Source organism: Guptibacillus hwajinpoensis, assembly GCF_020524165.1.
Taxonomy (GTDB): domain Bacteria; phylum Bacillota; class Bacilli; order Bacillales; family Guptibacillaceae; genus Guptibacillus; species Guptibacillus hwajinpoensis_D.
On the sequence record NZ_JAIVKU010000003.1, the window covers coordinates 519,043 to 576,713 of the forward strand.

The window sequence follows — 57,671 nt, forward strand, 5'->3', positions numbered from 1 at the left end:
ATACATGGACAGGAAATCGCTCCAGAATTAACGTTTTCCTCAACCCCGGCGGAATTATCTGCTTCAACTGAATCTCCAATCTCCATGCCGTCTAACATCCCTTATTCTTCTTCATCGCTTGAAATCGATGGCTATATTGAAGAATTATCGGCGAAGTATAGCGTTGATCCTAAGCTCATTCATGCCATTATTAAACAAGAATCAGGCTATAAGTCAAATAGCGTGAGCGGTGCTGGGGCTATGGGGTTAATGCAATTAATGCCTGCGACTGCCGCTTCTCTAGGAGTGAAAGACCCTTTTGATCCCGGACAAAACATTGAGGGCGGCGTGAAGTACATGAAACAAATGATGGATAAATACAATGGAAATACTGAGCTTGCATTAGCTGCTTACAATGCAGGACCAGGAAATGTTGATCGTTACGGTGGAATCCCTCCATTCCAAGAAACGCAAAATTACGTTTCAAAAGTAATGGGGAATTATCAGACCTAATTCGCAAAAGCTGTCTCACTTGACCGCTCTTCAGCAGTCGTCAAGGAGGCAGTTTTTTTATAATAGAATTTCTTTTAACATCGTTATGTTCAGAGCGAGAGACTGGAAGCAAGCTGAAAGAAGATGCAAATTATTGATATACTAAACAAGAGGTGACTAATTTGAACGAATTTACTACATTGGGACTGGACTCACGTCTCATTAAGCAACTCGAAGCTCAGGGTATCGATACCCCAACAGACATTCAAAGAGAAACAATTCCCGTGATGCTACAGGGAAAAGATGTCATTGCGCAGGCGCAGACTGGGACAGGAAAAACATTCGCTTTTTTGCTGCCAATTCTTGAAAAAATAAATACAGAAGCACCAGAAGTACAGGCTCTCATTGTTACTCCAACTCGTGAGCTTGCGATACAAATTACATCAGAATTGATGAAGTTAGTAGAAGAGCGAGAGGATATCAATGTACTCGCTGTTTATGGTGGTCAGGATGTAGAAAGACAGATTAAACAATTGAATAAGCAAGTACACATAGTGGTGGCAACACCTGGACGTCTGCTCGATCATGTTCGCAGAGAGACGATTGATTTATCTCATACAGCTTACCTTGTCTTAGATGAAGCTGATCAGATGCTGCATATTGGCTTCCTCAGGGAAGTGGAAGATATCATTAGTGAAACTCCAGAAAGTCGTCTAACCGCTCTTTTCTCAGCGACAATGTCGAGCGATATTAAACAACTTGCCAAACGATTTATGCGTTCCCCTGAGAAGATTAGAGGGAAAGAGAAAGGGAAAACCGTTGAAGAAATTGAGCAGTTCGTCATTGAAACAACGGATCGACGAAAATTTGGTTCCCTTACTGAAACCATTGACGAAGTGCGCCCGTTCCTCGGAATTATCTTCTGTCGTACGAAGCGTAGGGTTAGTAAATTAAATGGTGATTTGAAAGCAAGAGGTTATCTATCTGATGAGCTTCATGGTGATTTATCTCAGTCTAAACGAGAAAGTGTCATCAAACGTTTCCGTGATGCGAAAATCCAGCTTCTTGTGGCGACAGATGTGGCAGCGCGAGGTCTTGATATTGAAGGAGTAACGCACGTTTTTAACTACGACATTCCCCAAGATACTGAGAGCTATATCCATCGGATTGGTCGAACAGGGCGTGCTGGTGGAGATGGTGCATCTTATACGTTCATAGCCGCCAAAGATCAATCGTTTATTCAAATGATCGAAAAAGGAATTGGTAAGAAACTTGCTAGAAAGACCGTGGAAGGTGCACTGCCAGAGCGTGAAGAGCGTCATGAAGAAAGAAGAAACGATCAAAGAGGTAGATCCGGTCATTCTTCTCGTAAAGCAGGGTCCTCGAACCGTCGAGATAGTGGGAGAAATAAGAACAAGCGATAAAGTATACAAAGAGAGGGATCGTCCATAGGACGATCCCTCTCTTGTCGTAGGTACTTCATAACTGCGGTGTCCTTTAAGTAGTAGCTACTGTTCTTTCCGCAGCGCTTTTTCCTGCTGTATATCCTGTTACAAAGGCGGATGTAATGTTGTAGCCACCGGTATATCCATGGATATCGAGCACTTCTCCGCAAAAGTAAAGACCAGTGGTGAATTTTGAAGCCATTTCTTTCGGATGAATTTCTTTTAATGATACGCCCCCACCCGTTACGAAAGCTTTATCAATAGGGAGCGTACCATCGATTGCTACTTGGAATTGCTTTAATAATCGTACGTATTCACGCACTTTCTCTTTTGATAAGTGGGCATACGTTGTATCAGGAGAAATATCTGCTTTATTAAATAAGAAAAGCATGTATCGTTCTGGCACTTTACTTTTCCAGATGTTTTTTATCGCTTTTTTAGGCTCGTCTTTTGCAAGTTTCATATGTTCACGAAACAATTCTTCTTCGTTTTGGTCCGGTACCGCATCAATTTGCAGGGGAATGTACTGGGCATTGAATTTTTTCAATGCTTTTACAACGTATTGGCTGCAGCGAAGAACGGCGGGACCTGAAAGTCCAATATGGGTGAAAATCATATCCCATCGATGTGTTTTAATCACTTTGCCTTTCGGATTGAGAACAGATAGCGCAACATCTCGAAGCGACAAACCCTGCAGTTCCTTATTTTTAATAAAAGCTTCACTAGAAGTAAGAGGGACTTCAGTGGGGTATAAATCTGTGATCGTATGCCCCCCTTCTTCCGCCCATGCATAACCATCGCCGGTTGAACCTGTATGAGGGACAGACTTTCCACCGACAGCAATGATCACGTTGGAGGAATAAATTTCTTCTTTTGTTTTAAGTCTTACCCCTGAAACGGCCCCATCTTTGTAAAGAACCTTGTCAACGGGTGTGTTTACTTGAATCGATACGTTTAAGCGTCGCACTTTATCTAGTAGCGCATTGACAACAGATTTTGCATCGTCGGTTACAGGGAACATTCTGCCATGGTCTTCTTCTTTTAATCGAATGCCCAGGTCTTCAAAAAATGCAATAATGTCTTCGTTATTAAAAATATTGAACGCACTGTATAAGAATTTTCCGTTACCTGGAATGAATTTAATCAGTTCATCAAGTGGAAGTCGGTTTGTCACGTTACAACGACCGCCTCCAGAAATCGCTAGTTTCCGCCCGAGTTTATTTCCTTTATCAATGAGAAGCACCTTTGCTCCATGTTCCGCTGCTGATACAGACGCCATGAGTCCAGACGGACCACCGCCAATCACAATGACATCGTAGTTCATACTTACACCTCTCTCATTTTGCTACACACAAACATACCACAATTCACTCCTCTTAATAAAGTTTCACAAAAATTTATATTTGTTGTTACTAGCTAAATAGCTTAAAATGGAGAAGTGTATTTATAGAACTGTTGAAAATTGTTGATAGATGACGAATGGATCTAGTTGAATGGTTAGAAGTAGGAGATGGAGAAATGTCTGATTCAAATGTGATTAGAGGGACGATGTTACTATCAGCAGCAACCCTTTTTTCTAGAATAATTGGTATGATTTATATGTTTCCTTTTACAGCTCTTGTTGGTACACAGGGTGTTGCCCTTTACACGTACGCGTATACTCCGTATACCATTATGCTCAGCCTATCTACGGTTGGAATTCCACTGGCTGTTTCAAAATTTGTATCTAAATATCATACTCTCGGTGATTATCGAACGGGTAGGAGACTGTTTAAATCAGGACTTCTTTTAATGTCTCTTACTGGGTTCATTGCGTTTTTAGCACTCTTTTTAATGGCGGAACCAATTGCTCATGTTGTCATTGATGAGGGGAACGAAGGGAATACGATTGCCGATGTGACCCTGGTTATTCGTGTTGTGAGTATGGCATTATTAATCGTTCCAATTATGAGTTTAACGCGAGGTTTTTTCCAGGGGCTGCAATCGATGGGACCGACAGCAGTGTCTCAGGTAGTGGAACAAATTTTTCGTATCGTATTTATTCTTGTTTCCAGTGTAATCATTATGAAGTTTATGGATGGAGATGAAGCAACAGCAGCTACGTACGCCACATTTGGTGCATTTGTAGGAGCGGTCGGTGGTCTGATGGTCGTTTTCTGGTATTACAGAAAACGTAAGCCTACGCTTGATCGTCACCTTGCTGAAAGTACTGTAGATCATAATGTATCCCTAAAGGATATGTACAAAGAGATTATTACGTATGCTCTTCCGTTTGTTGTCGTAGGTCTAGCTATTCCTTTGTATTTGCAAATTGATACGTTGCTGATTAACCCAGCATTAAAAAGTATCGGGTACGATAAACCTGCGTATGAAGAAGTTTTTGCCATTATCACAGGACTCGCTCATAAGTTAATAATGATTCCAGTTTCGCTTGCTACCGCTCTTTCAATGACGATTATCCCAGCTATTACAAAATCATTTACGGCGAATCGAGAAGGAGCATTGCAAAATCAGCTGACCCAAACATTCCAGATTTTATTGTTCTTAACGACGCCAGCTGCAATTGGGCTAGCTGTTTTAGCTGAACCGATTTTTAGGGTGCTGTACCCAACCGTGAATCAAGAGCTTGGTAGTTGGTTATTGATGTGGTATGCTCCAACGGCTATACTGTTTGCACTATTTTCTGTAACAGCCGCTATTTTGCAGGGGATCAATAAACAAAAATTTGCCGTATATAGCTTACTGGCAGGCCTCGTTTTAAAAGCAGGATTGACCTACCCATTTGTCACACTATTTGAAGGGAAAGGTTCTATACTTGCTACGAATATTGGTTTGCTTACGTCAGTATTGATAACGATCGTCATTATTAAGAAATATACAGATTATGAGTTTGGATTCCTTTCAAGGAGATTGTTGCTGATTGGTATCTTTGTGGCGATTATGGCAGTTGCCTCTAAATTGGCCATTCTTCCACTAGAATCCGTTATGCCTAATTTATACCTCTCCAAAAGCGAGGGAGGAAGCATGTTGTACTCTATTATTAATCTATTGATTGGAGTTACGGTAGGGGGAATCGTGTTCCTTTGGCTTTCGTACCGTTCCAATCTTGCTGGAATAATATTAGGTGAACGATTCTCATTATTAAAAAGACGATAAAAAATGAAGGCCCAATGAGGGCCTTCATTTTTCGTTAATGAGAAGAGAACCAGCTATTAATAGCCGTAATCTTCATCCCGTATACCAATTTGTCTTTCGATGCGAGTAATCCTTCTATCCTGTCGTCTCAGCTGTCTCTCTATTTCTCTTAGTTGTTGTTCAATATTTCCAGGATAGCCAGGCTGTCCTGGGTATCCTGGCTGCCCTGGAAATCCTGGCTGCCCTGGAAATCCAGGGTAACCTGGGTACATTTGGTAACCTTGCCCTTGTTGCCGATCATACACACAAAACGCCTCCTTTTATAGGTACTTGATAGTGTATGTAAAGGATGGGCAGTGTTGCTGGGCATCTATCCCGTGTTATACTGAGTTTTTCTGATACCAACTAAGTTGTTCTCCAATTCCAAGTCCTTTTAAAGGCACTTCATACACATAGTTGAATCGGTTTAGTTGAGGCTCGAGGTGTTTGCGATAAACGGATCCACCGTGTAAACAAACGAGAATATCTGTAGACGTTTCATATTGCGAGAATTGCTCAATGACTTTCTGAGCCCACTCTTCTCTTTGGTGATGGGAGAATGTTTTAATCGATACATCATAGGGGTCCATGATGTCGTCTGGTAATAAAAGACCATCTTTGGCATTATAGAAATACATGCGGTCATAATGTTGGGACGCGTATTCAAGCGTTTTTTGAAATAAAGGACTTTGGTAAAACTCTGTAACAGGTGCAGATTTAGTGCTTTTCTTGCGTGCAGTTGCTAAAAGTCCAACTTTCACAGTCATTCGATTCACTCCAAACGTGCATTTTGGCATTTATCGTTTACATACCCTTACTAAACAAAAAGTATGCTAAAAAAACAAATAAACAGTGGAAAAAATATGGAAAAGGAGAGATGGGAATGCGTTTAGATAAATTGTTAGCAAATATGGGTTACGGAACGAGAAAAGAAGTGAAAAAACTTTTGAAAACAGGTGTCGTTCGTGTCGATGAAGAAGTGACCAAAGATGCGAAGCAGCACGTTGATCCGGAAGAAAATCATGTAACGGTATATGAGGAGACAGTGGAATATCGGGAGTACATCTATCTCATGATGAATAAACCTGCTGGTGTCATTTCAGCTACGGAAGATGAAGAAGAGACTGTTATTGATATTCTTATTCCGGAAGATCAAGTGTTTGAGCCGTTTCCAGTGGGTCGCTTAGACAAAGATACCGAGGGATTACTCATTATTACAAACGACGGAAAACTTGCTCATCATTTAACGTCACCAAAGCATCATGTACCTAAAACATACTTTGCACGAGTTAAGGGTGTCGTGACCGAAGAGGATGTTCGTTCTTTTGAGAAAGGGGTTACGCTTGATGACGGATACGAGACAAAACCAGGTGAATTAGCCATCTTAAATGCTGGTGAGGAATCAGAGATTGAGTTAACAATTCATGAAGGTAAATTTCATCAAGTGAAGCGGATGTTTGAAGCTGTAGGTAAGAAAGTCATCTATTTACAACGAATTCAGATGGGGGATATTCATCTTGATCGTGACTTGGAGCCTGGCGAATACCGAGAACTAACGGAAGAAGAAGTAACCATACTCCAAAAGTGATCCATTGTTTCCTTTCTACTGACCTAGGGAATAGCATGAGTAGTCAGTTGCGAAGGAGAGGATTTTCATGATTAAGGTTGGAAAAGAAATTCAAGGTCAAAAGTTGGAAAATGAATCAACGACTGAATTTAGTGTGAAACAGGTTTACTTTGATCAAGAGCTTCGTCAAGCAACATTCGTAGAGATTGAGAAAAAAGAGGTTGCTAATAAGAAAGATGCCATTCCTGATCACCACGCGGGCGAGATGCTTCATTCGATACAAGCATCTGGGGGGCAATTTACACCAGATAATTATCCTGTGACAGACGATGATCGAAAAGAACAAGAGGCAAACGGATTGATGATTGTTTCATATGAGCAGTTGAATTGGCAACAAGATGGTCTTAGGCTTGGTGAAAACGTGGAAGAAGTTCAGACATCTGTTTTAGTAGATCAATGTTCTTATCGATCATTAATAAAAGCTGAAGTATTAACGGAAGACGGAGAGGAACTTGGTAGGGTGAAGGAGATTGTGCTTCATCCCGATGGAAGAATCGAGGGCTTTGAGCTTTCAGAAGGATTTTTATCTGATTTTCTTTCGAGTGAGCAGCCTTTTTTAAAAGTTGATGAAACAGTAAAGTGTCAACACGATAAAATTATTGTTCCAAAAGACTATCATCATTCATTAAGAAAAGCGTAATGGATAAAAGCCCTGCTTGGAAGCAGGGCTTTTTATCATAAATTGGAATACGATAAGCTTACAAACTAAATAAAGGCTTTCGTCAGATTTTTTTCGACGAAAAGCCCGTTGATGCAGGTAAATCTATTTGTGTTATCCTACTTTAACTCTCTTACTTGTGATTGTCCAGAATCCTCGGTTTGGGCTTTTGACTAATTCATTATAGGCCAGTACATTCAAATCTCTTTGAACAGTTCGCTGGGTAATCCCAAACTCTTCAACTAACTCATTTGTGCTGACAGTACCATGCTTGCTAATAAATAAATAGATAGACTTGATACGGGTCATCATACGATCAGTTGAAGTAATACTCAAAGAACCACTCCCTAACATGTAATCAATGCCTTATCCCTAGCATAATTAATGACTATTAAAACCATATGAAGAAAACGTTAAGATATACTTAATTTTCAAGCATTTCCTTCAATTTTTTTCATGAAAGTTTGGCTGAGTACTCCGATTAAGACTGGAAGTGATTTCTGGATGTGTTGGGTTCCCCAACTTGGTGTATTGACGAATAGGTCATACCACTTTCATAAGATAAGCGATTGATTGGCATTATTATTTAATTCCACTCCTACTGCCATTTCCCTTTTTTGGGCCAACGTACACCCCCTTTTTAAAGTTTATTTTACAATAATTCTGTTATTTCGGCAAAAAATTTCATTTCTTTTGGCTTATTCTTCCTTAACAAACATTCCTTTGCTATTCTTATAGTACGATTAGATAGAGGGAGGGGGGATTCACATGCTTTTTCGTCTCATTCTTAAAAATGCCATTAAATTAAATAATCGATTTATGTTAGTTGCAGCGTTCATTCTTATTTTCGTTAGTACCTTGGTCATGCGTTTCCTTGAACCAGAGACGTTTCCAACTTTGTTTGATTCACTCTGGTGGGTGATGACAACCGTCACGACAGTAGGTTATGGAGATTACTTCCCGATTACGATTGCTGGAAGAATTTATGCGATGTTTCTTTATATTGTTGGAATTGGGTTGATTGGTGTAGTCATTGGAAAGTTTGTTGATGGCTTTTCAGAACTTAAGAAGCGAAAGGAGGAAGGGAAAATGCCTTATCAGGGTCACGATCATATCGTTATTATAGGATGGTCACAAAAAGCTGCCTATGCGGTCTCGGAAATCATGGATTCTGATCAATGCGAGATTGTCATTATTGACAATTTAGCAAAAGCTCCAATTATCGAAGAGAATATTCATTATATTCAAGGTGATGCAGCGGAAGAAGCAACGCTGAAAAAAGCTGATATTATGAAAGCGAAAGCTGTGCTTATCTTCTCGGATGATGCGATTCGCGATGCTCTACTCGCAGATGGAAAGTCGCTTATTATTGCTAGCTCGATTGAGCGACTTTCAATTGATATACACACAACAGTTGAAGTGATGAAAGAAGAGCATATAAAGAATTTTACACATGTTCAGGTTGATGAGTTTGTTCTTTCACATGAAGCAGTTTCTCGAATGGCGGTTAGATCTGCCTTTACAAAGGGAATATCAGGAGTGTACTCGCAGCTATTGAGCAGGGGACACGGAGATAATTTATATGAAATTGCCGTACAGCAAGATTGGAATACATATCGAGATGCTTTTCATGCCCTCCTACAACAAGGTGCGACACTCATAGCTGATGGGGATCGGATGGATATTAATCGGCGCTTGGATGAAACGATTCCTTCGAATGCAAAACTATTTGTGATTTGTGATCAGGACGTGTATGAAGGAATAAAAGGAGTGAAATAAATTGAGTGAAGTGAACTGGAAAGAAGAAGTGCTCAATCGAAAAGAATTGTTAATCGACGACTTAAAAGGACTTTTGAGTATTGAGAGTGTCTTAGATGAAGAGAATAGTACGGAAGATGCTCCATTTGGTTCTGAAGTGAAAGAGGCACTTGATTATATGCTTGGTTTAGGGAAACGTGATGGTTATGAAACAAAAAATGTCGAACAGGTTGCAGGTCATTTGGAGTTCGGACAAGGCGAAGAAGTAATCGGTATTTTATGTCATGTTGATGTTGTGCCAGCGGGTAAAGGCTGGACCTCGCCTCCCTTCACACCGGATATTCGGGAAGGAAAGATGTTTGCTAGAGGAGCTATTGATGATAAAGGACCAACGATTGCGGCTTACTGGGCTATGAATATTGTGAAGGAACTTTATCCTGATCTATCAAAAAGAGTTCGAATGATCGTTGGTACTGATGAAGAAAGCTCATGGCGATGTGTCGATACGTATTTTAAGCACGAAGAAATGCCAACAATGGGCTTTGCACCTGATGCGGTGTTCCCAATTATCCACGCCGAAAAAGGAATTGCGGACTTTGAGTGGATCTTTCCTGTAATAGAGGAAAAGAAGGAACCGTTCATTCTTCACTCTTTCCATTCTGGTCAGCGGTTGAATATGGTGCCAGATTATGCGATCGCAGAATGTGAGAGCAGTGAAGATCAATTACTTGACGTCAAAAAGGCATTCGAGCTATTTTTAACTGATAAAGATCTTAAAGGCAATGCAACGCTAGATAAGCAGCTAACGCTGGAGATCCATGGCGTATCGGTTCATGGCTCTGCGCCTCATGAAGGGGTGAACGCAGCATTTCGTTTAGCTGAATTTTTAGATGAATTGATTCTTGATCAAGGTGGAGACGCTTATATTAGCTTCATTACAAAATGGTTAATGGATGATTTTTCTGGAGAACGATTAGGGGTTTCTTGCAAAGATCACATCACTGGAGCGTTAACCATGAATGCAGGTACCTTTGAGTACAAAGCGAATCAGCAGGGTAAAGTTGGTATGAATCTTCGCTATCCTGTCACATGTGACTTTGATGTTGTGAGGCAAACGTTTGAAAAGATAACTGCACCAATGTCAGTGAAAATGGATGTGATCGATCATATGACCCCACATCATGTGCCGCAGGATCATGAGTTAATTCAAAAACTTCAACAGGTTTATGAGAAGCAAACTGGCGAACAAGCTAAGCTTCTGTCGATTGGAGGAGGAACGTATGCACGTTCTTTACAAGCTGGAGTCGCATTCGGTGCTCTTTTTGAAGGGAAGCCCCAATTAGCTCATCAAAAAGATGAGTATGTGGAGATCGATGATTTGTTGCGAGCAGCAGCGATTTATGCAGAAGCGATCTATGAGCTTGCAAAATAAAAGAATGAGCGCCATGCCAGTACTGGCATGGCGCTCACTAGTTGGGGTTCTAGAATGTTATTTCTCCCGGCATCTTATAAAGAGCTGAATAAATCACTTGATAAATAACGTTCACCAGAATCACACGTCATTGTCACGACAACCTGGTTAGGCGATAAACGCTCAGCCACTTGCATTGCTGCAAAGACAGCAGCACCCGAAGATGGACCTACAAGCAATCCCTCATCTCTAGCTAATTTGCGCGTCACTTCATAGGCTTGTTCATCAGTAATTTGAATGATTTCATCATAAACTGATGTATTCAGAATATCAGGTATGAACCCAGGGCTTGTCCCTACAAGCTTGTGTTTCCCTGGCTTTCCGCCGGATAGAACAGGGGATCCCTCTGGTTCCACAACATGTACAGTAAGGTCAGGGAAATGTTCCTTTAGTACTTCACCTGTCCCTGTGACAGTTCCACCTGTTCCTGCAGTTGAAATAAAGGCAGCCGGAGTGACCCCAAGGTGCTTCATGGCATCTACTATTTCAAGCGCTGTTGAAGTTCGATGGGCATCTGGATTAGCGGCATTTTCAAATTGCATTGGGATAAAGCTATTTTCAATGGTTTCAGCAATTTCTTTCGCTTTTTTGATTGCCCCAGGCATTTTCTCAGAAGATGGTGTAAGCACAACTTTTGCACCGTAGGCTTTTAGAAGCTTGATGCGTTCTTGTGTTGCGTTATCAGGCATGACAATAATAGCAGGGTAACCTTTTGCAGCAGCATTCATAGCAAGGCCGATGCCGGTATTGCCGGAAGTTGGCTCAATGATTGTAGAACCTTCGGTAAGCAAGCCATCTTCTTCTGCTTTTGCAATCATATTATACGCCGCACGGTCCTTCACGCTTCGACTTGGATTAAAGTATTCGAGCTTAGCGTATATCTTGGCGCCATTAGGATTTGGGATTCGATTTAATTTGAGTAAAGGCGTATCGCCAATAAGATCGGCCATATTTTCATAGATCATGTAAGCACATCCTTTTCATACAAGTTAAGGTTAACTTTCCTAGTTTATTGGTCAGTATAGAAAGTAAAAGTGGGGAATCGTTCCCTTTAGACATTGTTTTCTAATACTGTTCCCCATTATAGCAAAAGATAAATCTTTCGTAATAAGATCGAGCTTATGAACGAAAAAAGATTAGATTATTCAGATTGTTTGGTAGAATAGAAAAAGGATAGAAGGAGTGGACAAGTTGAATACCCATTACTTTATTGCCCTCCCCATCCAACCACATCTTAGAAAGACACTTCAAGAGATTCAGATGAAGACTCGGTTAGCTTTATTTAAGCATATCGTTTATCCTGAAGATTTTCATATTACGGTGGCTTTTTTAGGCGTAGCGGATGAAAGGCAATTGACTGTGTTACATGAAGGGTTACAAAAGGTGGCAGAATTCATGCAACCTTTTAAATTAGAAGTTGAAGGGCTAAATTACTTTGGTTCCGAAGTTCGACCACGCGTGCTTTATGCTGATGTTAAACGATCGGATCAATTGGATAAGCTCCATGAAGAAATTGTCCGAATTTGTCAGTTGGCAGGATTTTCACTTAAGGAAAGTGAATACTCCCCACATGTGACACTTGCAAAAAAATGGTACGACCCTACTAAAGAAATACAGCCTAACTGGCCAACACTTAACTGTGAATGTCAGGAAGTATCGAGTGTGAATTTGTATCAAGTAGCACCCGACGAAACCCCAAGGTATAAAGGTGTTGCGACTTATGAGTTCACAACTAAATAAATACATGATTATTACATTGCAAATTGTTCTTTTGTTTGGTTTTTATCTGGTGGGGGGATTTCTCCAAACAACATTTGCACTTCCTGTGCCAGGGAGTGTCGTCGGCATGCTCCTTCTACTCATTGGACTTTATTTAAAATGGATTCCAATTCAATGGATTTCTAAAGGATCATCCGCATTATTGAATCATTTGCCGTTATTATTCGTGCCAGTCACGGTTGGCATTATGCAACACCTCGACTTCTTTAGTGGTAAGAGTCTCTGGTTAGTTCCAATTGTCCTCTTCAGTACGTGGATCGTAATGGGGATAACCGGGCTGCTTGGACAGTTTCTTGCTAATCGAAAGGAGTGGGGCAAATGATGCTACTGCAAATGGTTTTTTGGCTATTCATCACAATCTTACTATACGTTGTTTTTCGCCGACTCTATCAGTTACTACCTTATCCCTTTATGATCCCTGTCTTAACGTGTACGGTCGTTCTGGTTATTGTTTTAAAATCATTTGATGTTTCGTATGATACCTACTTCAGTGGTGGGAAATGGATTGATGCTTTACTAGGACCAGCTATCGTTGCATTAGCTTTTCCACTATACCAGCAAAGAAAATTACTTAACAAGTTTAAAGTTGAGATCCTTGCAACGGTTTTAACAGCAAGCCTTTTAGGAATATTGTCTGGATATTGGTTAGCGATTGTGAGTGGATACAATGAAAAGATTGTGTCGACCATTATTTCTAAAAACGTGACAACTCCTGTTGCGATGGAAGTGGCTAGTATGACCGGGGGAGAACCCGCTTTTGCCGTTATATTTGTGATGATTGCTGGAATTGGTGGCGCGGTAACTGGGCCATGGTTATTTCAACTCCTTGGCATATCGAACTTTCTTGGAATTGGGATGGCTTTTGGGGGGGCGTCCCATGCGATCGGTACAGCAAAAGCTCTTGAATATGGTCAGAGAGAAGCGGCAATTAGCTCAATCGGGTTAAGTTTATGTGCCCTATGTGTATCGATACTCGGCCCGATTATATTAAAGTGGGTTTCTTGAATTATTTTATAAAACAAAGGTCAAAAAGCAATTTTATAAATAAGATAGGTAAAGAAAAAGGTTGTAAGCATCTCAGCAAAGGATGGGATTCAGATGATACGAGATTATTCTGCATATAACAAAGTGAGCCAGGCTTTTACAGCCTATTGGGATGATTTTCATACCATTACGGTAATGGCTAATATCTCGTTAGATGTAAAGGATGCCTACACCCTTACTGATGGCCATTTAGACATCCCGATTGAAGTGAAAGAAAACTCAAAAATGGGTAAGAAGAGGCTGATTTCCTTACACGTCAAGCACGAGTATATTCCAGGTAATAACTACTACCTTATTCACTCTACTGGTGAAACCAGTCTTGTTTATACTGGGAAAGTTGTCAGAACTGATTTGTTTGATGAACGCTATTATTACGATGGAGAATTAGGCGCTCTATTAACTGATCGGGGCACGATCTTCCGAGTGTGGGCACCAACGGCAACAGAGGTTATTGTTAATATCTATAATGATTCCTTTCAAAAAATAAAAGAATTGCCCATGTTAAAGAAAGAGTGCGGGGTGTATGAAGGATCATCAGCTGAAGTATCGGAAGGGGCTCTATATACTTACAGTGTAAATGTAAATGGAGAATGTCGAGAAACCATTGATCCATATGCGAAAGCGGCTACTTCAAACTGCAAGTTTGGAATGGTGATCAATCCTTCTCATACGAATCCAGAGAATTGGAATCCTTACAGTAAACCTTCATTTGCGAAACCTTCAGACGCGATCATATACGAATTACATGTAAGAGACTTTAGTGCACAAGCAAAAAGCGGACTGAAAAATAGAGGGAAGTATAAGGCATTTACTGAAGAACCGGCTGATAAAGATGGTATTCCATCAGGTATTAACTATATAAAATGGCTGGGGGTTACACATCTGGAACTTCTTCCTATTCAGGATTTTGGAAGTGTAGATGAGACGAAAGTCCCTCCGTCCTATAATTGGGGATATGATCCAATTCATTATTTTGTACCTGAAGGTAGCTATTCACTAAACTCTCATGAACCATATACCCGTATTCGAGAAGTGAAAGAAATGATTCAGAACCTTCATGAAAAAGGATTAAGGGTTATTATGGACGTTGTTTTTAATCACGTCTATCAGCTCCATGCCTCTCCTTTAGAAAAACTTGTTCCTGGCTACTATTTTCGATTTGATCATGGTGGAAAGCCTTCGAATGGCACGGGGGTAGGGAACGACACGGCATCAGAAAGAAAAATGATGAGAAAATTAATTGTTGATTCGGTTGTTTATTGGGCGAAGGAATACGGAATTGACGGTTTCCGCTTTGACTTAATGGGCATTCATGATAAAGAAACAATGAATGAAGTACGATATGCTCTCGATTGTATCGATCCAACGATACTTATTTTTGGTGAAGGTTGGCATATGAACACGATTTTACCTGACCATCGAAAAGCGATGAGCGCTAATGCTCGTGAAACCCCTAGGATAGGCTATTTTAACGATCATTTTCGTGATTCTGTCAAAGGCAAGTTATTTGATACACGCTCGACTGGCTTCGCAAATGGAAACTTTTCAGTTAAAGAAGAGGTAAAGAAGTGTATAATGGGGAGTGTTGAGGATAAATTTATTACGGCATCTCAGTCCATAAATTATGTAGAATGTCATGATAACCATACGCTTTGGGATCGCTTAAACCGGAGTCATCCAGGAGTAAGCGAGGATATCAAACAGCGTATGCATCGTCTAGCGACGGCCATCACCATTCTTTCACAGGGGATTCCTTTCATTCATGCAGGACAGGAATTTTTCCGCACAAAAAATGGAGTGGAAGATAGCTATAAATCACCTGATAAAATTAATCGCTTTGATTGGCAGAGAATGAGAGCTGTTCAAGCAAACGTCAAGTATATTCGAGGTTTAATTTCAATTAGAAATCACTTTGATGCATTTCGAATGGCGGAACGACACGAAATGAATCGGATTTCTTTTATTGATTCACCAGGTCCAATTCTGGCCTATCGTATCCATCAAGAACATTCTTCAGAATCCATTGTAGTGGTTCATAACGGTGGATTCCATGACGATATTATTGATATCGGAGATGGAGAGAAATGGATTCTTGCAGATGGAGAAGAAGCAAGCGTAGAGCCGATCAGAAAAACAGGGGAAAAAGTGCTCTCTGTTGCGCCATTTAACACAATTATTTTAATAACAAATGATTAACACATGAAGATTTCGTCAACGTGTGTTATAATTTTTTATTCGTAGACGGTTTTTAGCTAAGTCCGGAGAACAAACCGCTAAAAACGCAAAACTTCCAGAATCTACAAACTAACGGAAATCGAAGGTGAATTTGTTGGATAACATTTTAGGCGAAGGCTGGCAGGTGACGCCTGCTGGCGGAGCGACAGGCGAAGCATACTTAGCTCAATATGGAGACGAGAAATTATTCCTAAAACGGAACTCCTCGCCTTTTCTGGCTGTTTTGTCGGCGGAAGGAATTGTACCGAAACTTCTCTGGACCAAGCGACTTGAGAATGGAGACGTTATTACAGCCCAAAAGTGGTTGCCGGGGAGGGAACTGAAGTCCCATGAAATGAAGCAGCCGCGAGTGGCGCAAATGCTTTATAAGATTCATCGTTCTTCAGAGCTTCGAAGGATGCTTAATCGTCTCGGAAAAAAACCCTTGTCACCAGACATTATTTATCAAGATTTGCTACAGAAATTTGAGAATCACCATCGCAGAGATGTTGAAGTCATTCGAGCGCTTTCTTATCTCGCTGCCAATAAGAATGACCTTGAGAACGTGGAGAAGGTTGTCTGTCATTGTGATGTTAATCATAATAATTGGATGTTTAGTGAGGAAGGAAATCTATACTTGATTGATTGGGATGGAGCGGTTGTGGCTGATCCCGCATTAGATATCGGGATGCTCTTATATTGGTACCTGCCTAAAGAAGAGTGGGGAGAATGGCTCACTCATTATGGATTGGAGAATACAGAAAGCCTGCGCCACCGCATGTATTGGTATGTAGTAGCACAGACCCTTCTGTCTATCTATTGGTATGATCTAAAAGGATTGAATGGGGAAGTTGAATTCTGGAAAAAAGACTTAGAAAATTTGAATCACTATCGACTTATTGATACCGATCAATAGTTTCAACCCACTGGCTAAGATGAGGCTGGTGGGTTTCAATATGGCTTAATAAATTCGATTCGGTTGCTCCAGTGGCACTATATTGTTGAATTTGACTAAGGACCTGCTTGATTTCTGGTGCAACCCCGTCATTTTGCTGTAGTGCTGTTGCCAGACGCTGAACTTGCTCACATTCTGAAGACGTTCCTGTGCAGTCAATGTGATGGTTTTTAAGTATGTCGGCCAGAATGAAAAGCTGATCTCGGTGTGAGAGTGGCATGAGTGTTCCTCCTTATTTGTACTATTAAGTAGCGTGTACATGTAAGAAGGAATTATGCTGTTTAACGCATGAAAAAACACGGATTTCTCCGTGTTTTTAATTTACTTTCATTACTTTGTATCACCTTTTGCTCCCCAGCCGAAAAGCGCAACAATGGAAACAATGATCACAATCCAGGGTGCCCACATGATAAGAAAATGTTCCATTTTTTCACCCTCCTCTCTCTCTATCATAACTGATCAGGTCGAAGTCCCTCCATTCCTTTTTAACAATCTGACTACTTTTTTTTACCCATCCCTTCATCTTTCTATTCTTAAGAATTCATGGTAAAATGTCGTTTGTGTGATTACGGTGAATAGACAATAAGGAAGTGAAAGTATGCGTCAACGCAATAAGCCGTGGGCAGCAGATATGTTTGCTGAAAACCCACAGTTCGTTCCAACTAACCCTATTGAAAGAAAAGGGAATTGGAAAGACGTTTTCCAGAATGATCATCCCATTCATCTTGAAGTTGGAACGGGAAAAGGTCAGTTTATTATTGGTATGGCGAAGCAGAATCCTGATGTGAACTTTATTGGATTAGAGTTATCGTCGAGTGTAATGGTGTCGGCTCTTGAAAAATTAATTGAAGAAGATGTGCCGAATGTTCGGTTATTGAACGAAAATGCACAGGATCTTCAATCCCTTTTTGAAGAAAATGAAGTAAGTCGAATTTATTTAAACTTTTCGGATCCGTGGCCAAAAAATCGCCATGAGAAAAGAAGATTAACATATAAGACGTTTCTGGACTTGTATCGTGTTGTGATGAGTCCAACTGGTGAAGTTCATTTTAAAACAGATAACCAGGGGTTATTTGAATACTCTCTTCATAGTTTTTCTGCATATGGTATGACGTTAAATCAGGTCAGTCTTGATTTGCATACAAGTGATATGGAAGATAATGTTATGACTGAGTACGAAGAGAAATTTTCATCAAAAGGAAGCAGGATTTATCGATGTGAAGCTAAATTCCGATTATGAGTCGTTTCGTACGGCTCTTTTTTTTATTGTTATTGAAAGCGATTTCTTTTAGTGAGAAAATAGATATTATTGTAGAAAGGGGTTTTGTCATGGAACAGTTACAAGTAGGAACACTATCAGTAACTTGGCTTAGAGGTGGTGTTACTCATATGGACGGTGGGGCAATGTTTGGAGTTGTGCCAAAACCGCTTTGGAGCAAGAAATATCCTGTCAATGAGAAAAACCAGATCGAGCTTCGAACAGATCCGCTGTTGCTTCAATGGCAAGGGAAGAATATCTTAATTGAATCAGGGATTGGGAAGGGGAAGTTGACCGAGAAGCAGAAAAGGAATTATGGCGTTGAGGAAGAGGCTGATATACATGCCTCTCTTAAAGAGCTAGCGTTATCAGTGGAGGATATCGACATGGTTCTTATGACTCATCTGCATTTTGATCATGCAAGTGGCTTAACTGAACCGGATGGAGATGGTTATAAATCCACTTTTCCAAATGCCGTGATTTATGCCACAGAAGTAGAATGGAACGAAATGAGAGAACCTAACATTCGTTCGAAAAATACATATTGGAAAGAGAACTGGGAAGTGATTCAACATCAGGTACAAACATTTAAAGAAACGTATGAAGTGCTTCCTGGTTTGAATTTGCATCATACTGGTGGGCATAGTAACGGTCATGCGATTATCACGATAAAAGAAGGGGACGAGTATCTCATCCACATGGCAGACCTTATGCCAACTCATGCTCATAAAAACCCTCTCTGGGTACTTGCATACGATGATTATCCAATGACATCCATTTATGCGAAAGAAAAGTGGATTTCTGATGCTGTATCTCAAAACGCCTGGTTTATTTTTTATCACGATGCTAGTTATCGTGCTCTTAAATGGAACGAGTCTTTTGAAATAACGAATGAAATAAAACGGAATAGCTGATTTTAAGAAAGACTGCCGAACGGGTAGTCTTCTTTTTTTTGGGTCCAACTGAATGGAGAAACGGTAATTGATGTGGTGAACAACCTGAATGTATTTGATCGCTTTTGAGTGTTTTTGAATAAAATTGAACGAAAATGATTGACTTATGAAAGTGCTTTCATTATACTGTGAATAGAAAGTAGGTGATGATTTGTTAAATGCTGAACGTCATTTCATCATTTTACAAGTTCTTAAGGAAAAGGAAACGGCCACTGTTCATGATTTAAGTGAAGCGACAGGAGCATCTGTTTCGACCATTCGACGCGATCTTGTTCAATTAGAAGAAGAGAATAAGTTGAAACGCGTTCATGGAGGAGCTTCGCTGTTTCGTTCAAAGTGGACAGAACCTTCACTTGGTGAGAAATCAACTCAGAATATGACAGAAAAAGAGAAAATTGCATCTTATGCAGCTGGATTGGTAAAAGATGGTGATTGTATTTTTGTTGATGCCGGAACAACAACTCAGAAGATGGCTCCGTTCTTACAAGATAAAGAGGTAATTGTTGTTACTAATGGTTACCAGGTCATTGAAAACCTGCTCGCAGAGGGCATTACGACTTATGTGATTGGCGGGAAATTTAAACCAAGAACAGGGGCTATGACAGGTGCAAAGGCACTTGAAAGTATTGAGACGTATCGGTTCGACAAGTGCTTTATCGGGATTAACGGCATTCATGATTCGTTAGGCTATACAACGGCGGATCCAGATGAAGCCATCATTAAACGAGCAGCGATTAAGCTTTCACGCGATGCCTATATTCTAGCTGATTATTCGAAAATTGGTGAAGCAGCTTTTAGTAAAGTTGCGGATATTGAAGCCTGTACGATTATTACAAATGAACATCCTGAAACAAATTATGATCAGGTGAGCAAACATACAACAGTAGAAGTGGTGAAGATATGATCTATACAATTACGTTAAATCCATCAGTCGACTATATTGTACGACTGGAAAATCTTAAAACAGGACTCGTTAATACGGTAGACGAAGAGATGAAAATCGCAGGGGGAAAAGGTGTTAATGTGACGAAAGTTCTAAAACGCCTTGGACATGAATCAACAGCATTAGGGTTTGTTGGCGGATTTACGGGTCAGTTCATTGAACAGTCGTTGAAAGAAGAAGCTCTTCATTCTAACTTTATTCATGTAAATGGCGACACACGCATTAACATTAAGTTGAAAAATGAAGAGGAAACAGAAATTAATGGTTTATCTCCAGAAATAACAGAAAGTAATATTGAGCAATTATTTACTCAACTTTCGCAAACTGTTGCAGGTGATATTGTTGTCATGGCTGGGAGCGTCCCTTCAAGTGTTGATCAGACGATCTATTCTCGTATTCTTCGGTCACTACCAGATGGCGTACAGGCAATTGTTGATACTAAAGGAAAAGCATTAAAGGAGGTAGTAAGAGCAAAACCGTTTTTAGTAAAACCGAACCACCATGAACTAGGCGATTTATTTGATGTTGACATTACTTCAGTAGCGGAGGCGGTCAAATACGGTAAGAAAGTTCAAGAAATGGGCGCAAAGAACGTAATTGTTTCAATGGCAGGGGATGGAGCTGTATTGCTTACAGCTGATGATGTTCTGTTTGGTAATGTCCCAATCGGTAAAGTACAGAATTCAGTTGGAGCAGGGGATTCAGTCGTAGCTGGTTTTCTTAGTAAATACATCGAAACTGAGAACTTGAAAGAAGCATTCCAATCGGGGATCGCTGCAGGAAGCGCGAGTGCATTTTCAACTGGTTTTTGTACAGCAGAAGAAGTTCAAGAGTTAAGAAAGCAAATTACGGTTCAACCATATGAAGAAATGGGAGGTAGGGGTATATGAGAATCACAGAATTATTAACAAAAGAGACAATGATTCTGAACCTTGAGGCGAATTCAAAAGATCGTGTGATTAATGAGCTGTCTGAAAAACTAGAGAGAGCAGGCAAATTGCAGGACCTTAACGCGTTCAAAAAAGCAATTCATGCGCGTGAGAAGGAGAGTACGACTGGGATTGGAGAAGGCATTGCGATTCCTCATGCCAAAACTGCGGCAGTAAAGTCACCAGCAATCGTATTTGGTCGTTCTAAAGCTGGTATTGACTATCAATCTCTTGACGGTCAGCCTGCGCATCTGTTCTTTATGATCGCTGCGACTGAAGGTGCAAATCAAACGCACCTTGAAGCACTATCAAGACTATCTTCATTTTTAATGGATAACGAATTCCGTAAAGGACTTCTTGAAGCAAGAACAGAAGAAGAGGTTTTGCAAGCGTTTGATCAGAAAGAAGAAGAAAATGCTGACGAAGATGAAGCAGAAGAAACAACTGAAGTGACTGGAAAAATCCTAGCTGTAACAGCATGTCCTACGGGAATTGCTCATACGTATATGGCTGCAGATGCTCTGAAAGCGAAAGCATCTGAAATGGGCTATAGTGTCAAAGTTGAAACAAATGGTTCAGGTGGCGTAAAAAATCGTCTGACTGATGAAGAGATTGAAAAGGCACCTGGTATCATTGTTGCCGCTGACACAAAGGTTGAAATGGAGCGTTTTAAAGGAAAGAAAGTGATCGAAGTTCCAGTAGCAGAAGCCATCCGAAAGCCGGCTGTTTTACTAAAGCAGGCAGCAAATGGTGATGCTCCCGTTTATAAATCTTCTGGATCATACGAAGATCAGATTAGTGAGAAGAAGAATGAAAGAAAAGGAAAGCAATCAGCTTTCTACAAGCACTTGATGAACGGTGTTTCGAATATGCTGCCGCTTGTAGTTGGTGGCGGTATATTGATAGCCCTTTCATTTATCTTTGGCATTAATGCTGCTGATCCAGATGATCCAAGTTACAATGCATTTGCAGCAGCACTTAGCACTATTGGCGGTGGCAACGCCTTTGCTCTTATGATTCCAGTCCTTGCAGGATTTATCGCAATGAGTATTGCCGATCGTCCTGGTCTTGCTCCTGGTCTCGTTGGTGGTTTAATGGCTTCTACGAACGGCGCGGGTTTTCTTGGTGGACTTATTGCAGGTTTCCTTGCTGGTTATGCTGTTCTTCTTTTGAAAAAGCTTTTCTCTGGACTTCCACAGTCGCTTGAAGGGCTAAAGCCGGTCCTGCTTTATCCACTGTTTGGCATATTTATCACTGGAATTATCATGATGTATGTGGTAATTGAACCTGTAGGTGCTCTTAATACAGGACTTGAAAACTGGTTAAGTGGTATGGGTACAACAAATAAGCTCCTTCTTGGTTTAATTCTAGGTGGCATGATGGCAGTAGATATGGGAGGTCCGATTAATAAAGCAGCCTTTACATTCGGTATCGCGATGATTGATGCAGGTAACCTTACGTATCATGCAGCGATCATGGCAGGCGGTATGACGCCACCACTAGGACTTGCGCTTGCTACGACACTCTTTAAAAATCGTTTTAATAAAACCGAGCGTGAAGCTGGAAAAGTGGCATACGTGATGGGGGCTTCTTTTATCACGGAGGGTGCCATTCCATTTGCAGCAGCCGATCCAGGACGAGTTATTCCTTCTATTATTGTGGGCTCTTCCGTTGCAGGGGCGTTAACGATGTTGTTTAATATTGCTTTACCAGCACCACATGGCGGAGCTTTTGTGATTTGGTCTGTTAATAACATCTCGTTAACTCATATTTTGCTTTACATCCTTGCTATTGTCATTGGTACAATTGTTACGGCTTTGATGGTCGGAATATTAAAAAAATCAAAACCACAAGTGCAAGCATAAGGTAGATAAGAGGCTCTGAATCGGAGCCTCTTTTTCCTATTTATAAATAAAAAATGTGAAGGAATCATTTAAAACACTTTCATAAGATGCGAACCTTTTTCCGCTTTATGGTAAATGAGCGCTCTTGATGAGAGAGGTTGAGAGAGCGTGAGAAGCCATATATGTCCATCTCAATCATATAGTTTACGTTGAGATTCAAATGATAACGTTTTCACTGGGTATCTTGCGCTTATGCTCATTTCTTGTGGTTTAAAGGTTGAAGGGGAAAGGATGCAGTGTTAGTATAAATGACCGTAGATGATTTTTCGGAAAACCAAAGGAGGCAATCATGCTAGAAAATAAAACCGTAACGTTTATCGGAGCGGGTTCAATGGCAGAGGCAATGGCTGCAGGAATGATTGAGTCAGGTACTATTGAACCTGAACGTATTATAATGACAAACAGAAGTAATGAACAACGTCGTCAAGACCTTATGGAGAACCACGGCGTATTGGCGACGCAAAGTATAGAATTCGCCGTTCGTGAGGCTGATGTTGTTATCCTTGCAATGAAACCTAAAGATGTTGAACGTGCACTAGAGGGGATTGAGAACTTTATCACGAATGATCAACTTCTCCTATCTGTTCTAGCTGGCGTCCCATCCTCCTATATTGAGGAGCAATTGGATGGAGAACAACCAGTCATCCGCGTTATGCCGAACACATCAAGTATGATTGGTAAGTCAATTTCTGCTCTTGCAGCAGGAAAGCATGTAAGTGATGAGCAGGTTACAATGGCTCGTGCCCTCATACGTTCAATAGGAGAAACAGTTGTTATCGAAGAAGAGCAAATGGACGTATTTACAGGCGTTGCGGGTAGCGGACCGGCTTATATCTATTATGTTATTGAAAGCCTCGAAAAAGCAGCAATTGAAGGTGGAATCGAAACGGAAACAGCACGAAAAATGGCTGTTCAAACTGTGCTAGGTGCAGGTATGATGGCCGAGCAATCAGAAGATTCTCCTTCAGCATTAAGAAAGAAAGTGACTTCTCCTAATGGTACAACTCAAGCAGGTCTTGAAGCTTTGTATGATAATGGTGGGGGAGAAGCTTTTGCAGCAGCTGTTGAAAATGCAGCAACGCGCTCAAAAGAAATAAGTACTCAATTTGATAAAAAGCCAGTAACTCAGTAAGGACCGGTGTTTACCGGTTCCTTTTTTTGTTAATAAACCTTTAAGGAGGGGTATCGTAACAAGAATGGATGATCTGTCCCCTATTTCCTCGTATTGGATGTTCTTTTCTTCAAAATGTTAGTAGAATAATAGAAGGAATATGATATGATAAGAATTGGATAATTTGTTTGATAGAGGAGGAAAAAATGATGAAAAAAGGAATTTTTGCACTTCTTGCTGTATTTTTAATCGCATTTCCTTTCGCAGGCACAGCTGCACATGCTGAAGCGGATGTCAGTAATGAAGTAAAGAAGGGCGTAGCTGGTTACCTTGGGGAAGAACACTATGACTATGACAAAGGTTCTCTTAAAGTTGTAGAAGCGGAAAATCTCGAAGTCGATAGCTCAGCAGATAAGGATTTTAGTAAAGTTTCCATGATGCTTGTCGAGTTTACAACCGTTCGTGACAACATTTTCTTTGAAGATCATACTCAGGTCCTTTTCTATGATACAGAAGCCAATGCGATCATCCCGGATTCAAAAGTATTGGATATTGAAAAAGCGAAGGAATATAAAGATAGTCATGCAGACGTTACAGGTGAGCACCTTCATATGAGCGTTATTCTTTTCCTAAGTGCGATCATGCTCGTTGGCCCGGCAATTCTTGCGTATCTGTGGTCTAAAAATAAATATTCAACGCTACGCTTTAAATTGCAAAATAACGTTTATGACACCAATACCACTTTTTAACGAACGAAAATAAAAGTAACATCCCCGTGCCTTGTGCACGGGGATGTTTATTTAGTCAGATAATGTTCGTTTGTTCTTGCAAAAGATGAACTGTTTTCTACTGAGCTTGTAATTCTACTAATGTACCTGTTTCAGCATCTACCATAAATTCAAGTTGCTGAAGTTTCCCCTCTTTCTCACAAGTGAGACCTCCCGCATATACAGTATAAGGAAGATTAAATTTCTCTACTGAATCCGTTTTCATATGAATCCAAGACCCTTTCACCGTATAAACGGGTTTAACCGCACCTTTCACTGCTTTTAATGCTTTTTCAGGTGAAATATACGTTCTTTTTGAAGCGATGGTCGATGCTGTAAGTGCGGCGGCTCCTGCTCCAATTAGGGCTCCAACTAACAAATCTTTAGTTCTCATTGATCAAGATGCTCCCTTCTTCAAATGGCCAATTTCTTTTCCTTCTTAAGTATATCTGAATTTTACCCTTGTACCAAATGTTTCTATCGAAAATCCACGACACTAGCAACAAGCAACCAGATTCGATACAATAGGAAGAGACGAACGATGGAAGGGGATACATATGAAAAAAGAAACGTTGTCACTTTTTAAAACGTTAACAGAACTACAAGGTGCACCGGGTTTTGAACATGATGTTAGAAAATTTGTGAAAAGTGAAATCAGTAAGTATACAGATGAAATCATTCAAGACAATCTTGGAAGTGTTTTTGGGGTGAAGCGGAATGACGGCCCCCGAGTGATGGTAGCAGGGCATATGGATGAAGTTGGATTTATGGTTACATCCATTACAGAAAATGGGATGATTCGTTTTCAAACCCTGGGTGGATGGTGGAGTCAAGTTCTTCTTGCTCAGCGTGTCCAGGTGATGACGAAGAACGGACCAATTCCCGGTGTGATTGGATCAATCCCACCACATTTGCTTGATGATGCGACTCGAAATAAACCAATGGCAATTAAAAACATGCTTATCGATATTGGTGCTGACAACAAGGAAGATGCCGAACGTATTGGTGTTAAACCAGGACAGCAAATTGTTCCTGTCTGTCCCTTTACTCCTATGGCAAATGAAAAGAAAATTATGGCGAAAGCCTGGGACAACCGTTACGGTGTAGGTTTAGCGATTGAACTATTGAAAGAACTTCAAAATGAAGAGCTGCCAAATGAGCTCTACTCAGGTGCTACTGTTCAAGAAGAAGTTGGTCTACGAGGAGCACAAACCGCAGCAAATATGATCAATCCAGATCTTTTTTATGCGCTTGATGCAAGCCCTGCGAACGATATGACTGGAGATAAGAATGAATTTGGTCAGCTTGGTAAAGGTGCGCTTCTACGTATTTATGATCGCTCAATGGTTACGCATCAAGGATTAAGAGATTTTATCCTTGATACTGCTGAAAGTAATGAAATTCCATATCAGTATTTCATATCTCAAGGAGGAACGGATGCGGGACGCGTTCATCTTTCAAATAATGGCGTTCCTTCCGCTGTAGTAGGGATTTGTTCAAGGTACATCCATACTTCTTCTTCCATGATCCACGTAGATGATTATGCCGCTGCAAAAGAATTGCTCATTAAATTAGTGAAATCAACAGATCAAGCAACGGTAGATAGCATTAGAAGTAACGTGTAAGTAATAGGGGCCGAAAAGGCTCCTTTTCTTATGATGGCTTTTTTCAAACAACATTAGTGGAGGCATGCTATATGAATCAAATAGTAGTCGGATCTCAGAATCCCGTAAAAATTAACGCTGTAAAAGCTCACTTTCATGGAGAGGTAATAGGAGTGGATGTTGATTCGGGCGTCGCTGATCAGCCATGGGGAGATGAAGAGACGCTTCTAGGGGCAAAACAACGGGCAAGAGCCGCACTGGATAAAGGTGAGGCTAGTATTGGGATCGGTCTTGAAGGTGGAGTTCAGGTTATAGAGAATATCTTATATGTTTGTAATTGGGGAGCTCTTGTTGATAAACATGGCGCTGAAATCATTGCTGGAGGGGCGAGGTTTCCCCTTCCAGAAAACATTAAAAAGAAGATGGAGGAAGGACAAGTATTAGGTCCAGTTATTTCGGAGTATGCCAGTCGAGCGGATGTAAGCAAAAAAGAAGGCGCCATTGGCATTTTCACTGATGGCACCGTTTCAAGAACAGACATGTATGAGCATTTAGTCTCTTTATTATTTGGTCAATATCAATTTCAACTGCGTTAATTTGTTTCAAAAATATAAGATAGTGCTTTTAAAGCCTGGTCTGTGTTTTCAACAGTAACTTGCGCTTTATTTGAGAGTTCTTTTAGTGGATGGTGAAGGGATTCAGGGCGAATAAGAATAAGTGGTTTTTGAAGTGTGATCGCCGTAGCTGCATCCATTGCGCTATTCCACTGTTTGTAATTCTCGCCAAAAAGAGAAATGACTACGTCAGATTTTTGAAGTAAGACGTGTGTTCGAAGATTGTTGATTTCAGATGCCGCTTCATCTTTGAAAATCTTATTTGGCTGCTCGCCTTTAATCTCTTCGCCGATATTATCAGATCGCTCATGATTTTCCATAGGCCCAACAAATTGAATCGGTAGTTCCATCTTAATGGCCTTTTCTTTCAGTTCGTTTCGCCAATCATCGTGAATTTGCCCAGCAAGGTAAACAGTTAATTCCATGCGTAACGCCTCCTTTAAAATGGTCACGCCATTATTGTAGCATGGTTTTTTCATTTATTCCCAGTAAAGAGATTAAAGAAGGTGTTTGACCGCTTCACCTCGTGCAAGAAGAAATAATGTGTATACTAAAACAGAACAATCCGTTTGAAGGGAGAAACAGATGAAGGAGTTATTACAGAAAAAAGGCATTACGCTTTCTCCACGTGTGTACTTCATAACAGCGCTTAGCTATATGGCGCTGGGACTTTTTTCTTCACTAATTATAGGTTTAATTATGAAAACCATAGGATCTCAAATTGCCGCGCTATCCTTCTTCATTCCAATTGGGGAGCTTGCGATGAGTTTAATGGGACCTGCAATTGGCGTTGCCGTTGCATATGGTCTAGGTGCACCTCCACTCGTTTTGTTTGCAGCTATTCTAGCTGGGGCAGCGGGGGCTGAACTTGGTGGTCCTGCTGGCAGCTATGCGGCTGCCCTAATTGCTGCTGAAGTGGGTAAACTTGTGTCGAAGTCAACTAAGCTCGATATTATTGTTACGCCATTAATGACGATCTTTGCAGGCTATGGAACGGCTACTCTTATTGGACCGGGAATCCAATCGCTTCTTACAAACTTTGGTGCACTGATTATGTGGGCAACAGAACAGCGTCCGATCATAATGGGCGTTATTGTCGCGGTACTGATGGGACTCGCCCTTACCGCACCTATTTCGAGTGCTGCCATCGCCATCATGCTCGGATTAGAAGGCATCGCAGCTGGAGCAGCGACGATTGGTTGTGCCGCTCAGATGGTAGGATTTGCAGTGAGTAGCTATCGAGAAAACGGAGTAGGCGGATTCATTGCCCAGGGAATTGGGACGTCTATGCTCCAGGTTGCAAACATTGTACGGAATCCGTGGATTCTAGTTCCTCCAACGGTTGCAGGAGCGATCCTTGCTCCGATTGGAAGTGGCTGGCTTTCACTATTAAATAATCCTTCGGGTGCCGGGATGGGTACTAGTGGTTTCGTTGGACAAATCATGACGCTAAACGAGATGGGGACGGGAGGAGATATATGGATTGCGATTCTGATGTTGCATTTTGTTGGACCAGCAATGATAAGTCTGCTAATATCCGAGATAATGAGGCGAAAAGGATTAATTCGTCCGGGAGATATGAAGATACAAACAGATTAGAACGAGGAGGACGAACATGAAGAAATTTGAAAAACATGAAGACTACTTAAATGCAATTAAAGAAGGAAAATCCGTTCTGCTTTTTTCAGCAGATTGGTGTCCTGATTGTCGAGTAATTGAACCATTTCTTCCAGAACTAGAAGAAGAATATCATGAGGTTGATTTTTATTACGTCGACCGTGATGAGCACATTGAATTGTGTCAGGAAATGGATGTGTTTGGTATACCAAGCTTTGTTGCATTTAAAGATGGAGAAGAAACCGGACGTTTTGTAAGTAAAATGCGAAAAAGTAAAGAAGAAATTGAAGAGTTTCTTACAAGCGTGAACTGATTCGTGTTAAGAACGTGGGTTGGTGATTTGAGCCGAGAATGGTAATAGATCATCACTATGATGCGTGAATAAAGTAAAGGTATCATTGAACAAAGCTATGCCTGGCATAGCTTTGTTTTTTTATTCCGTTGTTTCATGGTATGATAAGGTGACATCTTCGTATAGGGTGGTGAAAATATGGAACCAAAAGATATGAAAAAATTGCTCGAAAAACGTCTTCAGCAAGAGGATCGTGAGCTTACATACAATCAAAAAGAAGAAAAACTAAGAGTAGAAGACCGTTCTACCGGAAAAGGAATGAGTCTTGGACTTAAAGGACTCGCTGCAAAGTATGAAGAACGAGGCGAGAAGATCCTTGATGAAGTGGTCCATCATGTTGAAGAAACCTTAAAGGTAATGAATGAAAAGCATGAACTAACCGGTAAGGAGAATCAGATCTTTCCGGTCATTCGTTCAGGCTCATTTGCATCTGAGACGGAAGGTGGGGTTCCGTTTGTGTATGAGGAGCATACTGCGGAGACGCGAATTTATTATGCTCTTGATCTAGGGAACTCCTATCGACTAATTGATCAAGAGTGGCTCGAGAAAGAAGGTTGGACTAAGGAAGCCTTGCATGAAGTTTCACTCTTCAATTTAAGAGGATTGTCTACCGATGTAAAAGCAGATACCGTTGCTGGAAATACGTTCTATTTTCTAAATACGAATGATGGCTATGATGCAAGTCGGATTTTAAATGATTCTTTACTCGAACGTATGGCTAAAAAGGCAAAGGGTGAATTGGCTGTAGCCGTTCCGCATCAAGACGTCCTTGTGTTCGCCGATATTGAAAATGAACGTGGCTATGATGCGCTTGCCCAGTTAACGATGCATTTCTTTTCAAGTGGTCTCGTTCCTGTAACGGGTCTACCATTTATGTATGAAGATGGAAAGCTAGAGCCAATCTTTATCATGGCAAAAAACAAACCAAAAAAATAATGACTGTTTGAAAAAGGAGTTCAGAAAGATGAATATGTTTTACAATAAAGAAGGCGTTGGAGATACTTTAATCGTAACTTTAGGCAGTACAGAAAGAGAAGATAAGGCTGTAGAACGCAACGGAAATGTTGCTCGAATCTATAGTAAAGAAACAAATGAGACAATTGGCTATAATCTATTTCATTTTTCATCTCTTCATGAGCTATCGAGCAACGGTGTTGTGGAGGAAAGCGAGGAACTTGTTTCAACAGTTAATCGTTCCATTAAAGATAGCGGCTATCATGATGAGCTCGTTTATGACGCTTCTCCTAAGTTTGTTGTTGGTTATGTTGAAGAAATGGAGAAACACCCTAATGCTGATAAATTAAATATTTGTCAGGTGAATATTGGAGAAGAGAAGCTTCAAATTGTCTGCGGTGCACCGAATGTGGATCAAGGTCAGAAGGTCGTTGTGGCGAAGGTTGGAGCTGTCATGCCATCAGGTATGATTATAAAGGATGCGAGCTTGCGTGGGATCGAATCAACGGGAATGATTTGTTCTGCTAAAGAGCTTGATTTACGAGATGCTCCGAAAGAAAAAGGGATTCTTATTCTTCCAGATGATTATGAAGTTGGTTCTGAATTCAAAGCCTACTAGAAAATTTTCTAGTAGGTTTTTTCTTTCGAGAAAATCGGGTATAAGGAATATTGAACTTATTTTTACTGATTTAGACGAAGAACCTCTTTTTTTTACGAAAGATTTTAGAAAGAGCCTTACAATGTTAGGGAAGTTTCCGATAAAATAGAAGAATAGCGCGCTCTAAAAGGGCTTAATTAGAAAAGGTGATTGTAATTGGATAATAATTGGTTTAAGAAAGTGTGGAGTAAACTATTTGATCTTGAAGAGGAAGACGAGACAGAGCGAAGGGAAGTAGAGGAAAAAGAACCTAAATCTTTAAAGGACCGCGCAGATCGTAAACATTCGATTGGGCGGATGGAAAGTGCAAATCGAAAGAATGAAGCAAGAATTGTTCATCACTATCCGAAAGAAGGAAACTTTCGTTTTCCATTAATTCCTGATCAATCAAATAACCAAACAAAAAAAGAAGGAAGAAAAGAGTTAGACCATCAGAGAAAAGAAAAACAGAGTTCAAATAGGACAAAGTCAGAGAAAGCGACTCCAAAAATGACGCCATCCAAAAAAGAAAGTACTTCAAGGAAAACCGTAAGAGATGGACTTTCAGATAAAGAGGATTCAAGCAACAAAAAGTTTTCGGGCGTTAATTTTAAACCATCTGAAATACCTTCTCCCATTTATGGATTTAGCAAACGACCAGTTGCTGAAAAGATGGAAGACGCAGCAAAGAAGGCGAATCCTAACCCGCGTTATACACCACTTGATAAAAGTGATGTGATCGACAAACTTATTCAGGAACCTACCTCTTACTCTTTAACGGAAGAGCCAAAGAAACCATCTCTCTCAGAAGATTCAAAAATGGCGTTAGAAGCCAACTCTTTGGATGAATCGTTAGCATCCAAAGATGAAAAGACTGTTCAGCCATTGGAAGATACTACGGTATTTGAAAAAGAAGAGAAGCAAGAAGCTATTGAAGGAAATAGGTTTGGAGTACAAAGTGATGATGAACGAGATGTCGAAGAGGAAAGCGTCCACGACCTGGATCTTCCATTGATGCACAAATTAGATTACGAGCAAGAGGAATTACCTTTACTTGAAAATAATGAATCAAGGGAAAACCGTCCGTATTTTAATGGTGAAGAAGAGATCAATAAAGAGACGAAGGAAGAGTCTAACGTAAGCGCATTTGAAAATGAAATGATAGCTAGAGAAAACGTTTCTATTCTCGAAGAAGCAGATGAGCCTCATCATTCTGAGGTGAATGATGAACCAGCTGAAAATGTAGAGGAGTTAGAAGGTTCAAATTTGGACGAAGATCTAGAACCTTTAGACGATGTTGTCGAGCAGCATGACGTGACCATGCAAAGTGAAGAGAAAGTTCAAAAACAGGAAGTAGAACATCCTGCAGATCAGAAACAAGAAGCTGAAAAGCCAACTCTTCCTGTACAAGATCAGTCTCATAAGCGACCTTCTCGCGAAGAAAGTCGTCCTAAACCACAGGTACCTTATAATGTGATGATGCTTGCAAACGATCGTCGTCATGTAACAAAAAAGCCTGGAACAGGTGCTGACTATAAACTTCCTCCTATATCGCTTCTTGATATTCCCCCACGGAATGAAGGGAGTGATGATCAGTGGCTCGAAGAACAACGAGAGCTATTGGAGTCTACACTCGCAAACTTTAATGTACAGGCGAAAGTGGTTGGTGCAACAATGGGGCCAACGGTTACGCGTTTTGAAGTTCAGCCGAGTCCAGGTGTTAAGGTAAATAAAATCACGAATTTAAGTGATGATATTAAACTTAGTCTAGCTGCACGAGACATTCGGATGGAAGCGCCGATCCCAGGGAAAAATGCTATTGGAATTGAAGTACCCAATCCTACAAGTAAGCCGGTGTTCATTAGAGAAATCGTCCGGAGTGGAGCTTTTCAATCTGAAGGTTCATTATTAAATGCTGCACTTGGTTTTGACATTGCAGGAGAAGCAAAAATAACAGACATTCAAAAAATGCCCCACGGTCTCATTGCGGGCGCAACAGGCTCAGGGAAAAGCGTTTGTATCAACTCCATATTGGTTAGTTTGTTACTAAAAGCAAACCCGAACGATGTGAAAATGATGCTGATTGATCCAAAAATGGTGGAGCTCGCACCTTATAATGGCCTGCCGCACCTGGTCACACCTGTTATTAATGATGTAAAAGAAGCGACTACGGCATTGAAATGGGCAGTTGATGAGATGGAAGAGCGTTATGAGAAATTTGCTGCTGCCGGTGTTCGAGATATTAAGCGGTATAATGAGCGTGCAATAAACCACGGCGAGCCGCAACATAAACTTCCATACATTGTCATTGTCATTGATGAACTAGCCGATTTAATGATGGTGTCGCCACAAGATGTCGAAGATGCAATTTGTCGGATTGCTCAAAAGGCAAGGGCGTGTGGTATCCACTTGCTTGTCGCAACCCAAAGACCGTCAGTTGATGTTATAACAGGGCTAATAAAAGCGAACATTCCAACTCGAATTGCTTTTTCCGTATCCTCGCAAATTGATTCAAGAACCATTCTTGACACGAGCGGTGCTGAAAAACTACTTGGAAAAGGAGATATGCTCTGTCTTGAGAACGGCTCATCCAAACCTGTTCGTCTACAGGGGAACTTTGTATCAGACGAAGAAATTGAGCGTGTTACCTCCTATGTACGAAAACAGCGGAAGCCTAACTACCTAATTAAGAAAGAAGATTTAATGAAGAAACAGCAGTATGATGATCAAGAAGATGAATTGTTTGAAGAGGCATGCATGTGGGCTCTTGAACAAGGTCAGGCTTCATCATCAGCTCTGCAACGTCGTTTTAGAATCGGATTCAATCGCGCAGCAAGACTGATTGAAATGATGGAAGAGCGTGGATTGGTTTCTGAAGCGATGGGAAGTAAGCCACGAAGTATTTTGATGAGTAAAGCTGATTTTGAAGAAGCATTCTTAAAAGATATGCACGTCTAGTGCATATCTTTTCTACTTGTTTTATGTAGCCTGGTTCTATATGATAAATAGTGTTAAGCTAATGTTAAATTATAGTCAGATAAGTGAATGGTTGAACATAGAGAGCTCACATTCGAATGACGAAACTACTTGAAGGAGCCCATTATGAAAGAAATTGAACTTAAAATGCAAGGAAAAATAAAAAGACTTACGAACCGGACGTTTAAATTTGATGAGCGTGTGGGAGAAGGCTGGTTTTCTGCTGTTTATTTTCTTAAAACATGCGAGATCGTGGAAGAGTTCAAACCAGATAACATCGTTACGATGCAGTTTTTTCAAAAGCATGATGCTGTTCTTTGTGGTTCAGATGAAGCAATAGCCCTGATTAAGACATTTGCGAAGGATCCTGATTCCTTAGAAATTGAATCACTTAAAGATGGTGATAAGATCTCTCCATTCGAAACCGTCTTAAAAATTAAAGGCCCTTATCAAAACTTTGGTTTTCTAGAAGGGATTATTGATGGTATTCTGGGCAGAAGAACGTCCGTGGCGACGAATGTTTATCATGTAGTAAAGGCAGCGCGATCATCTGGCATACAAAAACCAGTTATTTTCATGGGTGATCGAGATGATCACTATACGCAACAAGCCGGTGATGGATATGCCTCGCACATAGGAGGTTCGACTGCTCAGGCTACGCATGCGATGAATGAGTGGTGGGGAAAAAGAGGAATGGGAACAATGCCTCATGCCCTCATTCAACTGTTCAAAGGGGACGTTGTTGAAGCATCGAAAGCCTATTATGCGAAATATCCTGAAGATGAATTAATTGCACTAGTCGATTACAACAATGATGTCATTACAGACTCATTAAAAGTAGCGAGGGAATTTGGAGAGACATTAAAAGGCGTACGAGTCGATACATCACGCACAATGGTCGATCAGTATTTCTGGAGAAATCCTGACGTTTTAGGAACATTTGATCCAAGAGGTGTTAATGCTGAATTAATATTTGCGTTAAGAGAAGCGCTTGATCATGAAGGATTCAATCATGTCAAAATTGTTGTTAGTGGAGGCTTTACTGAAGAAAGAATCAGAACGTTCGAATCACAGAATGTTCCTGTTGATATTTATGGCGTAGGTAGCAGTTTGCTTAAAGTGGATATTGGGTTTACTGGAGATAATGTGATTCTAGATGATGAACCCGAAGGAAAAGCTGGCAGAAAATATCGACATAATCCACGTCTAGAACGTGTTGAATAAGCAATATAAGACAGGAACACAATCCTGTCTTTTTTGCGCCCGTAGGACTCATTTAGTTTAATGAATGGTATTGTAGACCTGTCTCTCTATCTGCTATAATGTAGTATTGAAAAGAAATGCAGCGCATACTCGTAATAACATCATATACTAAAAAAAGGTTAAGCGGAGAAGAAATGAAAGTGTGGAGGTTCTGAAATGACTATATATCACTTTGTTGGCATTAAGGGATCCGGGATGAGCGCTCTTGCACAAATCCTCAGTGATATTGGATACCGTGTACAAGGCTCAGATGTAGAGAAGAGATTCTTTACCCAGGAGGCTTTAGAACAAAAAGGTATTACTATTCTCCCATTTGGAGAAGAAAATATTAAAGAAGACATGACGATTATCGCCGGAAATGCTTTTGATGATCAGCATGAAGAGTTAGTGAAAGCAAGAGAGATGAACCTTCCTGTCTATCGTTACCATAAATTTCTTGGCGACTTTATTCAAAAGTTCACTAGTATTGCTGTAACAGGTTCCCATGGTAAAACATCAACAACTGGTTTGTTATCTCACGTTGTTGGAGCAGCAGAACCAACATCTTATCTTATTGGAGATGGAACTGGAAGTGGCGTAAAGGATAGCCAATACTTTGTTTTTGAAGCATGTGAATACCGTCGTCACTTTTTAGCTTATCAGCCGGATTATGCGATTATGACAAATATTGATTTTGACCACCCAGATTATTTTGCAGATGTCGATGATGTCTTTTCAGCTTTTCAAGAAATGGCGATGCTCGTAAAGAAAGGCATTATTGCATACGGTGATGATTCGTATCTTCAGCAAATTCAAACAAAGGTACCAGTTGTCTTCTACGGCTTTGATGATCAAAATGATTTTCAAGCGACAAATATCAAAATTGATGAGAACGGTACAACATTTGACGTTCACGTTCGTGATGATTACTATCGGACGTTCCAAATTCCAATGTACGGGAAGCACAATGTGCTGAATGCTTTATCTGTAGTCGCACTTTGTCACTATGAAAATCTTCCAGGTGATGCAGTGGCTGCTCAGTTAGCGAACTTCAAAGGTGTTAAAAGAAGATTTACAGAAAAAGTAGTCGATGGTCAGGTACTCATTGATGATTACGCTCACCATCCAACTGAAATTAAAGCGACTATTGAATCTGCACATCAGAAATATCCAAACCGTGAAGTTGTAGCCATTTTCCAGCCACATACCTTTACAAGAACAAAAACGTTTTTAAATGAATTTGCGGATGTATTAAAAGAAGCAGATGTTGTGTATCTATGCGATATTTTCGGATCTGCTCGAGAAGATGCTGGGCAATTATCAATCAATCAGCTAATTGAAAAAATCCCAAATGCTCATATGATCTCAGAAGAATCCATTCAGCAGTTAAATGAACATGAAAGTGGCGTTCTACTTTTCATGGGAGCTGGAGATATTCAAAAGTATCAAGAAGCATATGAAACAGAAAAAGCATCCATCTAAAAGAAAAGGCTCTTGAGCCTTTTCTTTTTTTATGTACGATTCATTTCACTGAATAGATAAAAGAGATTATGTTATAAAAAAAATTAAAAAAGGAATAATGAGACTTGTAACGAATTTATTATGGTGTAGGGTAGTAAAGTAGACTCATTTTTCATTCATATGTGAAATGACAAACTTGTGTTTACTAAAGACAAATGAAGGGAACAGATGGAGAAAAGGGAGGTGCCAGCACATGGAGATTATTCTTTATTTAAGTGTTGCTATTATTGCGATTGCGTTTGCGGTTTTAGTTTATTTTGTAGCCCAAACGTTGAAGTCTTTGAAAGATACGCTAAGTAACACTGCAAAAACACTTGATAGCCTGGAGAAACAAATGAATGGGTTAACTACTGAAACCACAGCACTGTTACATAAGACAAATTTACTTGCAGAGGATATTCAGGGTAAATCTGAAGCTCTGGACACGGTCTTTGTGCAAGTTAAAGAAGTTGGAACATCATTAGGAAAGATGAATCATTCTTTAAAAAATATTACCGGTAAAGTAACGGATGAAGCTGAACGCCAGTCTGAACAGGTTACAAAAGTAGTTCAATGGGGCAATGCTGCTATGCAGATTTGGCAAAAGTGGCAAGTAAAAAAGAAAGCAACTGATCAATATGTTGATTCAAAATCATAGGAGGTAATGTAAATGTCTGACAACAACATTAACACAAAGGATTTTATCATTGGTTCATTAATTGGTGGAATTGTAGGAGCTGCTGCTGCACTACTATCAGCACCTAAATCTGGTAAAGAGCTTAGAAGCGACCTTAACCAACAAGCTGGAGTTGTGAAGGAAAAGACGTCACAATTCCGTGATTCTGCAGTAGAGCGTAGCACGGACTTTGCTAATCGTGCGAAAGAAAAATCTTCAACAATCTACAAGCAGGTATCTGACCAGTCAAATAACATTGTCTCAAAGATTAAAGATCGTAATCTTGAGTCCGAAGAAAATGAAGCAATTCATACTCAGGCAGACGCTGATGTGGAAAGCTTCCAGCAGGATCTTAACGACCACTTCTCTGAAGAAGAGCCAGCTTCAATGGAAAATCCAACGAAGCCTTAATACGGAAAGCAGACAGAAAAAGAAGAAGCATAATGCTTCTTCTTTTTCATTTAGGCACAAGTTCTTTATAATAAGAGTATAGCTAGATGAAAGGGGACAAATGATGGCCATTACAAAACTAACAACCTCAGATGATTTACAGCGGGTTAAAGAGGAACACACCCAATTTATATTATTTAAAAATAGTACGACATGTCCAATAAGCGCCCAAGCATTCGAGGAATTTGAAAAGTTCTCTGATGACGTGGCAGGAGAAGTATACTATTTAAATGTTCAGGAATCTCGCCCTTTATCAACTGAAATCGCAGAAACGTACGGAGTGAAGCATCAATCACCTCAGGCGCTTGTTTTTAATGGGGATGAAGTCGTTTGGAATGATTCACATTGGAGAATCACTTATACTTCTTTAACAGATGCTGCAAAGCAATTTCTTAAATAAAACGGCGACGTGAAGCCGTTTTATTTTTTGCTGACATGATTTAATGCTTAAAAGCGTTTAAGAATTAAAAGAAAAGTAGTGACATTTTATTTTTCATCGTATATAATAACCCTAATCACTTAAACAGATAGGAGTGGAGATATTATGGCTAATATCCAGATTGATGAGTTGAGAGAGAAATTAGACGAGATTAACTTGCAGCTGCTTGATTTAATTAATGAGCGTGCTGAAGTTGCGAAAGAGATAGGTAGAGTAAAGAAAGCACAGGGAATTAATCGTTTTGACCCTGTTCGAGAGCGTAAGATGCTTGATATGCTTACAGAGAAAAATGGTGGGCCATTTGATAATTCCACTCTACAGCATATCTTCAAGGAAATTTTTAAGGCAAGCCTTGAGCTACAGGAAGACGATCACCGCAAAGCGTTACTAGTTTCAAGAAAACGTCAGCCAGATAACACGGTTATTGATATTAGAGGCGAAAAAGTTGGAGATGGCAGCCAGGTTCTTATTTCCGGCCCATGTGCTGTTGAAAGCTATGAGCAAGTTGCAGAAGTGGCGAAAGCAGTTAAGAAGCAAGGATTTAAAATGTTGCGCGGTGGTGCTTTCAAACCACGTACATCACCATACGATTTCCAGGGTCTTGGTGAAGAAGGTTTGAAGATTCTTAAACAAGTTGCTGATGAGTACGATCTAGCAGTCGTGAGTGAAATTGTTAATCCAGCTGATATTGAAACAGCAGTAAAATACGTTGATGTGATCCAAATTGGGGCACGTAACATGCAGAACTTCGAGTTGCTTAAAGCGGCAGGTTCTGTTGATAAACCAGTTCTCCTTAAGAGAGGGTTATCCGCGACAATACAGGAATTCATTAATGCTGCAGAGTACATTGTTTCGAACGGAAATACCCAGGTCATGCTTTGTGAACGTGGAATCAGAACGTACGAAAAAGCTACGCGAAACACGCTGGATATTACGGCTGTTCCAATTCTAAAGCAGGAAACTCATTTGCCAGTTTTAGTTGATGTGACGCATTCAACTGGGCGAAAAGATCTTCTATTCCCGGCAGCAAAAGCTGGTCTAGCGATTGGTGCTGACGGCATTATGGTCGAAGTTCATCCAGATCCTGCGGTTGCTCTATCAGATGCAGCTCAACAATTAGACATTCCACAATACGAACAATTTGTTGCAGATCTAAAAGCTAGCGGATTATTCAATCCAGCAAAAGTTACGCCTTCTACTATTTAAGTAGAAGGTTTTTTGTTGCACTCCGTTCTTTCATATGAAAGAACGGAGTGAATTTATTTCAATAAGTGGGATTGATTGGGAATAAAAGAGCGTAAGAGTGTTATCATATGTAATAATCAAGACAAATGGTATGCTGTTATCATTTTATGTGTGAAATTTATGCTTATATGAAGCAAAAACGCTTTAAATATGCTATCTTTAATACAGTATCTACTTGTGAAATATCCTACATACCAATTGTAGACAATTTCACCCGGATAAAACAATGGATTAGTGTTAGTCGATATAAGGATTTGGTTTGCAGTCAAACGGATAGTATCGTATCATTAAGTAAATTAAAGTCCGTAAGAGCATGAAGGAGGATCATCGTGAATACAACGATTTATGACGTAGCGAAAGAAGCTGGAGTATCGATGGCAACGGTATCAAGGGTTGTCAACGGTAATCCTAATGTAAAGCCTGCCACTAGAAAGAAAGTGTTAGAAGCGATTGAAAGACTTGGATATCGTCCTAATGCTGTCGCAAGGGGACTAGCTAGTAAGAAAACGACTACTGTAGGGGTTATCATACCTGATATCTCAAGTATTTTCTTTGCAGAGCTTGCACGAGGTATTGAAGATATAGCGACAATGTACAAATATAACATCATTTTAAGTAATTCCGATCAAAACAAAGAAAAAGAAATTCACTTATTGAATACAATGCTTGGGAAACAGGTGGACGGTATTGTTTTCATGGGTGGTAAGATTACTGAGGAGCATGTAGAAGAATTTAAGCGCTCTCCTGTCCCCATTGTACTAGCCGCTACGCTTGAAAAGAGTCAGGAAATCCCTTCGGTTAATATCAACTATCAGAAGGCGGCTTATGAGCTCGTTACAAGCTTTATTGAAAAGGGACATAAAAAAATAGGTCTTGTTAGTGGTCCACTTGAAGATCCAATTAACGGGGAAGAAAAGTTCCTTGGATACCGCACAGCTCTTGAAGATGCTGGAATGAAAGTTGATGAAAACTGTGTAGCCATTGGTGACTATACGTATGATTCAGGTATTGAAGCGATGGAAGGATTCCTTGAGCTAGATGAGAAGCCTACAGCTATCTTTGCTGGTACAGATGAAATGGCTCTTGGCGTTATTCATGCTGCTCAAGATAATGGATATAACGTACCGGAAGATTTCGAGGTAGTTGGCTTTGATAACACAAGACTTGCTACAATGGTTCGACCAACACTTTCTACTGTAGTACAACCAATGTACGATATCGGAGCTGTTGCGATGCGTCTGCTAACGAAATTAATGAATAAAGAAACAGTAGAAGAGCAAACTGTTGTATTGCCGCACCGTTTGCAACATCGTAATTCAACCATTCATAACGAGGAATAGTAAAACGAGCCATTTTGGCTCGTTTTTTTATTCCTTCGTTATTTGGTAGAGGGCTCGCTCGCAAGTTAGCTTGTTTTTCTCCGTAATTTCTTGTTTTCGCGGAATGGGATCGTATAAATCATTCTCGTCATGCCAATTTTCAGGGAGAGTAAGAGGAGAAAGGGGTTTCCATCGATCTAACCACTGCTGTGGGAGTCTTCCTGTCATTGATAACCCTTTCATTTCAAGCCAAATCCTGGACCATGCTCTCGGTACCACTCTCCAAATGTCATATCCGCCTCCACCAACAGCAATCCATTTTCCATTACAGTATTCATGTGCAAGTTGATGAGCTAACTTAGGAATAAATTCGTAGCTTTTCATAGATACAGAAAGGTGAGTTAGTGGATCATAATAATGAGCATCGGCTCCATTTTGAGTTAAAATCACATCAGGTTTAAAAAAATCGATTACTTTCCTGAAGGAAGCTTCGTAAACTTCCTGAAATGATTCATCTTCAGTAAAAGCATCGATGGGTACATTAAACGAAAACCCATATCCTTTTCCCTGACCTTTTTCGTTAATGTTTCCTGTTCCAGGAAATAGGTAGCGGCCCGTTTCATGAATCGATAAGGTACAAACGTCAGGATCGTCATAGAAAGCCCATTGAACACCATCCCCGTGGTGAGCGTCCGTGTCGACATAAAGAACTCTGGCACCATATTTTTTCTTCATGTACTCTATGGCAATGGAACTATCATTATAGATACAAAAGCCAGATGCTTTTCCTCGAAAACCATGATGCAGGCCCCCTCCTACATTGAGCGCATGATCAGATTTACCTGTCATAACAGCGTCAACTGCCGTAAGCGTACCTCCAACAATGAGTGCACTTGCTTCATGCATATTTGAAAAAATCGGCGTATCTTCAGTACCAAGTCCATAGTTCGTTGCGACGGAGGAAGCGAGACTTCCTTTGCCTGCCTTTTTCACTGCGTCAATGTATGCTGGGTCATGAATAAGAGCAATTTCATCATCAGTCGCTATTCGAGGAGCAATCACATCAGTTTCATGTAAAGCTTTAATCTCTGTTAAAAGATCCTGAGTGAGTTTAACACGAATATGGTTGAAAGGATGGTCATCACTAAATTTATAGTTAAGGTAATCTGTGGAGTAAACAAAAACAGAATCGCACGTCATCTTTGAACACCCGGCATGCTTGGCCAGAGAACCTCATAACCTTCCTTTTTAATGTCATTTACGACCGAAGTTGGATTCATTGTCTGTATGCGAAAAACAATATTTTTGTATTTCTCATCATGACTGCATGGATAAACAAGTACACTGATGATGTTAACATTACGTTTTTTTATGATTTGGGTAATGTCAGCGAGCTGTCCAGATACGTTAGCGACCTGAACTTCAATATGCGAGCTCGGCTGGTGTGCCCCTGTAAGTAGGATAAGCGTATGTAACATATCCGTCTCAGTTACCATGCCAATCACTTTTCGATTTTCAACAATTGGAATGGAACTAATCCGCTGTTCGTAGAAAATGGTAGAGATTTCTTCAACGAAATCTAGAGGATGAGCCGTAATCACATTTTTCTTCATAATAGAGGAAAGCTGTGATTGTAACACTTCCTTGTTCGGATTTGCGTCAAGAATAGATGGACTAGCATCTTTAAGATCCCGATCCGAAACAATACCTACAAGTTCTCCGACAGTATTCACGATTGGCAGGTGACGAATGTTTTTCTCTCTCATAAGAATGATCGCATCCGCGATAGTTTGATTCTCTTCAAGAGAAAACACATTTCGGTTCATTATTTCTTCTATAACCAACTTCATTCACTCCTTTGCAATCTTAGTACATGAAGCGATTATGGAAACGCAAGCGATCAAATGCTTGAATGGAGTCTTGATTAATTCTAGATCCAATCCTGGCCATTAAGCAGTTTGCTGGATGAGAACTGATTTCCGGGTCATCCGTTGCATACCATTCAAGACCTCCTGCATTCATCATTTTCTCCATCACTTTACGATAATCCCAGACTGATAGCCCTGTCCCTTTAAGGTCCCAATGCCAATAATACTCAGTTGTAATCACAATATAATCGTTCATGGCATCGTCCATAAATGAGGTTTTTAAAAGGCTTTTCCCAACTTTCGCGTTACGATATTTTGGGATAACTTCAATCGCTCCTAATTCAATCAAGTCTTCCATTTTTCCTTCCGACCACCGTTCAAGAGGATCCGGATAAAGGAAGGTAACATACCCGACGATCGTTTCTCTCTCTCTAGCAACAATAATTCGGCCTTCAGGAAGACCGGCTATTTCAACTAGTGCTTTATGTTGTTGTTCAGGTGGACGAAATGCGACAAGATCCTTATGTAAATGATAGGATGCCAGGCGATTGGGACTGATTGGGCCTTCAATAATTAATTTTCCATGAGGTGTGTTCCACTCAATTGCATTATACGTTTTATGATGTTCCATCTAGTCACCACCTTTTCATAATGGTCTCTATTCTTATTATACATGAAACAAACTAAATGTAAGGGGTTTCAATCGTATTTTTTGAAGTTTTGTCATTTGTTAAAAAATTAGGAATTTATGTTATACTAACAGGGAAAGACATGAAGGAGAAGGAGGAGATTACTTATGGATTTGAAACCGCTTTCTGCTACATTGGGTAATCATAATTTGCAGGATTATGAAGCTACATATGAAAATTTTGATTGGAAAGACGTGGAGAAAACATTTACTTGGAGTGAAACAGGGAATGTCAATATGGCGTATGAAGCCATTGATAGGCACGCTGAGTCCGATCGTAAAAACAAAGTAGCTCTTTATTTTTCTGACCCAAATCGAGATGAGAAGTATACGTACAGTGAAATGAAAACAATGAGTAACAAGGCAGGGAACGTTCTAAAAAAAGTGAATGTGGAAAAAGGGGATCGCGTTTTTATATTCATGCCACGCTCTCCAGAACTATACTTCATTCTGCTAGGCACTCTTAAACTTGGTGCCATTGCTGGTCCACTTTTTGAAGCTTTTATGGAAGGCGCAGTAAGGGATCGCCTTGAGGATAGTGAAGCAAAGGTACTTGTTACCACACCTGAGCTACTTGAACGTGTTCCAGTTGAGGAGCTTCCAAATCTCGAAAGTGTTGTTCTAGTAGGAGAGAACGTGGAAGAAGAAGGTCCCTATATAGACTTTTATAAGCATTTTGAATCAGCGGAAAAGAAGTTGAAAATAGAGTGGGTTGATCGTGAAGATGGTATGATTCTTCATTACACCTCAGGTTCAACAGGTAAGCCAAAAGGTGTTCTTCATGTTCATAATGCAATGGTGCAACACTATCAAACAGCGAAGTGGGTACTTGATCTAAAAGAAGATGATGTCTACTGGTGTACAGCGGATCCTGGCTGGGTAACGGGAACGTCTTATGGCATTTTTGCTCCATGGCTTGCCGGAACGTCAAACGTCATTCGTGGTGGCCGGTTTAGTCCAGAGGATTGGTATGGGACAATCGAAAAGTATGAAGTTACCGTATGGTATAGTGCACCAACTGCTTTTCGTATGCTAATGGGCGCTGGAGATGAGATTGTTAAGAAATATGATCTTTCCTCTTTACGTCATGTATTAAGCGTAGGGGAGCCATTGAATCCTGAAGTTATTAAGTGGGGGAATCAAGTCCTTGATCTTCGAATACATGATAACTGGTGGATGACAGAGACGGGTGCACAGCTAATCAGTAATTATCCATCAATGGAAATAAAGCCAGGATCGATGGGAAAACCGATTCCAGGTGTTCATGCAGCGATCGTAGATGATCAAGGAAATGAACTTCCTGCCAATCGAATGGGGAACCTTGCGATAAAAAAAGGCTGGCCATCAATGATGCGAGCCATCTGGAATCGTCCTGAGAAATATGAAAGCTATTTCTTAAAAGGGGACTGGTACGTATCAGGTGATTCAGCTTATAAAGATGAGGACGGATACTTCTGGTTCCAGGGTCGAGTTGATGATGTGATTATGACTTCTGGTGAAAGAGTTGGCCCATTTGAGGTGGAAAGTAAGCTTGTTGAACACAGAGCGGTTGCTGAAGCTGGGGTTATTGGTAAGCCAGACCCTGTTCGAGGTGAAATCATTAAAGCCTTTATAGCACTGAGAGATGGTCATGAGCCATCTGATGAGCTCATGGAGGAGATTCGTAACTTTGTGAAAAAAGGTCTTGCTGCTCATGCAGCACCACGAGAAATTGAATTTAGAGATAAGCTTCCGAAAACAAGAAGTGGTAAAATCATGCGTCGCGTGTTAAAAGCATGGGAACTTGATTTACCAACTGGTGATTTGTCGACAATGGAAGATTAGGTAATCAAAAACAGCCTGCAGCGATTGCTGCAGGCTGTTTTCTTACTGATCATTAGCGCTTGTATTATTGGTGCTATTGGAATTATTTCCACTATCAGCACCATTTGTAGAATTGTTGTTTCCGCTATTATTTCCATTGCTCGAGTTAGTATCGTTTGTATTTCCGTCGGTATTGGTCGTTTCTTCATTTGAAGCTGAATCATCTGAATTGCTCGATTCATCATCCTCATTATCCGTAGGCGCATCATTTTCGTTTTCTTCGTTAGACGAGGCATCATTATTGTCTTCATCCGTTGAAGGTTCTGTTTCTGGCTTTTTCTTAGGTTTTGGCTCTGGTTTTTCTGACCAATCTCCACTCGTTACTTTAGCAGAAGCTCCTGATTCGTTACCAGCTACATCAACTGCTGTAACGTAATAAGCGTATGCACCAGAAGGGATGTTGAATGAGCTACCATCAGATGCTTTGATACTTCCTAGTTTGGTAAAGGAACTACTACCGTTTGAAGCTCGATAAATGCGATAACCAACAATATCGCTTTCACCGGATGCACTCCAATTTAGAGTTGATCCACTAATTGAAACGCCCCCAACAGCACCTGGTTTTTTTCCATTCTCTGAAGCAGTTTCACCTTCTGAAACAATATTAAGATTTTTAAATTCGGATGGTAAAAGTGATGCAAGATCGACTCCCGAGAAGTAATCTTCTTTAATCATTACGCCGCTAGACACAAATTCTGCTGGAGTAGAACTAAGTGCCTGATAGGTTTTACCGTTGATTACAACATAACGTCCTTCAGTCAGGCTGTCATCAACTTCTGTCGGTACGTACTTTGCATTAAAGAGGTCCGTTTGGACAAGGCCAGCCTTCTGACAAAGGTCAGATGCAAGCTTTCCTGAAATGCCACAGAATGAACGCTGCACAATACCAGTTGGCATGTTAAATGATTCTTCTGGGTCCATTATTTCGGGTTTTTTATCATAAGCAGCATTAGCAAATAATGCCCATAAGTTTTTGTTTCTGTTGGCATATTGACTATCCATACTGATTTGTTTATCGTATCCAGTCCATACACCTAGTGAAACATTAGGATTAACTGCTACAAACCATGAATCATAATAGTTCTGACCTGTTCCAGTTTTTCCTGCCCAATCAGAAGAGAATTTTAATTTGTTTGGAATGTCTTGGGCGGTCCCTTGATTAACGACGTCTCGCATCATATCAATCGTTAGGTAAGCGGTTTGTGGACTGAATACGTCAACGGGCTTTGTTTTTTGTTCAAAAATCGTATTTCCGTCACGGTCAACTATTTTATCAATTAAGTAAGCATCGACAAATTTTCCGCCATTAGCAAATGTACCAAAAGCATTCGTATTTTCTTCTACACTTACGCCACGTTGAAGGGCGCCAATTGCCATTGATGGATTGGTTCGGTCATCAAGTGTCATTGTACTAAAGCCCATCTTTACTAAATAATCTGTTGCCTCTACCGGGTTCATCTTATTATAAACTCGAACCGCTGGAACGTTATAAGATCTTTCTAACGCTTTACGTGCCGTCACAAGCCCATGATAGTTTGATGAATAGTTACCTGGATTGTAGCCCTCTTTAATTGGTAAGTCTGGGACAATATAGCCAGGCTGAACCTTTCCAATCTCCATAGCAGGTGCATAGTCAAGCAAGGGTTTCATTGTAGAACCATTAGAGCGATAAGCATCTGTCGCATGGTTCAGTTCTTCTTCAGCAAAGTCTCTTCCGCCAACAAAGGAAAGAATTTTTCCTGTTTTATTTTCGATTAAGATACTACCTACTTGCATTGGAAACTCTTTATTTTCAAGTTCCCCTGTCTCGGAATTTTGCACAGAAATTGTTTTAGAACTTTGGAAGTAACTTCCGTTTTCTAAGACTTTATCCCGAGCAGTATTCATAGATTCATAAATATCTTTGTCAATTGTTGTGTAAATTTTGTATCCATTTTTTCGAAGTTCTTTCTCTGCATTGCTCATAAATTCGAGAAATACATCAGAGTTTTCTTGAACTTCTTCCCATTTCAAATCCATTTTCTTAGCTATTTCTGTTGCAGATCTTCCAGTAACGTTAGCGTCATAAGTTATTTGGTTGTAATAGTCAACACTCTTCGCAAGCTTCTCTCCATCATATCCTTCTTCATCAGCAATCTGCTGAGCAAGAACGCGTTTCGCACGATCTTCAATTTCAAAGGTAAGATATGGATACTTTTCAACTGGTGAAGGTGAAGAGTCCGCCAGGTTTTTTTCAATATCATATTCTAGCGCCTTGTTGTACTCATCTTCGGTAATCGTTTCTTCTTGATACATGCGGTATAACACGAATTCCATCCGTTCAATTCCGGCTGAAAGATCTTCTTTTACCTCACCCGAATTTGTAAATGGGGTGTATGTATAAGGGTTTTTGGGAATACCTGCAATAAAGGCAGCTTGTGGCAAGTTTAAATCACTTGCATTGACGCCAAATATGCCCTGTGACGCGGCTTGAACCCCAGCAATATTATTACCCGATGCGTTTCGTCCATAAGGAACAATGTTAAGATACGCTTCAAGAATTTCATCTTTATTAAAAAAGTTTTCTAGTCGAAGCGCGAGCAACATTTCTTTTGCTTTTCGTTCAAATGAAACTTCTCTTGTTAAGATTTGATTTTTTACGAGCTGCTGGGTCAGTGTACTCCCACCACTGCGATCATCTGAATTCGTGACTTCTTGAAGTACGGCTCGTCCAATTGCTTTTGGAACAATACCGTCATGATCATAAAAATATTCATCTTCTGTGGAAATGACCGCCTTCTGTAGAAGAGGAGAAACGTCTTTTAACTCAACTTCTTTTCGCTCAATATCTGAGCGGAAGTTTCCAAGAAGTACGTCTCCAGCAAAATAGACTTCACTGGTTTCTTCGTAGTTATAAACGTCATTCTTCATCTCATCGTAAGAGCGAATCGGTTCATCTTTTACAAGCGATGCAAAATACCCCGCACCAACACCACCGGCGAAAAAGGCGCCCATTAGACCAAGCACTATAAAGATAAGAAAAAGATTCCAAACGACTTTATAGGCGATTCTGGAGCCGGTTAAAATGTTGTATTCTTGTAATCTATCAATGAACGCGTTCCACTTCTGCCTGATAGTAGAAAAAAGCTCTCGCATTCCTATACCCCCTCAAATTAATCCTATTTATTATAGCATATGTCGTCGAGATTTGTATAAACTGGTAGGAAGTTCAGTTAGCTTAGAATTGACATGGTTTTTGGTTTGTGATATTAATTTAAATAGCGTTTTTTAATGAACGACATGCCGTGATTGGATGAAGTAGCTTTTTTCTCCCTTTTTCAGAGAGCTGGTGGTCGGTGAGAACCAGTATAAAGGAAAATGCGAATTACCTCCATGAGCATCTAATGGGAAAGACAATGTCTGCGTAGCATTAGACGGTTCAGGCCGTTATCCTGACTGAGTGGAAGAAACCTGTTTTCTTCAACAAGGGTGGTACCGCGATCAAACTCGTCCCTTTTTAGGGATGGGTTTTTTTGTGTTTTAATAACTGTATTAAACGGAAATACTACACGATTAACAAAGGGAGTCGATGACATGCACATTTTAGATGAATTAGAAGCAAGGGGTCTATTGAACCAGGTAACAGATCGAGAAGGATTAGAAAAAGAGCTTAATGAAAATCGAATTGCTCTTTATTCAGGTTTTGATCCAACAGCGGATAGTCTTCATATTGGTCATCTTTTGCCAGTACTGGCACTTCGTAGATTTCAACTTGCTGGTCATACGCCGATTGCACTTGTTGGTGGGGCAACGGGCCTTATTGGTGATCCTAGTGGCCGCTCGAATGAACGTACTTTAAATTCCGAGGATATCGTAAAGGAATGGACAAACAAATTACAGGGGCAGCTTGCACGTTTTTTAGATTTCGAAACAGAAGCGAATGCTGCCAAAGCTGTAAACAACTATGACTGGATCGGCGAATTGAACGTTATCCCATTTCTTCGCGATGTAGGTAAGAACTTTGGTCTAAACTACATGCTTGCAAAAGATTCAGTAACGTCACGACTTGAAGCCGGGATTTCATTTACTGAGTTTACGTACATGATTCTACAATCGTATGACTTCCTTCAACTGTATCGGAAAGAGAATTGTCGCCTGCAAATTGGAGGCAGTGATCAGTGGGGAAATATTACAGCTGGTCTTGAATTGATTCGTAAAGAAGAAGGAAGTGAAGAATCTTCGAAAGCTTTTGGTGCAACCTTCCCGCTTGTGACGAAAAGTGATGGATCAAAATTTGGTAAATCTGAAGGTGGCGCGATCTGGTTAGATGCTGATAAAACTTCTCCATATGAGTTCTATCAATTTTGGATTAATACAGATGACCGCGATGTAGTGAAGTTTCTTTATTACTTTACGTTCTTAAGCATTGACGAAATTAAAGAGATTGAAAAGAAGCATTTAGAAGCACCAGAAAAAAGAGAAGCGCATCGTACGCTAGCTGAAAACGTAACGAAGCTTGTGCATGGAGAAGATAAGCTTCAACAGGCAATTAATATTTCGGAAGCTCTTTTCAGTGGAGATATTAAGCAATTAACAGCAGATGAAATCCGTTTAGGCTTTAAAGACGTTCCTTCATATCATGTAGAAGATCGTGAAAAGGGGCTTATTGATTTATTAGTCGAAGCAGGAATTTCATCTTCTAAGCGTCAGGCAAGAGAAGACGTGAAGAATGGCGCTGTTTATATTAATGGTGAACGCTGTCAGGAAATGGACAAAGTGATTTCAGAAAACGATCAAATAGAAAATCAGTACGTGATTATTCGAAGAGGGAAAAAGAAATATTTCCTTCTTACTTATTAATCTGTAAAGAGAAGACGCTCAAAGTTTGAGCGTCTTTTTGTTATCTTTAATTGATCAGTTGACATAAGAAAAACCCCGGAATAAATTCCGGGGTTTTTTGAAACAGCTTAACGAGAGTAGTACTCAACGATAAGAGCTTCAGTGATTTCAGCAGGAAGTTCAGAACGCTCAGGAAGACGAGAGAACGTACCTTCAAGCTTGTCTGCATCGAAAGTAAGGTATTCTGGAACGAAGTTGTTTACTTCGATTGCTTCTTTGATGATGTCAAGGTTGTTTGACTTCTCACGAACGCTGATCACTTGACCAGTCGCTACGCGATAAGAAGGGATATCAACGCGTTTGCCATCGACAGTGATGTGGCCATGGTTAACTAGCTGACGAGCCTGACGGCGAGTACGAGCTAGACCCAAACGATAAACAAGGTTGTCAAGACGAGCTTCAAGAAGAATCATGAAGTTCTCACCGTGAACACCTTTCATTTTACCAGCATCATCGAAAAGACGACGGAATTGACGCTCAGTCATGCCGTACATGTGACGAAGCTTTTGCTTCTCTTGAAGCTGAAGTCCATATTCAGAAAGCTTTCTACGCTGGTTAGGTCCGTGTTGACCTGGAGCGTAAGGACGCTTTTCCAATTCTTTACCTGTTCCACTTAGAGAAATACCAAGACGACGAGAAATTTTCCAACTTGGTCCTGTATAACGAGCCATAATTAGCTCCTCCTTTATACCATTATTATTGGTATAAAATAAAAACAGTGTCGTGATTCCGGTTTGCGCACATTGTGTTTTCACACGCCTTCACCTCGACAGCCGGAGGGTACGCGGCGTACCTATTAAAAGGAACACAATGAAATCGCAGCCCGTCACGCTGCTGCCCATTCTTATTTTACACAAATGCAATTGTAACTCTTTCAGTTAAAGATGTCAACTTTAGTAGAAATTAAATGAACATGAAGAACTGGCACGGACTGTAGTAATAATAAATACCTCTTCACCTTATAATTGAAAACGCTTACAATGAAAGTGTAATGTGCGATTTTATAACAGGGGGTTATGACTTTGAAAGGAAAGCATCGCTTTGAAACAAAAACAATACATGATGGATACGAATCAAAATCACATCACAATAGTCTGGCATCACCGATCTACCAAACATCCACTTTTACATTTGAAACAGCTGAAGCAGGTGAAAAAAGGTTTGCTGGTGAGGAGCCTGGATACATTTATTCTAGATTAGGTAATCCTACTGTTCGAATGTTGGAAGAGCGAATTGCTTCTCTTGAGAATGCGGAGGCAGGATTAGCTTTTGGTTCAGGCATGGCAGCTGTATCCGCGGTTCTTATGCATCTTGTGAAGTCAGGGGACCATATTCTTTGCTCTGAAGGTGTGTATGGCTGTACATTTGGCTTACTTAAAATGATAGAAGAAAAGTTTGGGATCGAGCATGACTTGCTTCCGCTCGATTCAATGGAACAAATCCAACAGGCAATCCGTTCGAATACGAAAGTGATTTATATAGAGACACCCATTAATCCAACACTCAAATTAATTGACTTAGAAATGATTTCTTCTGTTGCAAAGGAGAAAGGAATTAAGGTAGTGGTAGATAACACATTTTCAACACCCTATTTACAACGGCCATTGGAATTTGGATGTGATATTGTTTTACACAGTGCTACCAAATACATTGGAGGCCATGGTGATGTAGTAGCAGGACTTGTCGTGAGTGATCAAGGGACGATTACTTCAATTGCAAAGAGTACGCAAAAAGATATCGGAGGCATTCTTTCTCCTTTTGATGCATGGTTGCTTCTTCGAGGATTAAAGACTCTCCCTATCCGGATGGATCGTCACTGCGCGAATGCTAGAAGCGTAGTCGAAAAGTTGAATGAACATTCGGCAGTAACTAACGTGATGTATCCAGGGCAAGAAGAATCACCTTCTTTTTTGATTGCACAAAAGCAGATGAAAAGCCCGGGTGGATTAATAAGCTTTGAAATAAATGGTGGTAAACAGGAAGCGCAAAATTTTATGAATCACCTAAGAATGATTAAAATTGCGGTTAGTCTTGGTGATGCAGAAACGTTAATTCAGCATCCGGCCACAATGACACACGCAGTTGTTCCTGAAGAAGAGAGGAAAAGAATGGGAATTAGTGAATCGCTCATTCGTCTTTCGATTGGACTTGAAGCATGGGAAGACATTTGGGAGGATATCGAGCAAGCGCTTGAAAGATAAAAACAAACGTCCGTTGGAATATTCCTCAACGGACGTTTGTTAATTTGGAGGTTTTTGTAAATGGATATAAACTTCCTTTTAGAGGTAATCTTGCAATGCTACAGTGAATTTTTCTAAATACTCTTGATCTACTTCATCAAAGCGCCCCACTTTAGGGCTGTCGATATCAAGAACTCCAAGAAGGGTATCATTAGAAAACATAGGTACAACTATTTCGGATTGAGATGCGGCATCACAGGCGATATGTCCAGGGAACTCATGAACATTTTCAATTCTCATGGTTTTGCCTTCTTTGGAGGCTGTACCGCATACGCCTTTTCCATTTTGAATTCTGACACAAGCAGGTAGTCCCTGGAACGGGCCTAAAACAAGTTGATCGGATTCTTTTTCATATAAATAAAAACCAACCCAGTTCACATCTGATAAAAACTGATTTAGTAAAGCAGAAGCATTTGCAAGATTAGCAAGCTGGTTCGTTTCGCCATCAAGCAACGCTCTTAATTGTTTAATTACCATTTGATAGTCTTTTTCTCTCTTCCCTGAATAGGATTCGACTTCAAACATGTCAAAACACCTCTTCCTTAACTCGAAATTATGAATATCATATCAAATTTTGCTGATTAATACACATATTTTGTCGTACGATAATTAAAGGGATAGACGGAGTATTAACGAATCAATTAGTTATGATCGAACTCTTTGGAGGTGGTTCCTAATGAAACAGGATCGAGATACAGCATCGAAGCGAAGTGTCATCCAGGCCGCCATTCAACTCTTTAATACGAAAGGATTTCACGGTACTTCAGTTCGTGATATTGCGAGTAAAGCTGATGTGAACGTTGCATTGATCTCTTATTATTTTAATGGAAAAAAGGGATTAGCAGAGTTTTTGATGACTTCTTTTCTAGAGGGGTACGTAAGTGAGATCGAAATGGCTTATCAACAACTTGAGGGGCGTTCGGCGAAGTCCTGTTTAATTGAAGCAATTCACCGCGTGATGGAATATCAATACTTGAATAGACAATTAGCTCGATTTGTACACCGAGAAATTACTTTCGATTCTGTTCTTGTTCGTGAAATCATGACCACTTATCTTTCGAAAGAAAAGTATTATTTCACGAGGATTTTTGAAGTGGGTTTTGCAAGAAAGGAATTTCGACCTCAACCAATTGATTACCTTGTGATGCAAATGAAAGGGATGCTTTCGATGCCTTTTTTACATCCTCAATATATTCTTGAAGTGCATCACATTCAACCAAATGAACGTTATTTTATTGAAAAATATAACAAACAGTTAAATGAATGGATTCAATTAACTGTTTGTAAGGACAAGAAGTGGGACGAGCGCCCGCTTGTTATGAATGGTTGAATATATTTGGCTTTTGGAGCAAATGAGTGATCAGCCGATCTGCTCCCTGACCAATCCCTTTTGCACTATGGGCATCAGAGCCATAGACGAGAGGGATTTCTCGTTTTAACGCTTCTTGAACGACTTGATCGCTTGGATAAGGTTCGCCGCAAAGTGGCTTTACTGTTCCGGCACCATTATAGTCTAGGGAATAGCCCATCTCCTTAATCGCATCAAGGATACTTGTGATTTCTGTATTAAATTCATTTTTAAATGGATATTTTTTTTGGAATTTATTGACGAGAGTGATATGACCCATTCGTGTAGGTTTGAAATTTCCTAAATTTGAGTAAACGGACTTTAATACAGTTTCATAATATTTTTTATGAACCGTCTCAATCGATCCCAGCGAGTGAACCAAGTCATTAAAGGTTTCAGGACTATAGTCAACACAGGTATATTCATCGCCTTGTTTAATAAAGTGGACAGAAAGAATAGCATCATCTAAATATGGGCCAATCGAATCGAGTAATTGTTTTGTATCTTCCTCATACCCTTCAACATAATCGACTTCAAGTCCGCTATTAATTTCAATTAAGCCCCTATACTTTTCCTTCAGTTGTTGAATGGAATTAAAATAGCTATGGACAACTTCCCATTCCATTCCGCTGTCCTTATTTGGGACTGGATCAATGAATCTTTTTGGTAGAGGAGCGTGTTCTGTAAAGGTCATTCCTTTATAACCTGCTTGAAGTGCTGCTTCTACATACTCTTCTAATTGGTCGGTGGAACCATGTGGACAGAAAGGAGAGTGGATGTGACCATCATATGAAATACTCATTCTAAAGCACCTTCTTTCAAAAAATGAAAAAGTTTATAATATAATCAAGGATTTTAGATGTCGAATATTGAATTTATTTAGTCAAAGAGGTAATTACATGGTATCATAAAAACATTAATGAATTTCCTACATATTTGTTTACAAACGATCTATATCTGATGATTTAGACTGCTTAATGAGCATGCATACATAAATTGATGATGTGGAAGAAGGGGTGCTTCCGTTGGAGTATATTGTCATTGCGATTATTTTACTAATTGCCGTCATATTATATGGCACTTTTGCTAGAAGGAAAATATACAATGAAATCGATCGACTAGAAGAATGGAAGATTGATATTTTGAATAGACCTGTAACTGATGAGATCTCGAAAGTGAAGGGATTAACGATGTCAGGTCAAACGGAAGAGAAATTTGAAAAGTGGCGGGAAGAGTGGGACGAAATCGTTGCAGTTAAACTTCCTAATCTAGAAGAACAGCTTATGGATACAGAAGAAGCTGCTGAGAAATATCGTTTTCGTAAAGCAAAAGCTACACTCGTTGAAACTCATGAACGGTTAGAGCAAATCGAGAAGCGAATTGAATTGATGTTGGAAGATATTAATGAATTAGTTTCAAGCGAAGAACAAAACCGAACGGATATCATCTCGGTACAAGAATTATTTAGAGAAGCAAAACAGCGTCTTCTGTCGCAGAATCGTTCTCTTGGAAAAGCTTTTCCAACCCTTGATACAGAGCTTGAAGAGCTGAAACAGAACCTTAAACATTATGAACAGTTGACAGAAGAAGGAAACTATCTTGAGGCAAGAAGCGTGTTAATCGACATTCAAGAGCGATTAACGGCCGTTCAGGATAAAATCGCTATAACGCCAGAATTGATTGCCCTAGTTCATACGCAAATACCTTCTCAATTAAAGGAACTTGAAGATGGAACTGCTGCAATGGCATCTGAAGGGTATGTTCTTGATCACTTAGAAATTCAGGATCATATTGATCAGGTAGAGTCAGATCTAATTCGGTGGGAATCATCGATTGAGAAAACTGAAGTCGAAAACATGAAATCAGAAATCGATACAGTACGAAGAAGCATTGAAGGTCTTTATGACCAATTAGAATCTGAGGTTGATGCAAGGCATCTTGTTACTGAGAAGGTAGAAGAATTAGAGCATGAGTTGTTCAAAACCAATTCACACCTTCAAGATTTACAGGAAGAAACGAATGTGGTTCAACTAAGCTATCGGTTAGAGGAACAAGAACTAAATATGGTAAAAGATATTGAAATGAAAATTTCAGATATGCATATTCGATTTAATGCCGTTCAGGAAGCGGTGGAAGGCAATCAGCAGGCATATACGACACTAGCTGAAACAGTGCTCTCCCTGAAACAAGATCTTGCAACGATCGATCACGAAATGCAAATTCAGAAAGAAAACTTGCATATGCTTAGGCGAGATGAATTGAAAGCACTTGAGACGATCAAAGACTTGAAGCGGAAGTTAATTGAGTCGAGAAGGATGATGAAATTAAGTAATTTACCAGGCATTCCTGAATCCTATCTCGATGGTTATGAATTAGCAGAGGATATCATTATTGAATTAAGCGAACGTCTTTCAGATGTCCCGCTTGATATTTATCAAATTAACGAAGTGCTAAGCGACGCAGAACGTGCAGTTGAACATAGCACAGAAATTACGAAGAAGCTTGTGGAAGACGCTGTTTTAACGGAACGATTAATCCAGTTTGGAAATCGTTATCGTGGAAAATATCGAAGTGTGGATGAATTGCTCCAAAAAGCAGAAGATCACTTTAGGAAATATGAATATGATGATGCACTTTCCACTGCGGAAGCAGCCATTGAAAAAGTAGACCCACAGGTACTTCAATCTCTCAAAGAAGATGTAAGAGAACCTGTGAAATCTTAGCTCTCCTTTCGAGGAGAGCTTTTTTTTAGCTTCACTTATATAAATAACAACGAAAAAACGCAGGCAACTTTGCCTGCGTTTTTGAATTACGATTTTCTGCTACCTGTTTTAGAGAGTAGAAGTCCAATTCCAGCTCCCACAAGAGCTGGAATAATCCACCCAACGCCTTCACTATAAAGAGGTAACGATGCCATCATTCCCATACCTGGTAGAACAATCCCCGCTCCTTCTAGAGCATTTGGGACACTTATGAAGATTGTTAAGATTATTGCTCCCCTATACACATAGTGGTGAAGAGGAAGGACATTATTAATAAATGTGAGGAAAATTAAGACAATGGCGATCGGATAAATGGCGATCAGAACAGGCAAAGTAAATGTAATTAGCTGTGTGAGACCGAGATTAGCGACCAATGTACTAAATAGAGTAACGATTAAAATGACTGTTTTATAAGAAAGTTTTGAATACGTTTTAGAAAAATATTCTCCGCACGCTGTTACGAGACCAACTGATGTTGTTAAACAGGCGAAGGTAATTGCCGCGCCGAGTAAAAGGGTTCCGAATGTACCAAATAGGTAGCTTGCAATGCTGGATAAAATTTCTCCTCCATTATTCGCAGAGCCGACAAGGGATGTACTTGTTGCACCGATGTACGCCAATGAAAGATAAATCGCTGTTAATCCAATTGCTGCCAAAATGCCAGCTTTAAGAACAGCAATTGAAACGGTTTTACGATCAGAGATTCCTTTTGCGTTAACTGCTTGTATGACGACAATCCCGAATACAAGAGCTGCAATTGCGTCCATCGTAAGATATCCTTCAATAAAACCTTTAAAGAAAACGCCGCTTTCATAGTTGGGTGAAGGCGTTGATAAAGGCCCAGGAGGATTAATAAATGCTCCGATAATTAAACTACCTAGTACTAAAATCAACAGTGGAGTAAGTATTTTTCCAACGCGGTCTACTAATCGAGTAGGGTTTAATGACAACCAGAATGTTAATCCAAAAAAGATAAGCGTATAGAGAAACAACGGCAGGCCATTTACATTTGTTGATTCATTTAGAAATGGAACAATCCCAATTTCGAAAGCAACCGTTCCAGTACGTGGTATGCCAAAGAATGGGCCGATTGCCAGATAGAGAACCGCCGTAAATATAAGTCCAAAAAGTGGGTGGACTTTAGAAGCGATATCTCTCAAGCTTCCTCCTGTTAATCCAATTGCTGTTACGCCAAGAAGAGGGAGTCCTACGCCTGTAATAAGAAATCCAGCTGTCGCCGTCCAAACGTTTTCACCTGCAGAGTGTCCAAGCGCTGGAGGGAAGATCATATTTCCCGCTCCCAAGAAAAGCGCAAATAGCATTAATCCAATTGTGAATATGTCCTTATTAGATAATTTTAGTTTCATAATGGCCTCCTGAATCAACTGTTTAACATGTCCTAATTTTCGGACTTCATATTAACACAATTAGGCGGTGAATCATAACGTTTCTATGAATGATTAATTATTCTGACTATTTATCTCCTTTTAATATAGGGGATAACAATGTTTTGGTAATATCCCCCATGGCAGAACGCCTTGCAAATAAACGAATTCTCTCTCCTTAAGTTGGAATAATTGATTTGGTAATTGCTATAACCTATGGTAGGATTATTAGTTGGAAATAAAAGATGACTGAAGGTGTCATAATATGATTTATTTGGATAATAGTGCTACTACGAAACCTTATGAAGAAGCACTTGTTGCTTTTCGCACAGCTTCTGAAAAGTTCTTTGCAAATCCTTCTTCTCTTCATCGAAAAGGGGGGGAGGCGGAAAGACTTCTTCGTCAAGCAAGGTCAAGCATTGCAGATTTGTTGCATGTTAAAATAAATGAAATCATCTTTACATCGGGTGGAACTGAAAGTAATAACCTCGCAATTAAAGGGACAGCGTTACAGTATTTGAATCAGGGGAAACATCTGATCACTAGCAGTATT

At 40.1% G+C, this 57,671-nt stretch carries 56 protein-coding genes and 1 other annotated feature (2 of these 57 only partly in view); of the genes, 39 read left to right on the forward strand and 17 right to left on the reverse strand.

What is annotated here, in order from left to right:
• Together LC090_RS05830 and LC090_RS05835 are read left to right on the forward strand one after the other, a co-directional pair.
• On the forward strand, positions 1-492 hold the 3' portion of the coding sequence (locus tag LC090_RS05830; protein WP_226656166.1) for a lytic transglycosylase domain-containing protein. It extends 132 nt beyond the left edge of the window; 492 of the gene's 624 nt are visible here — the last part of the coding sequence; the start codon falls outside the window, past its left edge; the stop codon is at positions 490-492.
• A gap of 161 nt (positions 493-653) precedes the next feature.
• On the forward strand, positions 654-1,895 hold the full coding sequence (locus LC090_RS05835; protein WP_226656168.1) for a DEAD/DEAH box helicase: 1,242 nt from the start codon (positions 654-656) through the stop codon (positions 1,893-1,895).
• Positions 1,896-1,968: 73 nt separating this feature from the next.
• Here LC090_RS05835 and LC090_RS05840 read toward each other — a convergent pair whose 3' ends face one another.
• Positions 1,969-3,240, reverse strand: coding sequence for an NAD(P)/FAD-dependent oxidoreductase (locus LC090_RS05840; protein WP_226656171.1), 1,272 nt, complete (start codon positions 3,238-3,240; stop codon positions 1,969-1,971).
• Between the two features lie 194 nt (positions 3,241-3,434).
• On the opposite strand from LC090_RS05840, the gene LC090_RS05845 reads away from it, so the two are divergent.
• Positions 3,435-5,072: a putative polysaccharide biosynthesis protein gene (locus LC090_RS05845; protein ID WP_226656173.1), complete on the forward strand. Its 1,638-nt coding sequence runs from the start codon at positions 3,435-3,437 to the stop codon at positions 5,070-5,072.
• A gap of 56 nt (positions 5,073-5,128) precedes the next feature.
• On the opposite strand, the gene LC090_RS05850 is transcribed toward LC090_RS05845, so the two are convergent.
• Positions 5,129-5,356 carry a collagen-like triple helix repeat-containing protein gene (locus LC090_RS05850; RefSeq protein WP_226656175.1) on the reverse strand — a complete coding sequence of 76 codons (228 nt, stop codon included), beginning with the start codon at positions 5,354-5,356 and terminating at the stop codon, positions 5,129-5,131.
• Between the two features lie 75 nt (positions 5,357-5,431).
• Positions 5,432-5,857, reverse strand: coding sequence for a DUF6884 domain-containing protein (locus tag LC090_RS05855; protein ID WP_226656177.1), 426 nt, complete (start codon positions 5,855-5,857; stop codon positions 5,432-5,434).
• A 116-nt stretch (positions 5,858-5,973) separates the two neighbouring features.
• Between LC090_RS05855 and LC090_RS05860 the strand changes: the two genes are divergently transcribed.
• Both LC090_RS05860 and LC090_RS05865 read left to right on the forward strand, forming a co-directional pair.
• On the forward strand, positions 5,974-6,678 hold the full coding sequence (locus tag LC090_RS05860; RefSeq protein ID WP_226656179.1) for a pseudouridine synthase: 705 nt from the start codon (positions 5,974-5,976) through the stop codon (positions 6,676-6,678).
• A 67-nt stretch (positions 6,679-6,745) separates the two neighbouring features.
• Positions 6,746-7,357 (forward strand): PRC-barrel domain-containing protein, encoded by a 612-nt coding sequence (locus tag LC090_RS05865; RefSeq protein WP_226656181.1) that lies wholly within the window; start codon positions 6,746-6,748, stop codon positions 7,355-7,357.
• Positions 7,358-7,489: 132 nt separating this feature from the next.
• Here the strand turns inward: LC090_RS05865 and LC090_RS05870 are convergent, their stop codons facing one another.
• Entirely contained in the window at positions 7,490-7,729 is a 240-nt protein-coding gene (locus LC090_RS05870; RefSeq protein WP_098444594.1) for a DeoR family transcriptional regulator, read from the reverse strand.
• Between the two features lie 414 nt (positions 7,730-8,143).
• Between LC090_RS05870 and LC090_RS05875 the strand changes: the two genes are divergently transcribed.
• On the forward strand, positions 8,144-9,154 hold the full coding sequence (locus tag LC090_RS05875) for a potassium channel family protein (protein ID WP_226656183.1): 1,011 nt from the start codon (positions 8,144-8,146) through the stop codon (positions 9,152-9,154).
• Between the two features lies 1 nt (position 9,155).
• The gene (gene pepV / locus LC090_RS05880; RefSeq protein WP_226656185.1) at positions 9,156-10,565 is read left to right on the forward strand and encodes a dipeptidase PepV; all 1,410 of its coding nucleotides are present in this window, start codon (positions 9,156-9,158) and stop codon (positions 10,563-10,565) included.
• A gap of 74 nt (positions 10,566-10,639) precedes the next feature.
• On the opposite strand, the gene cysK is transcribed toward pepV, so the two are convergent.
• Positions 10,640-11,569 carry a cysteine synthase A gene (gene cysK / locus LC090_RS05885; RefSeq protein ID WP_226656188.1) on the reverse strand — a complete coding sequence of 310 codons (930 nt, stop codon included), beginning with the start codon at positions 11,567-11,569 and terminating at the stop codon, positions 10,640-10,642.
• 226 nt (positions 11,570-11,795) lie between these two features.
• Here cysK and thpR point away from each other — a divergent pair, with 226 nt between their 5' ends.
• The 5 genes from thpR (at position 11,796) to LC090_RS05910 (ending at position 16,557) form a co-directional block, all read left to right on the forward strand.
• On the forward strand, positions 11,796-12,344 hold the full coding sequence (gene thpR, locus LC090_RS05890; protein ID WP_226656190.1) for an RNA 2',3'-cyclic phosphodiesterase: 549 nt from the start codon (positions 11,796-11,798) through the stop codon (positions 12,342-12,344).
• Entirely contained in the window at positions 12,325-12,705 is a 381-nt protein-coding gene (locus tag LC090_RS05895; RefSeq protein WP_226656193.1) for a CidA/LrgA family protein, read from the forward strand. Before thpR ends, LC090_RS05895 begins: the two co-directional genes overlap by 20 nt.
• Entirely contained in the window at positions 12,702-13,388 is a 687-nt protein-coding gene (locus LC090_RS05900; protein ID WP_226656195.1) for an LrgB family protein, read from the forward strand. Before LC090_RS05895 ends, LC090_RS05900 begins: the two co-directional genes overlap by 4 nt.
• Positions 13,389-13,481: 93 nt before the next feature.
• Entirely contained in the window at positions 13,482-15,623 is a 2,142-nt protein-coding gene (gene pulA, locus LC090_RS05905) for a type I pullulanase (protein ID WP_226656197.1), read from the forward strand.
• Between the two features lie 124 nt (positions 15,624-15,747).
• Complete coding sequence (locus LC090_RS05910) at positions 15,748-16,557, forward strand: phosphotransferase (protein ID WP_369522722.1); 810 nt, start codon at positions 15,748-15,750, stop codon at positions 16,555-16,557.
• Here the strand turns inward: LC090_RS05910 and LC090_RS05915 are convergent.
• On the reverse strand, positions 16,538-16,816 hold the full coding sequence (locus LC090_RS05915) for a YtzH-like family protein (RefSeq protein ID WP_226656201.1): 279 nt from the start codon (positions 16,814-16,816) through the stop codon (positions 16,538-16,540). The genes LC090_RS05910 and LC090_RS05915 overlap by 20 nt on opposite strands.
• 110 nt (positions 16,817-16,926) lie before the next feature.
• On the reverse strand, positions 16,927-17,022 hold the full coding sequence (gene cydS, locus LC090_RS22245; protein ID WP_373560766.1) for a cytochrome bd oxidase small subunit CydS: 96 nt from the start codon (positions 17,020-17,022) through the stop codon (positions 16,927-16,929).
• A 172-nt stretch (positions 17,023-17,194) separates the two neighbouring features.
• On the opposite strand from cydS, the gene trmB reads away from it, so the two are divergent.
• The 7 genes from trmB (at position 17,195) to LC090_RS05950 (ending at position 24,443) form a co-directional block, all read left to right on the forward strand.
• On the forward strand, positions 17,195-17,836 hold the full coding sequence (trmB, locus tag LC090_RS05920; RefSeq protein ID WP_226656203.1) for a tRNA (guanosine(46)-N7)-methyltransferase TrmB: 642 nt from the start codon (positions 17,195-17,197) through the stop codon (positions 17,834-17,836).
• 89 nt (positions 17,837-17,925) lie between these two features.
• Entirely contained in the window at positions 17,926-18,768 is an 843-nt protein-coding gene (locus LC090_RS05925) for a YtnP family quorum-quenching lactonase (protein WP_226656205.1), read from the forward strand.
• Between the two features lie 190 nt (positions 18,769-18,958).
• The gene (locus LC090_RS05930) at positions 18,959-19,711 is read left to right on the forward strand and encodes a DeoR/GlpR family DNA-binding transcription regulator (RefSeq protein WP_226656208.1); all 753 of its coding nucleotides are present in this window, start codon (positions 18,959-18,961) and stop codon (positions 19,709-19,711) included.
• Positions 19,708-20,640 carry a 1-phosphofructokinase gene (gene pfkB, locus LC090_RS05935; RefSeq protein ID WP_226656210.1) on the forward strand — a complete coding sequence of 311 codons (933 nt, stop codon included), beginning with the start codon at positions 19,708-19,710 and terminating at the stop codon, positions 20,638-20,640. The genes LC090_RS05930 and pfkB overlap by 4 nt, the downstream gene beginning before the upstream one ends.
• Entirely contained in the window at positions 20,637-22,544 is a 1,908-nt protein-coding gene (locus LC090_RS05940) for a PTS fructose transporter subunit IIABC (RefSeq protein WP_226656212.1), read from the forward strand. Before pfkB ends, LC090_RS05940 begins: the two co-directional genes overlap by 4 nt.
• A 328-nt stretch (positions 22,545-22,872) precedes the next feature.
• On the forward strand, positions 22,873-23,715 hold the full coding sequence (proC, locus tag LC090_RS05945) for a pyrroline-5-carboxylate reductase (RefSeq protein WP_226656213.1): 843 nt from the start codon (positions 22,873-22,875) through the stop codon (positions 23,713-23,715).
• Positions 23,716-23,900: 185 nt separating this feature from the next.
• The gene (locus LC090_RS05950; RefSeq protein ID WP_226656214.1) at positions 23,901-24,443 is read left to right on the forward strand and encodes a hypothetical protein; all 543 of its coding nucleotides are present in this window, start codon (positions 23,901-23,903) and stop codon (positions 24,441-24,443) included.
• Between the two features lie 97 nt (positions 24,444-24,540).
• Here LC090_RS05950 and LC090_RS05955 read toward each other — a convergent pair whose 3' ends face one another.
• The gene (locus LC090_RS05955) at positions 24,541-24,855 is read right to left on the reverse strand and encodes a PepSY domain-containing protein (protein ID WP_226656215.1); all 315 of its coding nucleotides are present in this window, start codon (positions 24,853-24,855) and stop codon (positions 24,541-24,543) included.
• A 163-nt stretch (positions 24,856-25,018) separates the two neighbouring features.
• Here LC090_RS05955 and LC090_RS05960 point away from each other — a divergent pair, with 163 nt between their 5' ends.
• Positions 25,019-26,086: a M42 family metallopeptidase gene (locus tag LC090_RS05960; protein ID WP_226656217.1), complete on the forward strand. Its 1,068-nt coding sequence runs from the start codon at positions 25,019-25,021 to the stop codon at positions 26,084-26,086.
• A gap of 71 nt (positions 26,087-26,157) precedes the next feature.
• Positions 26,158-26,661, forward strand: coding sequence for a DUF84 family protein (locus LC090_RS05965; protein WP_226656219.1), 504 nt, complete (start codon positions 26,158-26,160; stop codon positions 26,659-26,661).
• On the opposite strand, the gene LC090_RS05970 is transcribed toward LC090_RS05965, so the two are convergent.
• Positions 26,658-27,104 carry a YtoQ family protein gene (locus LC090_RS05970; RefSeq protein WP_226656221.1) on the reverse strand — a complete coding sequence of 149 codons (447 nt, stop codon included), beginning with the start codon at positions 27,102-27,104 and terminating at the stop codon, positions 26,658-26,660. The genes LC090_RS05965 and LC090_RS05970 overlap by 4 nt on opposite strands.
• Before the next feature lie 160 nt (positions 27,105-27,264).
• Between LC090_RS05970 and LC090_RS05975 the strand changes: the two genes are divergently transcribed.
• From LC090_RS05975 to ccpA, 12 genes are all read left to right on the forward strand, one after another.
• On the forward strand, positions 27,265-28,278 hold the full coding sequence (locus LC090_RS05975) for a PTS transporter subunit IIC (RefSeq protein ID WP_226656223.1): 1,014 nt from the start codon (positions 27,265-27,267) through the stop codon (positions 28,276-28,278).
• 16 nt (positions 28,279-28,294) lie between these two features.
• On the forward strand, positions 28,295-28,609 hold the full coding sequence (locus tag LC090_RS05980) for a thioredoxin family protein (RefSeq protein ID WP_226656225.1): 315 nt from the start codon (positions 28,295-28,297) through the stop codon (positions 28,607-28,609).
• Positions 28,610-28,786: 177 nt separating this feature from the next.
• Complete coding sequence (locus tag LC090_RS05985; RefSeq protein WP_226656227.1) at positions 28,787-29,584, forward strand: DUF1444 domain-containing protein; 798 nt, start codon at positions 28,787-28,789, stop codon at positions 29,582-29,584.
• A 28-nt stretch (positions 29,585-29,612) separates the two neighbouring features.
• Positions 29,613-30,221 (forward strand): YtpR family tRNA-binding protein, encoded by a 609-nt coding sequence (gene ytpR, locus LC090_RS05990; RefSeq protein ID WP_226656229.1) that lies wholly within the window; start codon positions 29,613-29,615, stop codon positions 30,219-30,221.
• 195 nt (positions 30,222-30,416) lie between these two features.
• Positions 30,417-33,197: a DNA translocase FtsK gene (locus LC090_RS05995; protein WP_226656231.1), complete on the forward strand. Its 2,781-nt coding sequence runs from the start codon at positions 30,417-30,419 to the stop codon at positions 33,195-33,197.
• Positions 33,198-33,341: 144 nt separating this feature from the next.
• Positions 33,342-34,439, forward strand: coding sequence for a nicotinate phosphoribosyltransferase (locus LC090_RS06000; RefSeq protein ID WP_226656233.1), 1,098 nt, complete (start codon positions 33,342-33,344; stop codon positions 34,437-34,439).
• A gap of 195 nt (positions 34,440-34,634) precedes the next feature.
• A complete protein-coding gene (murC, locus tag LC090_RS06005; protein ID WP_226656235.1) occupies positions 34,635-35,939 on the forward strand; it encodes a UDP-N-acetylmuramate--L-alanine ligase in 1,305 nt (434 codons plus the stop codon).
• Between the two features lie 232 nt (positions 35,940-36,171).
• Positions 36,172-36,615, forward strand: a complete 444-nt coding sequence (locus LC090_RS06010; RefSeq protein WP_098444566.1) for a DUF948 domain-containing protein — start codon at positions 36,172-36,174, stop codon at positions 36,613-36,615.
• Between the two features lie 12 nt (positions 36,616-36,627).
• The gene (locus tag LC090_RS06015) at positions 36,628-37,044 is read left to right on the forward strand and encodes a YtxH domain-containing protein (RefSeq protein WP_226656237.1); all 417 of its coding nucleotides are present in this window, start codon (positions 36,628-36,630) and stop codon (positions 37,042-37,044) included.
• Positions 37,045-37,147: 103 nt separating this feature from the next.
• Positions 37,148-37,483, forward strand: coding sequence for a bacillithiol system redox-active protein YtxJ (gene ytxJ, locus LC090_RS06020; RefSeq protein WP_226656239.1), 336 nt, complete (start codon positions 37,148-37,150; stop codon positions 37,481-37,483).
• Positions 37,484-37,627: 144 nt separating this feature from the next.
• On the forward strand, positions 37,628-38,728 hold the full coding sequence (locus LC090_RS06025; RefSeq protein WP_226656242.1) for a bifunctional 3-deoxy-7-phosphoheptulonate synthase/chorismate mutase: 1,101 nt from the start codon (positions 37,628-37,630) through the stop codon (positions 38,726-38,728).
• A 368-nt stretch (positions 38,729-39,096) separates the two neighbouring features.
• Positions 39,097-40,107 carry a catabolite control protein A gene (ccpA, locus tag LC090_RS06030; protein WP_224593076.1) on the forward strand — a complete coding sequence of 337 codons (1,011 nt, stop codon included), beginning with the start codon at positions 39,097-39,099 and terminating at the stop codon, positions 40,105-40,107.
• Between the two features lie 27 nt (positions 40,108-40,134).
• Here ccpA and LC090_RS06035 read toward each other — a convergent pair whose 3' ends face one another.
• Genes LC090_RS06035 through LC090_RS06045 form a run of 3 tightly spaced genes read right to left on the reverse strand, consistent with a single transcriptional unit; the run spans position 40,135 to position 42,585 of the window.
• The gene (locus LC090_RS06035) at positions 40,135-41,286 is read right to left on the reverse strand and encodes an acetoin utilization protein AcuC (protein WP_226656244.1); all 1,152 of its coding nucleotides are present in this window, start codon (positions 41,284-41,286) and stop codon (positions 40,135-40,137) included.
• Complete coding sequence (locus tag LC090_RS06040; protein ID WP_226656246.1) at positions 41,283-41,930, reverse strand: acetoin utilization AcuB family protein; 648 nt, start codon at positions 41,928-41,930, stop codon at positions 41,283-41,285. Before LC090_RS06040 ends, LC090_RS06035 begins: the two co-directional genes overlap by 4 nt.
• A gap of 22 nt (positions 41,931-41,952) precedes the next feature.
• Positions 41,953-42,585, reverse strand: coding sequence for a GNAT family N-acetyltransferase (locus tag LC090_RS06045; protein WP_226656249.1), 633 nt, complete (start codon positions 42,583-42,585; stop codon positions 41,953-41,955).
• A gap of 165 nt (positions 42,586-42,750) precedes the next feature.
• Here LC090_RS06045 and acsA point away from each other — a divergent pair, with 165 nt between their 5' ends.
• The gene (gene acsA / locus LC090_RS06050; RefSeq protein WP_226656251.1) at positions 42,751-44,466 is read left to right on the forward strand and encodes an acetate--CoA ligase; all 1,716 of its coding nucleotides are present in this window, start codon (positions 42,751-42,753) and stop codon (positions 44,464-44,466) included.
• 42 nt (positions 44,467-44,508) lie between these two features.
• Here the strand turns inward: acsA and LC090_RS06055 are convergent, their stop codons facing one another.
• Positions 44,509-47,640 carry a transglycosylase domain-containing protein gene (locus LC090_RS06055; protein ID WP_226656253.1) on the reverse strand — a complete coding sequence of 1,044 codons (3,132 nt, stop codon included), beginning with the start codon at positions 47,638-47,640 and terminating at the stop codon, positions 44,509-44,511.
• A 140-nt stretch (positions 47,641-47,780) separates the two neighbouring features.
• Positions 47,781-48,002: a binding site (T-box leader), on the forward strand.
• A gap of 76 nt (positions 48,003-48,078) precedes the next feature.
• Here LC090_RS06055 and tyrS point away from each other — a divergent pair.
• Positions 48,079-49,344, forward strand: a complete 1,266-nt coding sequence (gene tyrS / locus LC090_RS06060; RefSeq protein ID WP_226656255.1) for a tyrosine--tRNA ligase — start codon at positions 48,079-48,081, stop codon at positions 49,342-49,344.
• A gap of 107 nt (positions 49,345-49,451) precedes the next feature.
• On the opposite strand, the gene rpsD is transcribed toward tyrS, so the two are convergent.
• Positions 49,452-50,054, reverse strand: a complete 603-nt coding sequence (gene rpsD / locus LC090_RS06065; RefSeq protein WP_136948553.1) for a 30S ribosomal protein S4 — start codon at positions 50,052-50,054, stop codon at positions 49,452-49,454.
• 345 nt (positions 50,055-50,399) lie between these two features.
• Between rpsD and megL the strand changes: the two genes are divergently transcribed.
• A complete protein-coding gene (gene megL, locus LC090_RS06070) occupies positions 50,400-51,584 on the forward strand; it encodes a methionine gamma-lyase (RefSeq protein ID WP_226656259.1) in 1,185 nt (394 codons plus the stop codon).
• Between the two features lie 78 nt (positions 51,585-51,662).
• Here megL and LC090_RS06075 read toward each other — a convergent pair whose 3' ends face one another.
• Complete coding sequence (locus LC090_RS06075) at positions 51,663-52,148, reverse strand: GAF domain-containing protein (RefSeq protein WP_226656261.1); 486 nt, start codon at positions 52,146-52,148, stop codon at positions 51,663-51,665.
• Between the two features lie 151 nt (positions 52,149-52,299).
• Here LC090_RS06075 and refZ point away from each other — a divergent pair, with 151 nt between their 5' ends.
• Entirely contained in the window at positions 52,300-52,953 is a 654-nt protein-coding gene (refZ, locus tag LC090_RS06080; RefSeq protein ID WP_226656263.1) for a forespore capture DNA-binding protein RefZ, read from the forward strand.
• Here the strand turns inward: refZ and hisJ are convergent.
• Entirely contained in the window at positions 52,940-53,773 is an 834-nt protein-coding gene (gene hisJ, locus LC090_RS06085; RefSeq protein ID WP_226656265.1) for a histidinol-phosphatase HisJ, read from the reverse strand. The genes refZ and hisJ overlap by 14 nt on opposite strands.
• Positions 53,774-53,996: 223 nt before the next feature.
• Between hisJ and ezrA the strand changes: the two genes are divergently transcribed.
• Positions 53,997-55,694, forward strand: coding sequence for a septation ring formation regulator EzrA (gene ezrA / locus LC090_RS06090; protein WP_226656267.1), 1,698 nt, complete (start codon positions 53,997-53,999; stop codon positions 55,692-55,694).
• Positions 55,695-55,780: 86 nt separating this feature from the next.
• Here the strand turns inward: ezrA and brnQ are convergent, their stop codons facing one another.
• Entirely contained in the window at positions 55,781-57,100 is a 1,320-nt protein-coding gene (gene brnQ / locus LC090_RS06095; RefSeq protein ID WP_226656269.1) for a branched-chain amino acid transport system II carrier protein, read from the reverse strand.
• A 283-nt stretch (positions 57,101-57,383) separates the two neighbouring features.
• Here brnQ and LC090_RS06100 point away from each other — a divergent pair, with 283 nt between their 5' ends.
• Positions 57,384-57,671: the start of a cysteine desulfurase family protein gene (locus LC090_RS06100; protein ID WP_226656271.1), read on the forward strand. 852 nt of this gene lie beyond the right edge of the window; the window shows 288 of its 1,140 coding nt (coding positions 1-288); its start codon is at positions 57,384-57,386; its stop codon lies beyond the right edge, outside the window.

Excerpts from the sequence above, each read along its gene's own strand:
- LC090_RS06035 (WP_226656244.1), bottom strand. The coding sequence starts at position 41,286 with ATGACGTGCGATTCTGTTTTTGTTTACTCCACAGATTACCTTAACTAT.
- LC090_RS05900 (WP_226656195.1), top strand. The coding sequence starts at position 12,702 with ATGATGCTACTGCAAATGGTTTTTTGGCTATTCATCACAATCTTACTA.
- rpsD (WP_136948553.1), bottom strand. The coding sequence starts at position 50,054 with ATGGCTCGTTATACAGGACCAAGTTGGAAAATTTCTCGTCGTCTTGGT.
- LC090_RS06045 (WP_226656249.1), bottom strand. The coding sequence starts at position 42,585 with ATGGAACATCATAAAACGTATAATGCAATTGAGTGGAACACACCTCAT.
- LC090_RS05895 (WP_226656193.1), top strand. The coding sequence starts at position 12,325 with ATGAGTTCACAACTAAATAAATACATGATTATTACATTGCAAATTGTT.
- pulA (WP_226656197.1), top strand. The coding sequence starts at position 13,482 with ATGATACGAGATTATTCTGCATATAACAAAGTGAGCCAGGCTTTTACA.
- LC090_RS06055 (WP_226656253.1), bottom strand. The coding sequence starts at position 47,640 with ATGCGAGAGCTTTTTTCTACTATCAGGCAGAAGTGGAACGCGTTCATT.
- LC090_RS06075 (WP_226656261.1), bottom strand. The coding sequence starts at position 52,148 with ATGTTTGAAGTCGAATCCTATTCAGGGAAGAGAGAAAAAGACTATCAA.
- brnQ (WP_226656269.1), bottom strand. The coding sequence starts at position 57,100 with ATGAAACTAAAATTATCTAATAAGGACATATTCACAATTGGATTAATG.
- LC090_RS05865 (WP_226656181.1), top strand. The coding sequence starts at position 6,746 with ATGATTAAGGTTGGAAAAGAAATTCAAGGTCAAAAGTTGGAAAATGAA.
- tyrS (WP_226656255.1), top strand. The coding sequence starts at position 48,079 with ATGCACATTTTAGATGAATTAGAAGCAAGGGGTCTATTGAACCAGGTA.
- trmB (WP_226656203.1), top strand. The coding sequence starts at position 17,195 with ATGCGTCAACGCAATAAGCCGTGGGCAGCAGATATGTTTGCTGAAAAC.
- LC090_RS06015 (WP_226656237.1), top strand. The coding sequence starts at position 36,628 with ATGTCTGACAACAACATTAACACAAAGGATTTTATCATTGGTTCATTA.
- acsA (WP_226656251.1), top strand. The coding sequence starts at position 42,751 with ATGGATTTGAAACCGCTTTCTGCTACATTGGGTAATCATAATTTGCAG.
- LC090_RS05840 (WP_226656171.1), bottom strand. The coding sequence starts at position 3,240 with ATGAACTACGATGTCATTGTGATTGGCGGTGGTCCGTCTGGACTCATG.
- LC090_RS05975 (WP_226656223.1), top strand. The coding sequence starts at position 27,265 with ATGAAGGAGTTATTACAGAAAAAAGGCATTACGCTTTCTCCACGTGTG.
- LC090_RS06025 (WP_226656242.1), top strand. The coding sequence starts at position 37,628 with ATGGCTAATATCCAGATTGATGAGTTGAGAGAGAAATTAGACGAGATT.
- LC090_RS05965 (WP_226656219.1), top strand. The coding sequence starts at position 26,158 with ATGAATCAAATAGTAGTCGGATCTCAGAATCCCGTAAAAATTAACGCT.
- megL (WP_226656259.1), top strand. The coding sequence starts at position 50,400 with ATGACTTTGAAAGGAAAGCATCGCTTTGAAACAAAAACAATACATGAT.
- LC090_RS05955 (WP_226656215.1), bottom strand. The coding sequence starts at position 24,855 with ATGAGAACTAAAGATTTGTTAGTTGGAGCCCTAATTGGAGCAGGAGCC.
- LC090_RS05970 (WP_226656221.1), bottom strand. The coding sequence starts at position 27,104 with ATGGAATTAACTGTTTACCTTGCTGGGCAAATTCACGATGATTGGCGA.
- LC090_RS05915 (WP_226656201.1), bottom strand. The coding sequence starts at position 16,816 with ATGCCACTCTCACACCGAGATCAGCTTTTCATTCTGGCCGACATACTT.
- murC (WP_226656235.1), top strand. The coding sequence starts at position 34,635 with ATGACTATATATCACTTTGTTGGCATTAAGGGATCCGGGATGAGCGCT.
- LC090_RS05985 (WP_226656227.1), top strand. The coding sequence starts at position 28,787 with ATGGAACCAAAAGATATGAAAAAATTGCTCGAAAAACGTCTTCAGCAA.
- ytpR (WP_226656229.1), top strand. The coding sequence starts at position 29,613 with ATGAATATGTTTTACAATAAAGAAGGCGTTGGAGATACTTTAATCGTA.
- LC090_RS05855 (WP_226656177.1), bottom strand. The coding sequence starts at position 5,857 with ATGACTGTGAAAGTTGGACTTTTAGCAACTGCACGCAAGAAAAGCACT.
- cydS (WP_373560766.1), bottom strand. The coding sequence starts at position 17,022 with ATGGAACATTTTCTTATCATGTGGGCACCCTGGATTGTGATCATTGTT.
- LC090_RS05940 (WP_226656212.1), top strand. The coding sequence starts at position 20,637 with ATGAGAATCACAGAATTATTAACAAAAGAGACAATGATTCTGAACCTT.
- refZ (WP_226656263.1), top strand. The coding sequence starts at position 52,300 with ATGAAACAGGATCGAGATACAGCATCGAAGCGAAGTGTCATCCAGGCC.
- LC090_RS05950 (WP_226656214.1), top strand. The coding sequence starts at position 23,901 with ATGATGAAAAAAGGAATTTTTGCACTTCTTGCTGTATTTTTAATCGCA.
- cysK (WP_226656188.1), bottom strand. The coding sequence starts at position 11,569 with ATGATCTATGAAAATATGGCCGATCTTATTGGCGATACGCCTTTACTC.
- LC090_RS05875 (WP_226656183.1), top strand. The coding sequence starts at position 8,144 with ATGCTTTTTCGTCTCATTCTTAAAAATGCCATTAAATTAAATAATCGA.
- ytxJ (WP_226656239.1), top strand. The coding sequence starts at position 37,148 with ATGGCCATTACAAAACTAACAACCTCAGATGATTTACAGCGGGTTAAA.
- LC090_RS06000 (WP_226656233.1), top strand. The coding sequence starts at position 33,342 with ATGAAAGAAATTGAACTTAAAATGCAAGGAAAAATAAAAAGACTTACG.
- LC090_RS05925 (WP_226656205.1), top strand. The coding sequence starts at position 17,926 with ATGGAACAGTTACAAGTAGGAACACTATCAGTAACTTGGCTTAGAGGT.
- LC090_RS05870 (WP_098444594.1), bottom strand. The coding sequence starts at position 7,729 with ATGTTAGGGAGTGGTTCTTTGAGTATTACTTCAACTGATCGTATGATG.
- LC090_RS05845 (WP_226656173.1), top strand. The coding sequence starts at position 3,435 with ATGTCTGATTCAAATGTGATTAGAGGGACGATGTTACTATCAGCAGCA.
- LC090_RS05960 (WP_226656217.1), top strand. The coding sequence starts at position 25,019 with ATGAAAAAAGAAACGTTGTCACTTTTTAAAACGTTAACAGAACTACAA.
- proC (WP_226656213.1), top strand. The coding sequence starts at position 22,873 with ATGCTAGAAAATAAAACCGTAACGTTTATCGGAGCGGGTTCAATGGCA.
- LC090_RS06010 (WP_098444566.1), top strand. The coding sequence starts at position 36,172 with ATGGAGATTATTCTTTATTTAAGTGTTGCTATTATTGCGATTGCGTTT.
- hisJ (WP_226656265.1), bottom strand. The coding sequence starts at position 53,773 with ATGAGTATTTCATATGATGGTCACATCCACTCTCCTTTCTGTCCACAT.
- LC090_RS05860 (WP_226656179.1), top strand. The coding sequence starts at position 5,974 with ATGCGTTTAGATAAATTGTTAGCAAATATGGGTTACGGAACGAGAAAA.
- LC090_RS05980 (WP_226656225.1), top strand. The coding sequence starts at position 28,295 with ATGAAGAAATTTGAAAAACATGAAGACTACTTAAATGCAATTAAAGAA.
- pfkB (WP_226656210.1), top strand. The coding sequence starts at position 19,708 with ATGATCTATACAATTACGTTAAATCCATCAGTCGACTATATTGTACGA.